We start from the raw sequence: 55571 nt of genomic DNA, 5'->3' as shown, positions 1-55571 counted from the left end.
CGCGACCCGGGGCGATGCCGCCGCCTCGGGCGCGCCACCGGCACCGAAGCGGCCGCGCACATGGAACGTGTTCAGGCTCTCGCAGGCCAGCCGGCCGCCGGCCAGGATGCGCGTGTGCAGGTCGACCTCCAGGCCCTTGCCGAGGATGCGGTGCGCGTGGACGGCGCACTCGAAATCCAGCGCCTCGTCGAGGCCGATGGGGCCGAGCTGCAGGAGCGCATTGCGCACCTGCAGGACCCGCCAGATCGGCACCGGGAACGACGGGTGGGTGAGTACGACCATCTGGAGGCGGAAGGCGATCGCGTGCGGCAGCAGCGCGGGCAGTTGCCGCGCCTCGGACGTTCCGCCACACAGGCGCAGGAAATCGCGCACCTGGCCACCGTCGGCGCGCCACCCGCTCCAGCGCGCCGAAATGCGGGGGAAGGCCCCTGCCGGCACGCCCGGCGAGGGCCTGAGTGCGCCCAGCATGTAGCGCCAGGCCGGCGGGGTGTGCCGGAACTCGAGCCGGACCGCCGTGGGGGTGGGCGCCGAATCTGCCATCGGGTGTCTCCTGTTCAGGGCTTGGTGCGGGAGACTGGAACGGCACGGCCGACCAGCCTTGACGCCGGTCAACCTTCGAACGATCGCGCTATTCCTCGTCGCGGCCGGCCAGGACCCGCCGGATCACTTCGCCGCCAAAGCCGCGGGCGGCCAGGAACCGGGACTGGCGGGCGCGCTCGGCCGCGTCCTGCGGCGGTGCTGCGAAGCGGCGTTGCCAGACCTGGCGGGCGCGATCCAGCTCGGTGGCGCGCAACTGCTGCACGGCCTGCGCAACCAGCTCGTCGGCTATGCCCTTTTGCTGGAGCTCCTGGCGGATGCGACCGGCCCCGAGCTTGCCGGCCCGCCGGTGCAGCACCGACTCGACCACCCGCTGCTCGCTGATGAAGCCCTTGGCCTGCAGTTCGTCCAGCACGCGCTGCAACTGGCCCGGCTCCTGCTCGTGCGGCTCCAGCTTGCGCTCCAGCTCGGCGCGGGAATGCTCCCGGCCGCCGAGTAGTCGCAAGGCCCTTCCCTTGAGTGACAGCTGCGAAACCCGCATGGCGCGCAATCGGCCAGCAGCCGGCCGGGGCGGTGCTTATTCGGCGTCTTCGCCGGCGGCGAGCGCGGGGGGCAGCAGCGCGATGTTCAGCGAGGCGCGGACCTTGTTCTCGATCTCGCGGGCCAGCTCCGGGTTCTCGCGCAGGAACTCGCGCGCGTTGTCGCGGCCCTGGCCGATCTTCTCGCCGTTGTAGGCGTACCAGGCGCCGGATTTCTCCAGCACCCGGGCGGTGACGCCCATGTCGATGATCTCGCCTTCGCGGCTGATGCCTTCGCCGAACAGGATGTCGAACTCGGCCGTCTTGAACGGCGGCGACACCTTGTTCTTGACGACCTTGACCTTGGTCTCGTTGCCGATCGCCTCGTCGCCCTTCTTGATGGTGCCGGTGCGGCGGATGTCCAGGCGCACCGAGGCGTAGAACTTCAGCGCGTTGCCGCCGGTGGTGGTCTCGGGGCTGCCGAACATCACGCCGATCTTCATGCGGATCTGGTTGATGAAGATGACCATGCAGTTGGTCTTCTTGATGGTGGCGGTGAGCTTGCGCAGCGCCTGGCTCATCAGGCGGGCCTGCAGGCCGGGCAGGGAGTCGCCCATCTCGCCTTCGATCTCGGCCTTGGGCACCAGCGCGGCGACCGAATCGACCACGATCAGGTCGACCGCGCCGGAGCGCACCAGGCTGTCGACGATCTCCAGCGCCTGCTCGCCGGTGTCGGGCTGGCTGATCAGCAGGTCGGGCAGGTTGACGCCGAGCTTCTGCGCGTACTGCACGTCCAGCGCATGTTCGGCATCGACGAAGGCGCAGGTGCCGCCCTGGGCCTGCATCTCGGCGATGACCTGCAGCGTCAGCGTGGTCTTGCCCGAGGACTCGGGCCCGTAGATCTCGACCACCCGGCCGCGCGGCAGGCCGCCGACGCCCAGCGCGATGTCCAGGCCGAGCGAGCCGGTGGAGACGACCTGGATGTCCTCGATCTGCTCGCCTTCGCCCAGCCGCATGATCGTGCCCTTGCCGAACTGCTTTTCGATCTGGGCCAGCGCCGCCTGCAGCGCCTTGGCCTTTTCGTTGTCGGCCGCCGCGACCTTCGTGCCCTTGACTTGCGCATCCATGGGAATCTCCTTGTGGATCAATGGTTTGTGGGAGCCGGCATCTCCTGTTGCGATACACAGGCTGGATGCATGGCCAGTACTCTAACGCGGCTTCTTGGTGGAAGTAAACGCCATCTTTGGTCAGTTTGCCTTACCATCTAGCCATGCTCCCCAAGCTGGATGACGCCTGGCGCGAAACCCACCTGGGCCGCCTCCTGGGCCATGCCAGCCGGCGCTTCGACGACCGCGTGCTGCACCTGATCGCGCACAACGTGGACGTGCCGCTGGCCCTGTCCAACCTGGCGGCGCGAGCCCAGGTGGGCGCCGCCCACATCCACATCACGCGCCACCTGGCGCTGGAAGGCTCGCGCCTGACCGAACTGGCCGGACGCGCCGGCATGAGCAAGCAGGCCATGGGCGACCTGGTGAGCCAGTGCGAAGCCTGGGGGCTGGTGGTGCGCGAGCCCGATCCGCTGGACGCCCGCGCCCGGCGCGTTCGCTTCACCGAAGCCGGGCTGGCCTGGCTGGGGGCGTTCCGCCAGGCCGTGCAGCAGGCCGAGCAGGAGTTCCGCGCCGAAGTCGGGCCGGAGGTCGCCACGGTGGTGGCGCTCGGGCTGGAGGCCTATGCCGGCCCCGCGGCGCCCTGAGCGCGGGTCCACCCTGTAGGGCCTGCCGCAGGCCGCAGCCTAGAATTTTCGGCAGCCCAGGAGACACCGCGCCCATGCGCATCCTCATTGCCGAAGACGACCAGGTGCTGGCCGACGGCCTGCTGCGCACCTTGCGCGCCTCCGGCGCCGCCGTCGACCATGTGGGCAACGGCAGCGAGGCCGATGCCGCGCTGCTGACCAACAACGAGTTCGACCTGCTGATCCTCGACCTGGGGCTGCCGCGCCTGCACGGGCTGGAGGTCCTGCGCAGGCTGCGCGCGCGCGGCTCCTCGATGCCGGTGCTGATCCTCACCGCCGCCGACAGCGTGGAGGAGCGCGTGCGCGGGCTGGACCTGGGCGCCGACGACTACATGGCCAAGCCGTTCTCGCTGCAGGAGCTGGAAGCGCGCGTGCGCGCGCTCATCCGCCGCGGCATGGGCGGCACCAGCAGCACCATCCGGCACGGTCCGCTGGTGTACGACCAGACCGGCCGGGTGGCCACCATCGACGGCAAGCTGGTGGAACTGTCGGCGCGCGAGCTGGGCCTGCTGGAGGTCCTGCTGCAGCGCGTCGGCCGGCTGGTCAGCAAGGACCAGCTGGTCGAGCGCCTGTGCGAGTGGGGCGAGGAGGTGAGCAACAACGCCATCGAGGTCTACATCCACCGCCTGCGCAAGAAGATCGAGAAGGGCCCGATCCGCATCGCCACCGTGCGCGGGCTGGGGTACTGCCTGGAGAAGATCAACGGATGAGGACCGACCCGCCGGCGCCAGGGTGTAGTCGAAGCGCAGCGAGGTCGTTCGCCGTCCGTCATCCAACATGAAGCTGTTCCAGCGCGAGCAGCGCTCGCTGTTCGGGGAGATCCTGGACTGGATGCTCACCCCGTTGCTGCTGCTGTGGCCGGTCAGCCTGGCGCTGACCTGGCTGGTGGCCCAGAACATCGCCGGCAGGCCCTTCGACCGCGCGCTCGAATACAACGTGCAGGCGCTGGCGCAACTGATCGCGGTGCAGAACCACAAGACGGTCTTCTACCTGCCGCAGCCCGCGCGCGAGCTGCTGCGCGCCGACGACTCCGACTACGTCTACTACCAGGTCCGCGGGCCGCACGGGGAGTTGCTCAGCGGCGAGCGCGACTTCCCCGAGCCGCCGGACGGCGAGGCGCACGCGCCCGGCGAAGTGCACCTGCGCGATGCCGAGATGCACGGCCAGGACGTCCGGGTCGCCTACACCTGGGTGGCGCTGGACCTGCCGGGTGCGCCGCCGGCGCTGGTGCAGGTGGCCGAGACGCGCGAGAAGCGCTCGGTGCTGGCCACCGAGATCATCAAGGGCGTGATGCTGCCGCAATTCGTGATCCTGCCGCTCGCGGTGCTGCTGGTGTGGCTCGCGCTGGTGCGCGGCATCAAGCCGCTGTCGCAGCTGGAGGAGCGCATCCGCGCCCGCAAGCCGGACGACCTGTCGCCGCTGGACGAGCGGGCCGTGCCGCTGGAGGTGGTGCCGCTGGTGTCCTCGGTCAACGACCTGCTCACCCGGCTGAAGGACTCGATCGAGACCCAGAAGCGCTTCCTGGCGGATGCGGCGCACCAGCTCAAGACGCCGCTGGCGGGGCTGCGCATGCAGGCCGACCTGGCGCAGCGCGAGGGCGCCAACGCCGAGGAGCTGAAGCAGTCGCTCAAGCAGATCGGCCGCTCCAGCATCCGCGCCACCCACACGGTCAACCAGCTGCTGGCGCTGGCCCGCGCGGAGAGCAGTGGCAAGACACTGCCACGCCACACCTGCGACCTGGCCCAGCTGACCCAGGAGGCGGTGCAGGACCTCGTGCCGCGCGCCATGGACAAGCGCATCGACCTGGGCTACGACGGAGCCGAACCCGGCGCGCCCGGCACGCAGGTCACCGGCAACCCGACCCTGCTCAAGGAACTGATCCGCAACCTGCTGGACAACGCGATCAGCTACACGCCGTCCAGCCCTGCGCAGCCCGCCCTCGTCACGGCCCGCGTGCTGGCCGATCCGATCGGCGGCGTGGTGCTGCTGCAGGTGGAGGACAGCGGCCCCGGCATCCCGGCCGGCGAGCGCGAGCTGGTGTTCCAGCCGTTCTACCGATCGCTGGAGACCAATGTCGACGGCTCCGGACTGGGCCTGCCGATCGTGCTGGAGATCGCACGCCAGCACGACGCGCAGGTGCGGCTGGAAGATGCCCACCCGGGCAGCCATCCGCCCGGGGTGCGGGCGGTGGTGCGTTTTGCCAGCGCCGCCGCCGCGATGGGCGCGGCCGCGGCGGCTCAGGCCGCCTTGTAGACGTTCAGCTGCAGCCGTTCGCGCTCCATCGCGCGCGCCACCGGCGCCAGCGCCGCTACCTTCTGCACGTGCGCCCACAGCGCCGGGAAGCCGGCCGGGTCGATGCCGGCAAAGCCACCCCAGCGCAGCAGCGTCAGCGCATAGGCGTCGATCGGACCGAAGCGCTCGCCGCCGAGGAACGCCTGCCCCTGCGCCGCCGCCCGCTGCGCCATGCCTTCGATCTCGGCCAGCATCGGCCGGTACTGCTTCGCGTTGAACGCCTTCAGCTGGGCCTGGGTGTCGGGCTGGTCGCTGAACTTGTGCGGCATGAACACATGGGTGAAGGTCGGGTGCACCGTGTTGTTCATCCAGGCCAGCGTCTCCATCGCCTTGGCGCGGGCCAGCGGCTCCTGGGGCAGGAACTGCTGCTCGGGGAAGCGCGCGTCCAGGTAGCCGACGATGGCCAGGATCTGGGTGATCACCGCATCGCCGTCCACCAGCACCGGCACCTGCCCGTGCGGGTTGAGGGCGCGGTACTCGGGCGAGTCCTGCTCGTTCCTGTGCAGCTTGACCAGCCGGGGCTCGAACGGCGTGCCGGTGGCCTCCAGCAGGGCGTGCGGCACGAAGGAGCAGGCGCCGGGCGCGAAGTAGAGCTTGAGTGTCATCTGGACTTTTCCTTTCCTTCCCGATTGTCAGGGCGATCCTCTCTCCAGCTGAGCGCGCGCAGGGCCCCCAGTGCCACCGCGGAACCGGCTGGGCCGGGCCGCTGGTGGCGCCCCCTCGAGGGGAGGCGCCGAAGGTGCTTCGGGGGTGGGCATTGCCCTTTAGCGGCAGGGCCGCAGGGTCTTGCCATCGAGCAGCGCGCGCAGCGCTTCCAGCCGCGGGCGCAGCGCGTCGTCCAGGGCGGGCAGGATCAGCCGATGGCCGCGGGTCTCCGGCCGCTCCTGCACCACGCGGGCCGTGCGCACGCCGCGCGCCAGCAGCGTGCCGAGCTGCTGATCGGCCGCCTGCTGGCTGGCATGGCCGCCCAGCGACAGGCCCGGCTCCAGGTCGGTGTTGCCCAGCGGCTCGAAGGCGATGCCGATTTGCCGCAGCTCGCTCTTCTTGCGCTCGACCTCCGCGGCCGTCGGGTACTTGCCCATGTAGACGATCCAGCGCGCCGGCTGGTCCAGCGGCTCGAGCGTCCACGCCGCGGGCGGCCACGAGGCCAGCGCCTGCCGTAGCGGCCCGGCGGCGCTGTCGGGCAAGGGGCCGGCCTGCAGGCACTCGGCGCCGCGCGCGGCCGTTGCGGTTGCCTCGGCCGCCCGGCGCGCGTCCTCGGCCGGCAGCACCTTCACCGCATCGGGCCGGATCTGCTGCTGCAGGCGCCAGGGCTCCGAGTCGGGCGCCGGGCCCCAGCCCCAGGGCAGCAGCAAGCCCTCGCCCCAGGCGTAGTACACGCCGTTGGCGAGCAGCAGCAGCAGGACGGCCAGGCGCAGCATGGGACGATCAGGCGGGCCGCACGCTCACCTCGGCGGTGGCGACGGCCTTCATGCCCGCGGCAGTATGCACGAGCAGGGCGCCCTGGGCGTCCACGCCATGGGCGGTGCCGGTGCTGCCGTCGCTGAGCCGCACCGCGCGGCCCGCGAGCGCGTCGCGGGCCTGGAAGCGCGCCTGGAACGGCGCGAAGCCGAATTGCTCGAAGCCCCGCACCGCCTGCAGCACCGGTGGCGCCACCTGCTGCAGCACCGCGCTCGCGCCCGCATGCGGCAGCAGTTCGCGCAGGGCGAACGGCGGCGTGGCGTAGCCGGCGCCTTCGGGCGTGGCCAGGTTCAGGCCGATGCCCACGATGGTGAAGCGGGCCGCCCCGCCTCCCTCCGGCGGGGCGGCCGTCTCGATCAGGATGCCGCCGAGCTTGCGATCCTGCACCCACAGGTCGTTCGGCCACTTCAGGCGCACGGCCGGATGCAAGGCTTCCGCCACCGCCACCCCGACCGCCAGCGACAGCCCCGACCAGTCGGGCGGTGCCAGCAGCAGCCCCAGCGAAAAGGTGAGCGATGCGCCCGGCTCGCCCAGCCACTGCCGGCCCAGCCGGCCGCGCCCGGCCGTCTGCCGCTGCGCCACCAGCAGGACCGGGTCCAGCCGGCCGGCGCGGGCGCGGCGCATCAGCTCGGTGTTGGTGGAGTCGATCTCGGCGAGCGATTCGACGGCGAGGCCGGGCAGCAGCGCCCCGAGAGTCTGGTCGATCCGCCTGCCCATCGCGTCCGCCCCGTCAACGCCGCCGCTTGGGCGCCAGCAGGGTGCCGCGGCAGGTGCGGGCGCCACACCAGCAGGGGTACTCGGCCTTGAGCTTGCGGGTGTACGGCTCGTCGATGATGAGGCCGTAGTCGTAGTTCAGCTCTTCGCCGGCGCGGATGGGGCGCAGCGCCTTGATGAAGACCCGCCCGTCGCGCTCGTCGGCCTCGCAGTTCGGGTCGCACGAGTGGTTGATCCAGCGCGAGGCGTTGCCGCCGTACAGCGCGTCGATCACCCGGTCCTCGTCGATGTGGAAGTAGAAGGTATGGTTCGGGTCCTCGGGATCGTGCGGGTGGCGCCGCTGCGCCTCCTTCCACGTGATGATCTCGCCCACGTACTCGATGATGGTCTCGCCTTCCGCAATGTCCTGCAGGGCGAATACGCCCTTGCCATGGATGCCCGACCGGCGCGCCTGGATGCGCCGGCCTCCCGCTTTTGCTGGCATGGAAAAAACTCTGATAAGTTGGTTGCACACACGCACGCGTGCGCGTATGCGCGCGTGGAAAGAGCCGGGATTGTAGGAACATGGGAAAGACTCTGGTCATTGCCGAGAAGCCTTCGGTGGCGCAGGACATCGTGCGCGCGCTGGCGCCGGTCGCCGGCAGGTTCGACAAGCACGACGAGTACTTCGAGGCCGAGCGCTTCGTCGTCACCAGCGCCGTCGGCCACCTGGTGGAGATCCAGGCCCCCGAGCAGTTCGATGTCAAGCGCGGCAAGTGGAGCTTCACCCACCTGCCGGTGATCCCGCCTTACTTCGACCTCAAGCCGGTCGACAAGACCCGGTCGCGGCTCAACGCGGTGGTGCGACTGGCCAGACGCAAGGACGTCACCGAGCTGGTCAACGCGTGCGACGCCGGGCGCGAGGGCGAGCTGATCTTCCGCCTGATCGAGCAGTACGCCGGTGGCGACAAGCCGCTGGGCAAGCCGGTGCGGCGGCTGTGGCTGCAATCGATGACGCCGCAGGCCATCCGCGACGGCTTCGAGCAGCTGCGCACCGACCGGCAGATGGAAGGCCTGGCTTCGGCGGCGCGTTCGCGATCGGAGGCGGACTGGCTGGTCGGCATCAACGGCACGCGCGCCATGACGGCGTTCAACTCGCGCGACGGCGGCTTCTTCCTCACCACGGTCGGCCGGGTGCAGACGCCCACGCTGGCGGTGGTGGTCGAGCGCGAGGAGCAGATCCGCAAGTTCGTCAGCCGCGACTACTGGGAGATCCACGCCGGCTTCCTGGCCGAGGCCGGCGAGTACCCGGGCAAGTGGTTCGACCCGAAATGGAAGAAGAACCCGGAAGACCCGGAGCAGAAGGCCGACCGGGTCTGGTCGCTGAAGGAGGCGCAGGCCATTGCCGAGGCCGTGCGCGGCAAGGCCGCCACCGTCACCGAGGAGTCGAAGCCGCAGACGCGGGCGGCACCGCCGCTGTTCGACCTGACCTCGCTGCAGCGCGATGCCAACGGCCGATTCGGCTACTCGGCCAAGACCACGCTGGCGCTGGCGCAGTCGCTGTACGAGCGGCACAAGGCGCTGACCTACCCGCGCACCGACTCCAAGCACCTGCCCGAGGACTACCTGCGCACGGTCCAGCAGACCATGGGCATGCTGGCCGACAGCGGCATGGGCCACCTGGCTCCATTCGCCCGCCAGGCGCTGGACAACCAGTACGTCAAGCCGACCAGGCGGGTATTCGACAACAGCAAGGTCAGCGACCACTTTGCGATCATCCCCACCCTGCAGGCGCCGCACGGCCTGTCGGACGCCGAGCAGAAGCTGTACGACCTGGTGGTGCGCCGGTTCCTGTCGGTGTTCTTCCCCAGCGCCGAGTACCTGGTGACGACGCGCATCAGCCAGGTGGTGGGCCACAGCTTCCGCACCGACGGCAAGGTGCTGGTCAAGCCCGGCTGGCTGGCGATCTGGGGCAAGGAAGCCGACTCCGGCGATGCCGCCGACGAAAGCAGCCGCACGCTGGTGCCGGTGCAAACCGGCGAGATGGTGCGCACCGAGTCGGTGGAGGCGCGCGGCCTCAAGACCCGCCCGCCGGCACGCTATTCGGAAGCCACGCTGCTGGGGGCGATGGAGACCGCCGGCAAGAACATCGAGGACGAGGAGCTGCGCGATGCCATGCAGGAGAAGGGCCTGGGCACGCCGGCCACCCGCGCCGCCATCATCGAAGGCTTGATCAACGAGAAATACATGCTGCGCGAGGGCCGCGAGCTGATCCCGACGGCCAAGGCATTCCAGCTGATGACGCTGCTGCGCGGGCTCGGGGTGGAGGAGCTGACCCGGCCCGAGCTGACCGGCGAGTGGGAATACAAGCTGGCCCAGATGGAGCACGGCCGGCTGTCGCGCGAGGCGTTCATGCGCGAGATCGCCGAGATGACCCGGCACATCGTCCGGAAGGCCAAGGAGTACGACCGCGACACCGTGCCCGGCGACTACGCCACGCTGGCCACGCCCTGCCCGAATTGCGGCGGCGTGGTGCGCGAGAACTACCGCCGCTACGCCTGCACCGGCCGCAGCGGCACGGGCGAGGATGCCTGCGGCTTTTCCTTCACCAAGATCCCGGCCGGGCGCGCCTTCGAAGTCCAGGAGGCCGAGCAGTTCCTGCGCGACAAGCGCCTCGGGCCGCTGGAGGGCTTCCGCTCCAAGGCCGGCTGGCCGTTCACCGCCGAGATCGCGCTGAGGTTCGACGAAGAGGAGAAGAACTGGAAGCTGGAGTTCGACTTCGGCGACGAGGCCAACCCGTCCGAGACCGGCGAGCTGGTCGACTTCGGCGGGCAGCAGGCGCTCGGCCGCTGCCCCAAGTGTGGCGGCAACGTGTTCGAGTGGGGTAAGAACTACGTCTGCGAGCACTCGGTGCCCACCGCCACGCAGCCCACCCCCAGCTGCGACTTCAGGAGCGGCCAGGTGATCCTGCAGCAGCCGATCGAGCGCGAGCAGATGGCGAAACTGCTGGCCACCGGCAAGACCGACCTGCTGGACAAGTTCGTGTCCATGCGCACCCGCCGCCCGTTCAAGGCGTTCCTGGCCTGGGACGCCGAGGCCGGCAAGGTCAACTTCGAGTTCGAGCCGCGCGAGGGCAAGTTCCCGCCGCGCCGGGGCGCGGCCGGCAAGGCCGCCCGCGAACCCGCGGCCAAGTACGCGGGCAAGACGGCGGCGAAGAAGGGCGCGGCGAAGGCGCCGGCCGCCGCCGGCAAGCCCGCGGCCAGGAAGGCCGTCGCCAAGACCAAGGCCCCGCGCAAGGCCGGACCCGGCCTGACGCCCAGCCCCGAGCTGGCAGCGGTGATCGGGCCCGAGCCGCTGCCGCGCACCGAGGTGATCCGCAAGCTGTGGGACTACATCAAGGCCCACGGGCTGCAGGATGCGCAGAACAAGCGCGCGATCAACGCCGACGCCCGGCTGCAAGCGGTGTTCGGCAAGCCCCAGGTGACCATGTTCGAGCTGGCCGGCATCGTCGGCAAGCACCTCGCGTAGGCGACCGGGTCAGGCCGCCTCCCGGGCCCAGCGCAGCAGCGCGGCGACTTCCGGCGGCGGCTCCATGGGCCGCAGCGCGCTCACCTGGCGCGGCCGACGTCGCCGGCCGTGTCCATGGCCGGCATTGGAATGCCCCTATGGCAAGGGCGCGGTTGCCTCGAAGGCCGCTGGCGCACGCCCCTTCAGGCGGGCGCCAGGCGCCCGATGACGAAGCGGTCCCTGGGAAGCGCCGGCAGCCGGTCCATCTGCAGGCGCAGGTCCTGGTCCTGCACCTGATAGCGCACCTGCGACACCAGTTGCCGCAGCGCCAGCTTCATCAACGCGAGCGTGAGGCCCTCGCCGGGACAGCGGTGCGGGTCGCCGGGTCGGGTGCCGCCGTGCGGCACGAAGTCGAACAGGCCGGGGATGGCGCCGAAGAAGCGCTCGGGGCGGAACTCGTGCGGGCGCGGCCAGGCACGGGCATCGTGGTTGGTGCCGTACAGGTCGAGGATGACGCGCATGCCGGCCGGGAAATGCCAGCCTTCCCAGACGAACTCGCGGCAGGCCTGTGCCGCTACCGCCGGAAAGAAGGGATAGAAGCGGCGAACCTCCTGCACGAAGGCTTCGAGGTCGCGCTCGCGGCCGGACCTCAGGGCGTCGCGCCAGTCGGCATGCTCATGCAGGGCGTGCGCGGCCAGCACCACGAACACCGACACGGCGACGATCGGCCGCAGCAGCCTCAACAGTTCCGCAGCCGCCACCCGCGGCGGCAGCGGCTGTCCGTGCCCATCCTGCAGGGCCGCCGCCGCGGCAGCCGGGGAGGGACGCGGCAGCGCCGCGGTGCCGCTGCGGTGCGCCTGGACCAGCCCGGCCAGCCAGCTTTGCGCCTCGGCGCGGGCGCGGCCCGCGCGCAGGCGCGCCGCCAGGCCCGAGGCGGCGCCGTCGAAGAGCGCTGCCAGTTGCCGGGTCCGCCGCACCACGTCCTGCTCCGGCAGCGGCACTCCGGCCCAGGCGCAGGCCGACCTGGCCAGCCACTCCTGCGCGGCCTCGTACAGGACCAGCTCGGGCAGCACGCGCCAGCGGGGCATCAGCTGGCCCCATTGGCGACTCGCCTCGGCCAGCAGCGCGGCCGTCGGCAGCGGCCCGCAGGCGGCCTCGAAGAACCGCCTGCGGTGCAGGTGCTCGGCCCCGTCCAGGCCCTGCACCCCGGTCTTGCCGAACAGGCCGGCCCTCACGGCCTCCGGCCCGACGTCGTCACGGCGAATGCGCGAGCCGTCCTGGAACAGTGCGGCCGCATGCGGGCCGGTCAGGCACAAGGCCGGCTGCAGCAGCAGGCGGGCCTGCACCACGTCGCTGCCCAGCCGGCGGCACTCCCGGGCGATGAACCGGTACGGGTCGGCGAGAAACTGGAGCGAGTGCTCCCAGCCCGGCACCGCTGGTATCCGCCGCAGCGACGGCGCCTGGGCGATAGCGGGGAACATGCCCGACGCGGGCAAGCGGCATACCCGGCGCGCCGGCGCGGCACACCCCGCGGCTACGGGGCCGTCAGGCCGCCTCGGCCCAGCCGTCTGCCTGCTCGGCCGCTCGCGCCTGGCCGAGCAGCCAGTAGGTCAGCACGCGCCCGCGGCCCTGCAGTTCCACCAGCCCGCGGGCGGTGAAGGCAAAACCCTCGCCGGCCTGCCGCACCACCGCCTCGCTGACCTGGATGCTGCCGGCGCGGCCAGCCGACTCGAGCCGGCTGGCGACGTTGACGGTATCGCCCCACACGTCGTAGAGGAAACGCTGCGCGCCCAGCACGCCGCCGACGGCCGGGCCGGCGTGGATGCCGATGCGCAGGGCCATCGAAGTGCCGTTCGCGTGGTTGTAGCGCTCCAGCGCCGCGCGCAGGTCCAGCGCCAGGCGGCACAGCGCCGGTACCCCACCCTGCGACACCGCCATGTAGGCGTCGCCCATGGTCTTGATCTTCTCGACGCCGTGCTTCTGCGCCAGCGCATCGAAGGACGAGAAGATCTCGTCCAGCACCAGCACCAGCGCATCGGGCGGCAGCCGGCTGGCGAAGCCGGTGAAGCCGGCGATGTCGGCAAACAGCACGCCGAGGTTGTCGAACTTGCGCGCCCGCACCCGGCCCTGGCGCTTGATCTCCTCGGCCACCGCCTGCGGCAGCACGTTGTACAGCACCGCGTCGGCCCGTGCGCGCTCCGCCTCGGCCCGCTGCGTCTCGGCATACAGCGCGCGATCGCGCGACCAGGTGAACCGGTCCAGCCACAGGCACAGCATCACCACGCAGAACGGGTTGACCAGGCCCGCCGCCACCCGCACGGGGTCGCCGCCTTCGCGCAGCCACACCGGCACCGCGATGGCGAAGAGGCTGGCGGCATACAGCGGCTGCCGGATGCGGCGCGGGGTGGCCGCGACGGCGGCGCCGAAGGTCATGCCGGCGGCATAGATCGAGAAGTCGCCACGCAGGCCGCCGTCGGCCATGCCGATCCAGGTGCACAGGCCGATGAAGAGGGTGCAGAAGGCGTGCAGCGGCGCCTCGCGCGTGCACAGCGCCGGCCACAGCCGGTCGGCGGCGATCAGCCCCAGGCAGATCGCTTCGGCGCTCAGCTGCCAGGCGATCAGCCAGCCGATGCCGTCCAGCCCGCCGGCGCGCAGCAGCGGCACGTCGGTCGCCAGCGCGGCCGGCGGCAGCAGCAGGGCCACCACCTTGCAGTAGCGCACGCTCAGGCTCCAGCTCCTGCGGGTGAGCCACTGGCGGAATGCCGGATCGTCCATGCGCCCCCTGGCCGGCCCGCGCACGGGCGGGCGGTGCGGCACGATAAGACGGGGGGCCAGAAAAAACGCGCCCGGGCGGGCGCGTCCTTCATCCGTTCTGACGAACGATCAACGGGCGGCGACGACCCGCACCATCTCCAGCACCTTGTTGGAGTAGCCCCACTCGTTGTCGTACCAGCTGACCACCTTGATGAAGGTGCCGTCCAGCGCGATGCCGGCGTCGGCGTCGAAGATCGAGGTGCGCGCATCGCCGCGGAAATCGGTGGCCACCACCTTGTCCTCGGTGTAGCCCAGGATGCCCTTGAGCGGGCCCTCGCTCTGCGCCTTCATCTCGGCGCAGATCTCCTTGTAGCTGGCTTGCTTGTCCAGCTCCACGGTCAGGTCGACCACCGAGACGTTGGAGGTCGGCACGCGGAAGGACATGCCGGTCAGCTTCTTGTTCAGCTCCGGGATCACCACGCCCACCGCCTTGGCCGCGCCGGTGGAGGAGGGGATGATGTTCTCCAGGATGCCGCGACCGCCGCGCCAGTCCTTGTTGCTGGGGCCGTCCACGGTCTTCTGGGTGGCGGTGGCAGCGTGCACCGTGGTCATCAGGCCGCGCTTGATGCCCCACTTGTCGTTGAGCACCTTGGCCACCGGCGCCAGGCAGTTGGTGGTGCACGAGGCGTTGGAGATGATCGCCTCGCCCTTGTAGGTCTTGTGGTTGACGCCGAACACGAACATCGGCGTGTCGTCCTTGGACGGCGCCGACATGATCACCTTCTTCGCGCCGGCATTGATGTGCTTCTGCGCGCCTTCCTTGGTCAGGAAGATGCCGGTGGACTCGACCACCAGCTCGGCGCCGATCGCGCCCCAGTTCAGCTCGGCGGGATCCTTCAGGGCCGTGAGGCGGATGCGCTTGCCATTGACCACGAGCGTGCTGCCGTCGACGGACACCTCGCCCTTGAAGCGGCCGTGCACGCTGTCGTACTTCAGCATGTAGGCCAGGTAGTCGGGCTCCAGCAGGTCGTTGATGCCGACCACCTCGATGTCGTTGAAGTTCTGCACCGCCGCGCGGAACACCATGCGCCCGATGCGGCCGAATCCGTTGATTCCGATCTTGATGGTCATCTTGCTTTCCCGATGGTTGGACAAATGCGCTCGGCGGACGCCGTCGCGGCTGCGCCGAAGGATTCGATTTTGCCCACCGGCTGCTTGTCGAGCTGCGGGCAAGGCCTCGTTCGGGCCATGGTTCAACGCGCCAGCGCCGTGCGGACCGTGTCCGCGACGTTCTCGGGCGTGAAGCCGAAGTGCTTGAACAGCACGTTGGCCGGCGCCGATTCGCCGTAGCTGTCGATGCCCACCACGGCGGCGCAGCCGTACTTCCACCAGAAGTCGGTCACCCCGGCCTCCACGGCGATGCGCGGCAGCGCTGCCGGCAGCACTTCCTGCTTGTAGGCACGGCTCTGGCGGTCGAACGTGGTGGTGCTGGGCATGGACACCACGCGCACGCCGATGCCGTCCTGCGCCAGCAGTTCCTGCGCCTTGAGCGCCAGCTGCACCTCCGAGCCGGTGGCGATGATCACGGCCTGCGCGCGCGCCAGCCCCACCTCGGTCGGCTCGGCCAGCACGTAGCCGCCCTTGCTGATGTCTTCCAGGCCGGCCTTGGGGGCGTAGGGCAGGTTCTGCCGCGACAGCAGCAGCGCCGTCGGCCGGTCCATGTTCTGCAGCGCAACGGCCCAGGCCACGGTCGTCTCGGCCGTGTCGCACGGGCGCCAGACGTCCAGGTTGGGGACCAGCCGCAGACTGGCCGCGTGCTCGATCGCCTGGTGCGTCGGGCCGTCCTCGCCCAGGCCGATCGAGTCGTGCGTGAACACGTGCACCACGCGCTGCTTCATCAGCGCCGCCATCCGGATGGCATTGCGGCTGTAGTCGCTGAAGGTCAGGAAGGTGCCGCCATAGGGGATATAGCCGCCGTGCAGCGCAACGCCGTTCAGGATGGCCGCCATGCCGAACTCGCGCACGCCGTAGTTGATGTGGCGGCCGATGCGCCCCTGATCGTCGCGCCGCACGTTGCCGGCGGCGTCGAAGCGCAGCGGCGGGGTGCTCTTCGTGTTGGTGAGGTTGGAGCCGGTCAGGTCGGCACTGCCGCCCAGCAGCTCGGGCAGCGCGGCGGTGAAGGCCTCCAGCGCCAGCTGCGAGGCCTTGCGGGACGCCACGGTCTCGGCCTTGGCGTGCGCGGCCACGGCCGCGTCCACCGCCACCTGCGCGAAGTTGCGCGGCAGCTCGCCCTTCATGCGGCGCTGGAATTCGGCCGCGGCTTCGGGATGGGCGGCCTTGTAGGCGGCGAAGCGCGCTTCCCACTCGGCCTGGGCGGCCCGGCCCCGGGCCCGGGCGTCCCAGGCGTCGTACACCGCTTGCGGCACCACGAACGGATCGTGCGGCCAGCCCAGCGCCTCGCGCGTGAGCTTGACTTCCTCCAGCCCCAGCGCTTCCCCGTGCGCCTTGGCCGTGTTGACGCGATTCGGGCTGCCCTTGCCGATCTGCGTGCGCGCCACCACCAGGGTCGGCCGCTCGGCGCTGCCGCCCATGCCCCGGCGGGCATCGGCGATGGCGCGATCCACGGCGTCGATGTCATGGCCGTCGATCGGCCCGACCACGTTCCAGCCGTAGGCGCGGAAGCGCGCCGGCGTGTCGTCGATGAACCAGGGCGAGACCTGGCCGTCGATGGAGATGCCGTTGTCGTCGTAGACGGCCACCAGCTTGTTCAGCTTCCAGGCGCCGGCCAGGGCGCACGCCTCGTGGCTGATGCCCTCCATCAGGCAGCCGTCGCCCAGGAAGACATGGGTGAAATGGTCGACGACGACGTGGCCGTCGCGGTTGAACTCGGCCGCCAGCAGCTTCTCGGCCAGCGCCATGCCCACCGCATTGGTCAGCCCCTGTCCGAGCGGCCCGGTGGTGGTTTCGATGCCGGGCGTGACGCCCACTTCGGGGTGCCCCGCCGTCCTGCTGTGCAGCTGGCGGAAGCGCTTGAGCTCCTGCAGCGGCAGGTCGTAGCCGGTCAGGTGCAGCAGCGAATAGACCAGCATCGAGCCATGGCCGTTGGACAGCACGAAGCGGTCGCGGTCGAACCAGTGGGGGTCGGCCGGGTTGTGCTTCAGGTGGCGGTGCCACAGGGCCACTGCGATGTCCGCCATGCCCATGGGCGCGCCCGGGTGGCCCGAGTTCGCCTGCTGCACGGCGTCCATGGACAGGACCCGGATCGCGTTGGCCATCTGGACGGCGTCCAGCTTCGCTCCGGCGACAGGTTCGGCCGGGGCGGAAACAGCAGAGTGGAGGGACATGGGCGCGGCTAGGGGGAAACCCGGAATTTTAGCGGTTGAGGTCGGGGCGCTCGCCGGTGCCGGAATGCGGGGCGCCTTCGTCTACAGTCGAACGCATGCGAGGCCTGCACCTCACCGCCGATCTCTACCAGTGCCGCTGCGACGCGCACTGGCTCACCGAGCCGCAGCAGCTCGGACGGTGGTCGCGCCAGGCGGCCGAGGCCATCGGCCTGCCGGTCGAGCGTGAGCTGTCGTGCCCCGGCGCCGAGGGCGGCGCCAGCACCGCGCTGCTGCTGCCCGGCTCGCACGTCCTGCTGCACACCTGGCCGAAGGAGCGCGGCGTGATGGTGGACGTGTGCCTGTCGGACGCGCAGGAAGATCTCCCGGCCAAGGCACGCGGGCTGATGCAGGCGCTGGTGCAACGCTTCCAGCCGCAGTGGACCGAGCAGCGTTCGCTCGACCGCGGGGGCGGCGAGTGACGGCGGCGCAGGCCATGGTGCTCGCCGCCGGACGCGGCGAGCGCATGCGGCCGCTGACCGATGCCTGCCCCAAGCCGCTGCTGGCGGTGCGCGGCAGGCCGCTGATCGGCTGGCACCTGGACGCGCTCGCCCGGGCCGGCTACCGGGGCGCGGTGATCAACACCGCCTGGCTGGGCGAACAGCTGGAGCAGCGCTATGGCGACGGCCACGGCCCGCTGCGGCTGGCCTGGTCTCGTGAAGGGCACGACTTCGGCGGCGCGCTGGAGACCGCCGGCGGCATCGCGAGGGCCCTGCCGCTGCTGGACGAGGTGTTCTGGGTGCTGGCCGGCGACGTTTTCGTGCCGGGCTTCGAATTCGCGCATCAGGCGCTGCGGCGTTTTGCCGAGGGCCCGCGGCTGGCCCACCTGTACCTGGTGCCCAATCCGGGCCACAACCCGGCCGGCGACTTCGCCATCGCGGCCGGCGGGCTGCTGTCGAACGCGCCCGAAGGCCGGCTCACCTATTCGACCATCGGCCTGTATCGCAAGGCCTTCTTCGCCGGCCTGCCGGCGGGCAACCCGGCGGGATCGAAAGTCCCGCTCGCCCCGATGCTGCGGCAGGCGGCCGACAATGGGCAGGTCAGCGCGGAGCTGTACACCGGCGACTGGACCGACGTCGGCACGCCGCAGCGGCTGGCCCAACTCAACGCAGCATGAACAAGACCCTTTATGCCGAGCGCCGCGCGCGCGTCGCCGACGCGATCGGCCCCGGCGGCATCGCGCTGGTGCCGACCGCGCCCGAGCGGCCGCGCAACCGCGACAGCGACTTTCCCTACCGGCACGACAGCTACTTCCACTACCTGACCGGATTCGGCGAGCCGAACGCCTTCCTGGTGATCGGCGGCGACGGCGCCAGCACGCTGTTCTGCGCGCCCAAGGACCTGGAGCGGGAGATCTGGGACGGCTACCGGCTGGGCCCCGCCGCTGCGCCGGAGACCCTGGGCGTGCAGGCCGCGCACTCGATCGAAGAACTCGAGTCGCTGCTGCCGCCGCTGCTGGAAAACCGCGCGGCGGTCTGGTATCCGTTCGCCATCCACCCGGGCCTGGAAGCGCGCGTGGGCGGCTGGCTGAACCGGGTGCGGTCGCGGGTGCGCTACGGCGCCCTGTGCCCCGAGCGGCAGGAGGACCTGTGCGCCGTGCTCGACGAGATGCGGCTGGTCAAGGACGCCCACGAGCAGGACACCATGCGGCGCGCGGCGCAGATCAGCGCGCGTGGCCACGTGCGCGCCATGCAGCTGTCGGCGCGCCGGCTGCGCGAGGGCCGCGACGTGCGCGAGTACCACCTGGACGCCGAGCTGCTGCACGAATTCCGCATGGGCGGCTCGCAATTCCCGGCCTACAGTTCCATCGTTGCGGCCGGCGCCAACGCCTGCGTGCTGCACTACCGCGCCGCCGACACGCCGGTGCGCGCCGGCGAGCTGGTGCTGATCGACGCCGGCTGCGAGCTCGATGGCTACGCCAGCGACATCACCCGCACGTTTCCCGCCGACGGGCGCTTCGGCGGCGCGCAGCGCGCGCTGTACGAGCTGGTGCTGGCCTCGCAGGACGCCGCGGTGGCGGCCACCCGCGCCGGCGCGCGCTTCAACGACCCGCACGAGGCCACCGTCAAGGTGCTCTCCCAGGGCCTGCTGGACCTGGGCCTGCTCGATCGCAACAAGGTCGGCAGCGTCGACGACGTGATCGAGCAGCGCGCCTATTTCGCCTTCTACATGCACCGCACCGGCCACTGGCTGGGCATGGACGTGCACGACTGCGGCAGCTACGTGGAGCCGTCCGAGGTGGGCGAGGTGAGCGAGCGCAAGGACCCGCTGTCCGGCGAGGTGATCAAGAACCGGCCCAGCCGCATCCTGCGACCGGGCATGGTGCTGACCATCGAGCCGGGGCTGTACGTGCGGCCGGCCGACGGCGTGCCGGAGCGCTTCCACAACCTGGGCATCCGCATCGAGGACGACGCCATCGTCACCGAGGGCGGCTGCGAGCTGATCACGCGCGGCGTGCCGGTCCGGCCGGACGAAATCGAGGCGCTGATGCGGGCCTGACCCACGCATACGCAGGAACCCCTACCGGGGTTTCCACGTAGGGCCCGCCTACAATCGCGGCCCCGATGCCCGCGCGGCGGCCCCCGCACAAGAGGAGAACAACGCATGCCCCCGATCGAATCGCAGTACTCGGCCGCCAGCCGCGCCGAGTTGCGCCAGGCCGCCCTCGAATACCACGAGCACCCGACACCCGGGAAGATCGCGCTCCACGCGACCAAGCAGCTGCTGAACCAGCACGATCTGGCGCTGGCGTACTCGCCCGGCGTGGCGGCCCCGTGCGAGGAGATCGTGCGCGACCCGGCCGAGGCGTTCCGCTACACCGCGCGCGGCAACCTGGTGGGCGTGGTGACCAACGGCACCGCGGTGCTGGGGCTGGGCGACATCGGCCCGCTGGCCGCCAAGCCGGTGATGGAAGGCAAGGGCGTGCTGTTCAAGAAGTTCGCCGGCATCGACGTATTCGACATCGAGCTCAACGAGAAGGACCCGGACCGGCTGGTGGAAGTGATCGCCGCGCTGGAGCCCACCTTCGGCGGCATCAACCTGGAGGACATCAAGGCGCCCGACTGCTTCTACGTCGAGCGCAAGCTGCGCGAACGCCTGCGCATCCCGGTGTTCCATGACGACCAGCACGGCACCGCCATCGTGGTCGGCGCGGCCATCCTCAACGGCCTGCGGGTGGTCGGCAAGGAACTGGCGCAGGTCAAGCTGGTGACCTCGGGCGCCGGCGCTGCGGCGCTGGCCTGCCTGAACCTGCTGCTCAAGCTGGGCGTGCCGCGCCGGAACATCTTCGCCACCGACCTCGCCGGCGTGGTCTACCAGGGCCGCACCGAACTGATGGACGAGGACAAGGCGCAGTTCGCGCAGGCGACGCCGGCGCGTACGCTCTCCGAGGTGATCGAAGGGGCCGACGTCTTCCTCGGCCTGTCGGCCGGCAACGTGCTCAAGCCGGAGATGGTGCGCAAGATGGCGCGCGACCCCCTGATCCTGGCGCTGGCCAACCCGAATCCGGAGATCCTGCCCGACGACGCGAAGGCGGCGCGGCCGGATGCGATCCTGGCCACCGGCCGCACCGACTACCCCAACCAGGTCAACAACGTCCTGTGCTTCCCCTACATCTTCCGGGGCGCGCTGGACTGCGGTGCGACGACCATCACCGACGCCATGGAGATCGCCGCAGTGCACGCGATCGCCGATCTGGCGCAGGCCGAGCAGAGCGAGGTGGTGGCGGCCGCCTACGCCGGCCAGAAGCTGGCGTTCGGGCCCGAGTACCTGATTCCCAAGCCGTTCGATCCGCGGCTGATGATGAAGATCGCGCCGGCGGTGGCCCAGGCGGCAGCCGACAGCGGCGTGGCGCTGCGCCCGATCCGCGACATGGACGCCTACCGCGAGAAGCTGCAGAGCTTCGTGTACGCCTCCGGCACCACCATGAAGCCGATCTTCGCGGCGGCCAAGGCGGCCAGCCGCAAGCGGGTGGCGTTCTGCGAAGGCGAGGAAGAGCGGGTGCTGCGGGCGGCGCAGATCGTGGCCGACGAGGGCATCGCCCGGCCCACGCTGATCGGCCGGCCGGCCATCATTGCCCAGCGCATCCGGAAGTTCGGGTTGCGCCTGCAGCAGGGCCAGGACTACGACGTGGTCAACGTCGAACAGGACGAGCGCTACCGCGACTTCTGGCAGACCTACCACCGCATGGCGGACCGCAAGGGGGTGACCCAGCAGATGGCCAAGATCGAGATGCGGCGCCGCCTGACGCTGATCGGTTCGATGCTGCTGCACAAGGACCAGGTGGACGGCATGATCTGCGGCACCTGGGGCACCACCGACATCCACCTGCGCTACATCGACCAGGTGATCGGGCGGCGCGAGGGCGCCGCGACCTACGCGGCCATGAACGGGCTGATGCTGCCCGGCCGGCAGCTGTTCCTGGTCGACACCCACATCAACTACGAGCCCACGGCCGCCCAGCTGGCCGAGATCACGGTCATGGCGGCCGAGGAAATGATGCGCTTCGGCATCAAGCCCAAGGCGGCGCTGCTGTCGCATTCGAACTTCGGCTCCAGCGACCGTCCGAGCGCCGTCAAGATGCGCGAGGCCCTGGAATTGCTGCGCGACCGTGCGCCCTGGCTGGAGGTGGACGGCGAGATGCACGGCGACGTGGCGCTGGACGGTGCCGCGCGCGACCGGCTGATGCCCCACAACACGCTGGCGGGCGACGCCAACCTGCTGGTCTGCCCCGACATCGACTCGGCCAACATCGCCTACAACCTGCTCAAGACGGCGGCCGGCGGCAACATCGCCATCGGCCCCGTGCTGCTGGGCGCGGCCAAGCCCGTCCACATCCTGACAGCCAGCACGACCGTGCGCCGGATCGTCAACATGACGGCCCTGACCGTCGCCGACGCCAACGCAATCCGCTAAAAGCCTACACAGATAGCGGGTACCAACTTAGCCGACCGTCGGGGCGGCCGGAAAAGGCCTTTGTGGCTGCCCAAAAATTGGGCAGCCGCTTGCCTTTTGTGACGGCTTGGTTCACACTAGCCACCTTGATTTTCCGGGTTAACCCCGAGGGCCACAGGGCCCGGAGGCGGATCCCGGATGGCGTCCGAAGGTCACCCAGAAGGTCCGTAGTTGTTCATGGCGCGCGCCGCTGCTTTCAAGTTTGCGCTCACTAGCTACTTGTTGGCCGCCGCGCTCACCGGAACCGCTCCGGCGGCAGCCAGGGGACCGGTGCACGGCCCCGCAGAGGCCACGGTCTCGGTGTCCGAGCTGCCGCGGCAGGGCCGCGAGACGTTCGAACTGATCCGCCAGGGCGGACCGTTCCCTTACCCGAAGGACGGCTCGGTGTTCTTCAACCGCGAGCGCCTGCTGCCGCCCGGCAAGCGCGGCTACTGGCGCGAGTACACCGTGAAGACGCCGGGATCGCGCGACCGGGGTGCCCGGCGCATCGTGTGCGGCGGGCCGCCCCGGCTGCCGGATGCTTGTTACTACACCGCAGACCACTACGCCAGTTTTCGCAAGATCGTGGAGCCCTGAGATGAAGCGGGACCTGTTTTTGACAGCCATGGAAAGAGACGCGGAGATGGATAAACCCCTTCGCACCGACATCAGCGACACGCCCCTGCGGGGCGTGCGCAGCAACATCGTGCAGTCGATCCGCGCGTTCCGCGTGCAGGACCTGCAGGATACGGCGCGCTCGCTCGGCCAGCACTTCCTCTATGCCAACCTGGCCGCAGCGCAGAGCAAGCAGGACGTGCTGGACCTGATCGCCCAGCAGTTCATGCTGCCGGCGCACTTCGGCAAGAACTTCGACGCCCTGTACGACTGCATGACCGACCCCGTGCACAAGTCGGGCCCGCAGCCCGGCTTCGTCGTGGTGCTCGAGCAGATCCCGGCCACCGCGAAGTTCGACAAGGAAGCGCGCGAGCAGCTGCTCGACATCTTCCGCGACACCGCCGACTACTGGAGCGACCGCAAGATCCCGTTCCGGTGCTTCTATTCTTTTCTGTAGCCCGTTCTGCACAAGCTGGCCAGGCAGAACGGGCGAACGAGGCCCAGGGCACCGATGCTGCGGCGCCCACCGTCACCGAGAACGGCGAGAAGATGCCCACCGACAAGCTGGTGGACGTCTCGCCCCTCGCGCTGCGCATGAGCAGCCCGTTCAACGCGGGCTACTGGCTCGCTGCGGCGTAGCGCGCTTCATTCCCGCGAAGGCGGGCAACCCGGACGGCCCCGCCTTGCGGGGCCTTTCTTTTGCACCTCCTGTGCGAGGCGGACGTATTCGCCCACCGCGACTTCCTCGGCACGGCGCTGGACGTCGAACTCGCCGGCGAAACCCTGGCCCGCCAGCCACCTGCCCAGGGTGTGCCGCAGCAACTTGCGGCGCTGGCTGAAGGCCACCTGGACCAGTTCGGACAGCAAGGCCGGATCGACGGCAGCCGGCTCGGACCGCGGCACCATGCGAACCACCGCGCTGTCGACCTTGGGCGGCGGCTCGAAGGCCGACGGCGGCACGAACAGCACGTCCTCCATCTCGTAGCGCCACTGCAGCATCACCGACAGGCGCCCGTAGTCGGCCGTCGACGGCCGCGCCACCATGCGGTCGACCACCTCCTTTTGCAGCATGAAGTGCTGGTCTTCCACCACCCCGACGTACCCCAGCAGGTGAAAGAGGATCGGCGTCGAGATGTTGTAGGGCAGGTTGCCGGCCACCCGCAGCCGCTCGGCGCCCAGCCGCGCGGCCAGCGCGGCGAAATCCACCTGGAGCACGTCGCTTTCGACCACGTCCAGCTGCGGGTGCCGGCGCAGGCGGGCGGCCAGGTCGCGATCGAGCTCGATGACCGCCAGCCGTCCGAGCCGCTCGACCAGGGGTTGCGTCAGCGCGGCCAGGCCGGGCCCGATCTCCACCATGGCCTGCCCCGGTTTCGGCCCGATCGCGCGCACGATGGCGTCGACGACCGACAGGTCGGCCAGGAAATGCTGGCCGAAGCGCTTGCGGGGCCGGTGCGTGCGGTCCAAGGTTCAGGTGGGCGGTTCGCGCAGGTCGACGTAGGCGCGGCCGCGGACCTCCTGGGCCCACTGGGCATAGGCCTCGTCGAGCTTCTTCTCGCGCAGGACGTTGCGCGCCATCTCGCGCTGCTCGCGCTCGCTCAAGCGGGCGGCGCGCCGGTCCATGAGCTGCACCAGGTGCACGCCGAAGCGCGACACCAGCGGGTCGGCGATCTGCCCGGGCGACAGCGCGTCGATGGCCTGTTCGAACTCCGGCACGAACATGCCGGGGTTGGTCCAGCCGAGGTCGCCGCCGCGCTGCGCGCTGGCGTCCTGCGAAAACTCGCGCGCCAGCTGCGCGAAATCGGCCTGGCCCGACTGGATGCGGCGCTTGAAATCGGCCAGCTTCTCGCGCGCCTGGGCCTCGGTGAGTTGCGGCCCCGTCCGCAGCAGGATGTGCCGCGCATGGCTCTGGGTCACGGTGGCGCCGGGCAGGCCGGCCTTGCGCCGCTCCAGCACCTTGAGCACGTGGAAACCGGCGCCCGAGCGCAGCACCCCGCTGACCCCGCCTTGCGGCAGCGACTGCACGGCCTCCACGAACAGCGTCGGGTAGCGCTCGGCGCTGCGCAGCCCCATCTGGCCGCCCTCGGCCGCGCCCGGCGCGTCGGAGAGCTCCCGCGCCAGGCCGGCAAAGTCCTCGCCGGCGCGGGCGCGCTCCTGCGCGCGCCGCGCCTTGGCCTGCGCCTCGCGCAGCTGCTGCTCGCCGGCGTTCTCCGGCACGGCCACCAGGATGTGGCCCAGGTTCAGTTCGACCGGGGCGGCATCGCCGGCCTGCTCGCGCAGGAACTGGTCGACGTCCTGGTCGGTCACCTTGACGCGCTGCTCGACCTCGCGCTCGCGCAGCCGCGACAGCAGCAGCTGGTTGCGCAGGTCCTCGCGGAAGGCGGCGGGATCGACGCCCTCGGCGGCCAGCCGGCGGTGCAACTGCGCGACGCCCATGCCGTTCTGGCGGGCGAAGTTCTCCTCGGCCTGGTCCACCATGGCGTCGCTGACGCGCAGGCCGGTCTCGCGCGCGTGCTGCAGCTGCGCCTTCTCGCTGATCAGGCGTTGCAGGACCAGCCCGGCGAGCTCCTGGCGCGGCGGGATGGCGGCGCCTTCCTGGGCCAGCTGCTGCTCGAAGCGCAGCAGGCGGGTGCGCACTTCGTTGTTGGTGATCGGCTCGGAGTTGACCACGGCGACGATGTAGTCGGCCGGGCGCGGACCGGCCGGTGCGCGCGCCGGCGCTGGGCTGCCGAGCTGGGGCGTCGCGCGCAGCTGCGCGGCGGCGGGCATGGACAGCGCGGCGGCGCCGGCCAGCACGAGGACGAGGGCGCGGAAGGTCATGGCGGCGATGGTCTCACTCGTAACGGGTGAAGCGGCTGGGCGGCACCACGGCATCGCGGTCGCGCAGCAGCTGGTAGCGCGGGATATTCTGGCGCAGCGTGCCCAGGGCGTTCGAACCGAGCCGGCTGAAGCCGACGAATTCGAGCTGGAACATGATGCGCTTGCTGGAGGAGTTGGTGCTGCTCTGCAGCCGCTCCAGCACGACGCGGCCGAGCCAGCAGCAGGCGTCGTACTCCAGGCCGATCACGGTGTCGACCACGCGCCGGTCCTTCAGGCTGAAGTTCAGCCGGCCGACCGAGTACCAGCGGCCGCCGCCCTGCCCGCGGCCCGGTCCCAGGTCCAGCCCGCGGTCGCCCCAGAGGTCGTTCAGCGGCCATTGCCAGCCGACGTCGATCTGCTCGGACTGGCCGCGCTGCAACCGGTAGGCGGCGCTGACGATGCGGTAGTTGCCGGGGTTGTAGCGGCCGCCGAGCGTGACGCGCTCGGAGCGGCGGGTCTTGGGGTTGTACTGGACGGTGGTGTCCAGCATCCAGCGGGGATTCCAGTTCAGGGTGGCCCCGAACAGGATGTCCGACAGCCGCTCGCTGATCGCGGTGCCACCCGGCAGGGTGACCCGCTGGTCCTTGAAGCGCAGGCGCTGGGCGACGCTGAACTTGGCGTTCTCCGCGCCCGTGTCGGGGTCGATCAGGCGCGTGGTCGCACCGACCGTCAGCAGGTTGTTGTCGGCGATCCGGTCGTGGCCGCCGAACGAGTTCTCGGTGTAGACGGTCGCGAAATTGAAGTCGTTGAAGCCCGAGTCGTAGTTCGGCAGCCGGGACTGGTCGCGGAACGGCGTGTAGACGTAGAACGCGCGCGGCTCCAGCGTCTGCAGGAAGCGGCGCCCGAAATAGCGCGCCGGGCGCTCGAACACCAGCCCGCTGTCCAGGCTGAAGATCGGCAGCGTGCGGTCCGCGCTGCGGCTGCCGTCGACCAGGGGCGCATCGAAGCTGTACTGGGTGCTGTGCAGCTGCACGCGCGGGATCACGAACCAGCCCGGTGCCTGCCAGGGCCGCTCCAGCAGCCCGAGCAGGTAGCTGCGCTGCGCGTTCGGCTGCCGGGTCAGGCGCGAGACCGACTGGAAGCGGGTCGTGTTGGTCTCGACCCAACCCTCCAGCCCGAGCGGCAGGTCCTGCCGCGTGTAGCGCGCCAGCAGCTGCGGCACCTGGTCGTAGGGCGGGGTGATCGGCGCGGTGACGTCCTGCAGCGTCTGCCACTTGAGCGCACGCGCCGACAGGTACAGGCGGCCGTCGTCGTTGGTCCACTGCAGCAGGGCGTCGTTGGCCAGCAGCCGCTGCGTCAGCGAGCCGGTGGCGCGCGAGAAGTCGCGCCAGTAGTCGTCGTCGCTGACCCGGTTCAGGCTGAGGTACAGGGCGGTGCTGCCGCCCAGCCCGAGCCCGATCGGCACCGTGCTGTCGTGGCGCAACTTGTAGCCCCAGCGCGCGCGGTCGCGCAGCTGGTCGCTGGGCATCAGGTTGGCCTGCACCTCGCCGCTGTAGCGCGCCTCCAGGTAGCGGAACTCGGCGCCCAGGTCGATGCCGCGCTTGCTCATCAGCGTGGGTTGGAAGGTCGCGTCGCGGTTGGGGGCGATGTTCCAGTAGTAGGGCTGGCGGTACTCGATGCCGTTGATGTTGTCCACGCCGACCAGCGGCGGCAGGAACCCCGATTTGCGCTTGTCCGACAGCGGGAAGCTCAGTTGCGGGATCGGCAGGATCGGCACCTGGTGGAAGGTCAGCAGGGCGTCGGTGGCGTAGCCGACCTCCTCTTCCTGGTCGATGCGGATGTTGCCCGCACGCAGCAGCCAGGCGGGCATCCAGCCGGGGTAGTCCTCGCGCTGGCAGGTGGTGTAGGTCGCGTCGCGGATGACCGAGCGCTGGTCGTCCAGGAAGTCCACCCGCGCCGCCTGCCCGTACGCGTCGTTGCGCAGCAAGCGGTACTCCGGCCGGCTGAAGAATCCCTCGAACGCATCCACCTTCAGCTCGAGGTAGGGTCCCTCGAACACGTTGCCGGCGCGATTGATGCGCACGTTGCCGCGCGCCTTCGCCAGGTCGTCGGGCTGCCAGTACTCCAGCCGGTCGGCCTTGATCACGGTGTCGCCGCGGCGCAGTTCGGCATGGCCCTCGACCGTGGTGTCCAGGTCGGGGCGGCCCTGCACGCGGTCGCCGAACACGAAGGTGGGCAGTTGCCGGCGGACCTGCTCGGGGATGTCCTCGCGCAGCATGGGCGAGGGCTCGAGCGGCAGCGGCGCCGCCGGCTGCGCCCAGGCCGCCGCGCCCTGCAGGAGGCCGGCGGCGGCCAGCGCGAGGGGTGCGAGCCTGAAGGGCGTGCGCGGAATCCGGTGGTTCAAGGCGTGTGCGATCGAGCGAAAACCGCGCAGCAACCGCAGGGCCGGGCGCAGGGGCGTTTGTAGAATGGATTATCCATGAGCGACCCCCTTTCCCCCCCGGCGCCGGGCGCCGGCGCGGCCGCCGCCGTGCACTGGGACGACCCCCATCGCGAGCAGGCCTTCCGGGCGTGGCTGCAGGCGGTCGCCCCGGCGCACGGCCTCGATCCCACGACCCTGCGCCCGGCCTCTGCCGATGCCAGCTTCCGTCGCTACCTGCGCCTGGACGGCCAGCAGGGCAGCCGCATCGTGATGGACGCGCCGCCCGCCAGGGAAGACTGCCGCCCGTTCGTGCAGGTGGCCCGGCTGATGGCCGAAGCCGGCCTGCACGTGCCGCGCGTGCTGGCCTGGGACGAGCGGCAGGGCTTCATGCTGCTGGACGACCTGGGCCGGCACACCCTGATCGAGGCGCTGGACCCGCAGCGGCCCGACGCGGCCCGGCCCTGGTTCCTGCAGGCGATCGAGGCCCTGGTCGCCTGGCAGCGGGCCTCCCGGCCGGGCGTGCTGCCGCCCTATGACGAGGCCCTGCTGGCACGCGAACTGGCGCTGTTTCCCGACTGGTACCTGGCGCGCCACCGCGGCGTCGCGGTGGAAGGCCGGTTGCGCGAGACACTGGACCAGTCCTTCGCACTCATCGTGCGGCAGAACCTGGCCTCGGCCGCGGTCTACGTGCACCGCGACTTCATGCCGCGCAACCTGATGCTGCCGGCCGGGCCGGACGAGCAGCGCCTGGGCGTGCTCGACTTCCAGGACGCGGTGCACGGGCCGGTCACCTACGACATCGCCAGCCTGCTGCGCGATGCGTTCCTCAGCTGGGACGAGGAGTTCGTGCTCGACATCACCGTGCGCTACTGGGAGAAGGCGCTCAAGGCCGGCCTGCCGGTCGACGCCGACTTCGGCGAGTTCTACCGCGCGGTGGAGTGGATGGGCCTGCAGCGCCACCTGAAGGTGGCCGGCATCTTCGCGCGGCTGACGCTGCGCGACGGCAAGCCCAGGTACCTGGCCGATGCGCCGCGCTTCATCGGCTACATCCGCGCCACCGCCGCCCGCTACCGCGAGCTGGCCCCGCTGCTGCGGCTGGTCGACCAGATCGAGGGCACCGAGGCGGCCAGCGGCTACGCCTTCGGCCGGATCTGAGGCCCCGGGCCATGCCGCGCCTGCATTGCCCGGGGCCGCTGCGCGAGGGCGCCTCGCTGGCGCTGCCGCCCGCCGCGGCCCGTCACGTGCAGGTGCTGCGGCTGCAGCCCGGCGATGCGGTCACGCTGTTCGACGGCGAAGGCGGCGAGTGGGAGGCCCGCATCGAACGCATGGGCCGCAGCGACGTCCAGGTGGTCGTCGGCAGCCACCATGCGATCGAGCGCGAGCCCGCTGCCGCCGTGCACCTGGCCGTCGGCGTGCCGGCCAACGAGCGCATGGACTGGCTGGTGGAAAAAGCCGCGGAGCTGGGCGCAGCCAGCCTGCAGCCGCTGGTGACCGAGCGCAGCGTGCTGCGGCTGGCCGGCGAGCGTGCCGGCCGCAAGCAGGCGCACTGGCAGGCGATTGCCGCCGCCGCCTGCGAGCAGTGCGGCGGCAACCGGCTGCCGGCCATCCACCCGCTGGCCGAACTGGCGCTGTGGCAGCCGCCGCCCGGCATGACGCGCCGGGTCCTCTCGCTCGCGCCGGAGGCGCGGCCGCTGGCGCTGCCACCGGCGGGCGCGCCCCTCCTGCTGCTGTCCGGTCCGGAGGGCGGTCTGTCGCCGCGGGAAGAAGCCGCGGCGCTGGCCGCCGGCTTCGAACCGGTGACCCTGGGCGCGCGCGTGCTGCGCGCCGAGACGGCGCCGCTCGCGGCCCTCGCCCTCCTCACCCTGCAGGCGCAGCCTGCGCCGAAAGCCGGCCGATGAACCGTTCGCTGTGGCTGCTGGCTGCCTGCCAGGGCCTGTACCTGACCAACAACGTCACCTTCATCGCCATCAACGGCCTGGTGGGGCTGGCGCTGGCGCCGGTCGGCTGGCTGGCGACCTTGCCGGTGATGGGCTACGTGGTGGGCGGGGCGCTGTCCACCGGGCTGGTCGCCCGCACCCAGCAGAGCTGGGGCCGGCAGGCTTCGTTCCAGGCCGGGCTGGTGGTCGCGATGCTGGCGGCGCTGCTGTGCGCCTACGCCGCGTTCAGCCGCGACTTCTGGCTGCTCTGCACGGCGACCGTGGTGGCCGGCTACTACAACGCCAATGCCGGCCTTTACCGCTTCGCCGCGGCGGAACTGGTGGACGCGCCGGCGCGGGAAAAGGCGGTCTCGCTGGTGATGGCCGGCGGGCTGCTGGGCGCGGTGGTGGGTCCCAACCTGGCGGCGCGCACGCGCGACCTGTTCCCGGTGCCCTTCGCCGGCGCCTACCTGGCGCTGGCCGTGGTGGCGCTGCTGTCCATGGCGCTGATGGCCTTCCTGCGATTCCCGCCGGCGCCCACGCGGGCCAGCGTGTCGGCCGGGCGCCCGCTCGGCGAACTGATGCGCCAGCCGGCCTTCATCGTGGCCGCCGCGGCCGGTGCCCTGAGCTATGGCGTGATGAACCTGCTGATGGCGGCGACGCCGATCGCCATGCAGCAGTGCGGCCTGCCGTTCGGCGATGCCGCGCTGGTGCTGCAGTGGCACGTGATCGGCATGTTCGCGCCCGGCTTCTTCACCGGCAGCCTGATCAAGCGTTTCGGGGCGCTGGCGGTGATGGGCGCCGGCGTGGCGCTGAACGTCGCCTGCATCGCGGTGGCGCTGTCCGGGGTGGACCTGCACCAGTTCCTGGTGGCGCTGTTCCTGCTGGGCGTGGGCTGGAACTTCCTGTTCACCGGCAGCACCACGCTGTCGCTGTCGACCTACCGGCCGGCGGAGCGCGACAAGGCGCAGGGCGCACTCAACTTCTTCGTCATGGCCACGCTGGCGCTGAGCTCGCTGGCGTCGGGCGTGCTGGTCACCACCTCGGGCTGGAGCCTGCTGAACTGGGGATCGCTGCTGCCGGTGGCGGTGACGGCTGCCGCGCTGGCCTGGCTGGCGCTGCGGGAGCGGCGCACGCCGGTGGAAGGCGCCGCCTAGGCTGCCTGCGGAAGGTCCAGCGGCGCGGCCGGCACGCGCGCGCTTAGCCACTGGCGCAGGCAGTCGAACACCGGCCGCGCATCGCGCTCGTTGAAGATCTCGTGGTACAGGTCCTCGAAGCAGCGGCTGCTGACCCATCGGGCGGGAGCCGCTGCCGCAAAGGCCCGGCTGCCGGCCGGGTCCACCAGCCGGTCGCGCCCCGCATAGATCAGCAGCGTCGGCACCTTCCACTGCGCCGCCTGCGCCACCACCTGCGGTCCGCCGCCGATGAGGAGGCCGGCCAGCCGCGCGCTGATGCGGTCGTGCACCAGCGGGTCCTCCAGGTAGGCGCGCTCGACCGCCGGGTCGTGCGACAGCCAGCGCGTCTGCAGCCCGTTGCCCACGCGCAGGTCGGGCGCGATCCGGGTCAGGACGCGCAGCAACAGCCTCTGCAGGCCCGACACGCGGGTGCCCAGCGCAGGCGAGGACAGCACCAGCGCATCGATCGAGCCCGGGTGGGCGGCCGCATACTGCGCCGCCACCAGCCCGCCCATGCTGTGCCCCAGCAGGATCAGCGGGACGCCGTCGGGCGTGCGGGTGCGGGCGCTCTGCACCATCTCGGCCAGGTCGTCGACCAGGCGGCTGGGGCTGGGCAGTCCGCCCCGCGGGCCGCCCGATTCGCCGTGCCCGAACTGGTCGTAGCCGCGCACCGCGAAACCCCAGTCGTTGAGCCGCCGCGCCACGTGCTCGTAGCGCCCCGCGTGCTCGCCCAATCCGTGCACCAGCACCACCACCCCGCGCAGCGGCTGGCCCTCGGACACCGGCCAGTCGTGAATGGCCAGGTTGTCGCCGTCGCTGGCGGTGAAGGTGGACAGGGTGGCGGTCGAGTCCGGCGTCATGGGGGCGCGAATCATGGCTCCGCCGTACGGCGACCGCCATCGGCACTGACCCTGACGCAACCGGCTGGGCTCACGGCATGCAAGCGATCACTTGGGCGACCGCCGCGGTCAGCCGCTTGGCGTAGGGCACGTGCAGGAACTCGTTCGGGCCGTGGGCATTGCTGCGCGGGCCGAGCACGCCGCAGACCATCATCTGGGCAGCCGGGAATCCCTGGCTCAACAAGCTCATCAAGGGGATGGTCCCGCCCTGTCCGATGTAGCCGCAGGGGGCGCCGAAATGCGCCTGCGAGGCCGCGTCGAGGGCGCGCTCGAACCACGGCGCGGTGTCCGGCGCATTCCAGCCGGTGGCGGCCCCGCCCGGCTCGAACGTGACCACCGCCCGGTAGGGCGCGTTGTCCTCCAGCAGGGCCTTGAGTTCCTGGACGGCGGCAGCGGCGTCGACCAGCGGGGGCAGGCGCAACGACAGCTTGAACGCGGTGTAGGGCCGCAGCACGTTGCCGGCGTCCTGCAGCGGCGGCAGGCCCTCGGCGCCGGTGACCGACAGCGTCGGCGTCCAGGTGCGGTTGACGAGCGCCTGCACCGGGTCGGTGGTGGTGGGCAGCGCCGGCTGGCCGGCCCCGCCGCAGTCGGCATGCGCCCAGGGAAAGCGCTTGTAGACCTCGTCGCCCAGGATGGCCGCGGTGGCCCGCGCCTGCTCCAGCCGCACCGCCGGCATCTCGCAATGGAAGCTCGCCGGCAGCAGGCGGCCGGTCTTGCTGTCCTCCAGCCGGTCCAGCACCTGGCGCAGGATGCGGAAGCTCGACGGCACCAGGCCCGAGGCGTCGCCCGAGTGCACGCCTTCGGTCAGCACCTGCACCTTGAGCGTGCCCGAGGCCATGCCGCGCAGCGAGGTGGTCAGCCACAGCTGGTCGTAGTTGCCGGCGCCCGAATCCAGGCAGATCACCAGCCCGACGTCGCCCAGGCGCGGTCGCAGCGCCTGCACGTAGGGCAGCAGGTCGTAGGAGCCGGATTCCTCGCAGGTCTCGACCAGGCCGACGATGCGCGGGTGCGGTACCTGCTGGGCCTTGAGCGCCTGCACCGCCGCGATGCTGGCGTACACCGCATAGCCGTCGTCGGCGCCGCCGCGGCCGTACAGCCGGCCATCCTCGTACTTGGGCGTCCACGGCCCGAGGTCGGCACGCCAGCCGTTGAACTCGGGCTGCTTGTCCAGGTGGCCGTACATCAGTACGGTCTGGCCGGCGCCGGCCCGGGTGCCCCCGACCTCGAAGAACAGCACCGGGGTGCGGCCGGGCAGCCGCACGATCTCCAGTTTCAGGCCGGGCACCTTCTGCGCCTCGACCCAGCCGGCGGCGTTGCGCAGCACCGCTTCGATGTGGCCGTGCCGCTCCCAGTCGGGATCAAAGGCCGGCGACTTGGCCGGGATGGCGATGTAGTCGGTGAGCTGGCGGACGATGTCGCGGTCCCATTGCTCGCTGGCATGCGACAGCGCGCGGGCGGCGTCGAGCGCGGCAGCGGGCATTTCGCGGTGCAGGGGGGCGTTCATTTGTGTTTCCCTCGGAGGTCGGGCGGGCCCGTCAATGTACGACGGCGGATAAAGTGGAGCCAAACGAAAGGAGACCGCCGATGAGCAGCACGGGCCGCATCCATGTCGGGGTCGGCGGCTGGAACTACGAGCCCTGGCGCGGCACCTTCTTCCCGCCCGGCCTGCCGCACAACCAGGAGCTGCAGTGGTCCAGCCGCCGCCTGACGGCGGTCGAGGTCAACGGCACGTTCTACAGCACCTTCAAGCCGGCGACTTTCGCCAGGTGGCGCGAGGAAACCCCCGCCGGCTTCGTGTTCGCGATCAAGGCGCACCGCTCCACCACCAATCGGCGCGAGCTGGGCAGCGCACGCGAGGCGATCGACCGTTTCCTCGGTTCCGGCCTCGACGAGCTCGGCGACAAGCTCGGCCCGATCCTGTGGCAGCTGATGCCGACCAAGGCCTTCGACCCGCACGAGCTCGAGTCCTTCCTGGCGCTGCTGCCGCGCAGCCTGGGCAGCCTGGCGCTGCGCCATGTGCTGGAGGTGCGGCACCCCAGTTTCGAGACACCGGATTACCTGGCGCTGGCACGCCGCTACGGATGCGTCACGGTGCACACCGACTCGCCGAAGTATCCCGGCATTGCCGACGGCGAGGCCCCGTTCGCCTACCTGCGCCTGATGCGCTGCGAGTCGCAGCGCATCACCGGCTACCCGGCCGAGGCGCTGGACCGGTGGGCCGCCGGCGCGCGGGCCTGGAGTGCCGGCCCGCCCGCGCGCGATGCCTTCGTGTTCTTCATCAACGGCGCCAAGGAGCGCGCCCCTGCAGCCGCGCTGGCCCTGCTGCAGCGGCTGGGCCCCGCGGCCCCCGGCTAGCAGAAAAGCGCACGCGCGAGCGGCGCCATCTTGTTTCGTCGCTGCCTCACGCGTGTGGAGCCGTTACGTCTGCACGCCGATGTGGCACGAGCGTAGGAGCCGGATGACATCCGCTTTGGCCTGTCGCGGGCAAGCGCAGCCTTGCCGACACGGCCCAATGGAGCCCGTCAAAGAATCTGGTTCAACGGAGCATCAGGCCATGGCCTTCAATTTCGAAACGGTGCCCGCCAATCGCGGGCTGATCGACATGGACAACCCCCGCGAGGTGAGCTGGTGGACCAAGCGGTTCACCTGCAACGAGACGCAGCTGCGCGAAGCGGTGGAGCAGGTCGGTCCCAATGCCGCCCAGGTCGAGCAGTTGCTCGACGGGCAGGAGTACATCCTGACGATCTGACCGCTTCAGCCCTCGACCCGCCAGCGCAGTCGCCCCTGCCCGGCCTCTTCGAGCCGCGCGCGCAGCGCCTGCGCCACGTCCTGCGGCGCCGAGAATGCCAGCAGCACGTCCGCGGCATGCGCGGCCTGCTGCAGCTCGGCCCCCAGCGCCGTGGCCTCGCGCCGCACCAGGCCCTCGAGCTCGTAAGGCGCCTGCACGGTCAGGCGCACCATCGGGCGCAGCGGCACCTTGTGGGCGTGCAGCAGGGCCTGGGCGACGGCTTCGGTGTAGGCGCGCACCAGCCCGCCGGCGCCGAGCTTGATGCCGCCGAAGTAGCGCACCACGGTCGCCAGCACGCCCTCCAGGTCCTGGCGGCGCAGCACCTCCAGCATCGGCCGCCCGGCCGTGCCGGAGGGCTCGCCGTCGTCGTTGGCGGCCGACTGGCCGCCGGCCAGCAGCGCCCAGCAGACGTGGGTCGCGCCGGGGTGTTCAGCCCGCAGGCCGGCCACCACCGCCTGGGCCTGCGCCCGCCCGGGGACCGGCTGGACGCGTGCGATGAAGCGGCTCTTGCGCACCAGCAGTTCGGCGTCGGCAGGTCCGCTCAGCGTCAGCATGTGCGCAGCATCGTACGCACGGACACGGCTGAGGACGACAGCCCGCCAGACTCGGCCGTGCTCCACTGCCTGCCATGTTCGACATCGGCCTGCCCTGGTGGGAGTTCATGGTCCGCGGCCTGGTCATCTACACGGCCTTGCTGCTGCTGGTGCGGCTGTCGGGCAAGCGCACCGTGGGCCAGTTCACCCCGTTCGACCTCGTGGTGGTGCTGCTGCTGAGCGAAGCCGTGTCGAACGGCCTTTCGGGCGGTGACGAGTCGGTCACGGGCGGCCTGATCGTGGCCGCCACCCTGGTCGGCCTGAATTTCGCGCTGGGCTGGCTGACCTCGCATTACGAGCCGGTGGAAAAGGCGGTCGAGGGGCGGGAAGTCCTGATCGGCCGCAACGGCGAGCTGTACGAGCAGGTGCTGCTGCGCCAGCGCGTCAGCCCCGCGGACGTGCACAAGGTGCTGCGCGAAAACGACTGCCCGCTCGAAGAGATGCGCTGCGCCTTCCTGGAGGCGGACGGCTCGATCAGCATCATCAAGCGCTGAGGCCGCGCCAGCGCCGCAGCCAGCCCAGGCCGGCGGTGGTGCCGCCCGGCACGGCGCCGCGGGCCGGGCGGTATTCGCAGCCGACCCAGCCGTCCCAGCCGCAGGTCGCCGCCACTTCGTCGATCAGGCCGAACAGGTACGGGCCGTCCAGCTCGCCGGTGTCCGGTTCGTGCCGCTGCGGCACGCCGGCGACCTGGAAATGGCCGACCCGGCCGGTCGGCAGGTACTCGCGGATCTTCATGGCCAGGTCGCCTTCCACGATCTGGCAGTGGTACAGGTCCATCTGCACCTTCAAATTGGGCGCACCCACCTCGGCCGCGATCGCGTGCGCGTCGTCCTGGCGCTGCAGCAGGTAGCCGGGCATGTCGCGCGGGTTCAGCGGCTCGATCAGCACGTCGACGCCGATCGCGCGCGCCTGCTGCGCGGCCCAGCGCAGGTTGGCCACGTAGCAGGCCCGCAGGGCGGCCCGGTCGCCGGCGGCCGGCACCACGCCGGCCATCACGTGCAGCCGCGGGCACTGCAGGACCTCGGCGTAGCGCAAGGCCTGCAGGATGCCGGCGCGGAACGGCTCCTCGCGGCCGGGCAGGGCCGCCAGGCCCCGCTCGCCGGCGGCGAAATCGCCCGGCGGCGCATTGAACAGCACCTGCTGCAGCCCATGGTCCTCGAGCCGGCGGCGGATGTCCGCCGGCGCGTGCTCGTAGGGAAACAGGAACTCCACGCCCTCGAATCCGTCGCGCGCAGCGGCTTCGAAGCGATCCAGGAAGGGCAGCTCCGGATACAGCAGCGACAGGTTGGCGGCGAAGCGCGGCATCTCAGTCCCGCAGCGGCAGGCGCACGGCCGGCGCGTTCTCGCGCGCGTAGGCGCGCACCACCTGCTCGAAGCTGTCGTCGGCGGCCAGGCCCAGCGCACGCGCGCGCTCCCATTGCAGCTGCGCCGGCCAGCTTCCCACCAGCCCTTGCACGGCCGCATCCGGCGCCCAGTCCAGCAGCGCGGTGGCGGCGGGCCCGGCCACGCGCTCGAGCGCCGCCGCCATCTCGCCGACCGTGGTGCGCAACGAAGGCAGGTTGATGGCGGTGGGCGGCCCCCATTGCGCATCGGTCGCCTCGGCGGCGCGCAGCAGGCCCTCGACCGCGCGCGCCGGCGAGGACAGCGCCACCGCCGTGTCGGCCGACACCGGCACCCGTGCACGCTGGCCGGCCAGCGGCTCGCGGATCATTCCCGAGAGAAACCCGGAAGCCGCGCCGTTGGGGCGGCCCGGCCGCACGCTGACCGTCATCAGGCGGGCGCTGCGGCCGCGCACGAAGCCCTTGCGCGCGTAGTCGGCCACCAGCTGCTCGCCGATGAACTTCTGGACCCCGTAGCTGCCCTGCGGGGTCGGCAGGGTGTCGTCGGTGATCGGCTCGGGCAGCGCCCGGCCCGGCTGCCGCCCGAACACCGCCACCGAGCTGGCGAACACGAGCAGCGGACGCGAACCGAGCGCGCGGCAGGCCTCCAGCAGTGCGTGGGTGGCGGCGAAGTTGCTGCGCATGCCCAGGTCGAAATCGGCCTCGCATTCGGCGCTGACCGCCGCGGCGAGGTGGAAGACGGCATCGGTGCCCGCGGCGGGCAGGGCGCGCGCCGCGGCCAGCTCCAGCAGATCGCCCGTGACGGCGCGCACGCGCGGGTCGGCCAGCAGGTCGGCCGGCGGCTGGACGCGGTCGGCGAGCGTGAGCGTTTCGATCGGCGCAGCCGGCCCGCCGGCAAGAGACAGTGCGCCGCGGCGGAGCAGCTCGCGCGCCAGGCGGGCGCCCAGGAAGCCGCTGCCGCCGGTGATCAGGATGTGCATGCGGCCAAGGATAGCGCCCGGGCGGCGCCGCTCAGCCGCGCTCGAACTTGAACACCGCCGTGCCGGCCAGCAGGTTCGGCAGGCCGCGCACCTCGCGGCCTTCCTGCAGGCCGAAGGCGTCCAGGATGGCCAGCCGGTTGCGCGTGGCCAGCACCTCGAAGTCCTTGAAGGTGCCCACCCGGATGTTGGGCGTGTCGTACCACTGGTAGGGCAGGCGCTTGGTCACCGGCATGCGGCCGCGCAGGATCGACAGCCGGTTCGGCCAGTGCGCGAAATTGGGGAAGGCGACGATGCCCAGCTTGCCCACGCGCACCGTCTCGCGCAGCATGGTTTCGGCGTTGCGCAGGTGCTGCAGCGTGTCGATCTGCAGCACCACGTCGAAGCTGTCGTCGCCGAACATGGACAGCCCTTCGTCCAGGTTCAGCTGGATCACGTCGACGCCGCGCCGGGTGCAGGCCAGCACGTTGTCGTCGGCGATCTCGATGCCGTAGCCGCTGCAGCCGCGCTCGCGCTGCAGCAGGTCGAGCAGGGCGCCGTCGCCGCAGCCCAGGTCGAGCACGCGCGAGCCTTGCGGCACCAGCCGGGCGATCGTGTGCATGGTGAGGCGGTCGCTCATGACGACAGCTCCGCGGCGATGCGCCCGAACCAGGCGCGCACCACCGCGTGGTAGCGCGCATCGTCCAGCAGGAAGGCGTCGTGCCCGTGCGGCGCGTCGATCTCGGCGTAGGTCACGCTGCGGCGGTTGTCCAGCAGCGCCTTGACGATCTCGCGGCTGCGCTTGGGCGAGAAGCGCCAGTCGGTCGTGAAGCTCACCAGCAGGAAGCGGGCGGTGGCCGCGGCCAGCGCGCGCGACAGGTTGCCGTCGTGGCGGGCGGCCGGGTCGAAGTAGTCCAGCGCGCGGGTGATCAGCAGGTAGGTGTTGGCGTCGAAGTACTCGCTGAACTTGTCGCCCTGGTAGCGCAGGTAGCTCTCGATCTGGAACTCGATGTCCTGCGTGGTGTAGCGCAGGTCGATGCCTTCGCGCAGCTGGCGGCCGAACTTCTCGTTCATCACGTCGTCCGACAGGTACGTGATGTGGCCGATCATGCGGGCGATGCGCAGCCCGCGCCGCGGCAGCACGCCGCGCTCGTAGAAGTGGCCGCCGTGGAATTCGGGGTCGGTGACGATGGCGCGGCGCGCCACCTCGTTGAAGGCGATGTTCTCGGCCGTCAGGTTGGGCGCGCTGGCGATCACCGCCGCGTGGCGCACCCGCTGCGGGTACTGCAGCGTCCACGACAGCGCCTGCATGCCGCCCAGGCTGCCGCCCATCACCGCGCAGAGTTGTTCGATGCCCAGCCGGTCGAGCAGCCGCGCCTGGGCGTCGACCCAGTCCTCCACCGTCATCACCGGGAAATCGGCGCCCCAGGCGCGGCCGGTGGCCGGGTTGACGTGCATCGGGCCGGTCGAGCCGAAGCACGAGCCCGGGTTGTTGACACCGATGACGAAGAAGCGCCCGGTGTCCAGCGGCTTGCCCGGTCCGATCATGCTGTCCCACCAGCCTTCGGAGCGCTCCTTGCCGGCATACGCGCCGGCCACGTGGTGCGAGGCATTGAGCGCGTGGCAGACCAGCACGGCATTGGACCGGTCGGCATTGAGCGTGCCGTAGGTCTCGTAGGCCAGTTCGTAGCCCTGCAAGGACGAGCCGCTGCGCAGCGGCAGCGGCTCGGCAAAGTGCATGGACTGCGGTTGCGCGATCAGCGTCATGGACGGCCCGGAAACGAAAAACCCGGCCCGCTAAGTCGGACCGGGTTGCGTCGGCGTCTTTAGCGGCATTTGTTAAAGCGCCCGCAAGCGGTGGCAAATCGGCGCTGTAGGTCGGCAGTATAGCAAGCGGCGTCAGCCGGCTCCCGGCAGCACCGCCCCCGCACGGCGACCCCTGCCGACCAGACGCCCTGCACCGGCCGGATCGGCGCCCCTTACTCGCCCATTTCGGCGAGGGCGGCGAGGAAGGCTTCCATGCGGGAGGATCGGCCGGGTGCATGCGCCGCGGACGTCCCGGCCGGGGACAAAAGGCAAGCGGCGCGTCGGAACCCCCCGTTTTGAGCTCATCCGGGGCGGGCCGGACGGCTGAGCCGGCCCTGGATCCGGGTCAATCCGGGGTCGGTTTTCCTTGCGTGCCGGCCGCATATCTGCTTCATAATGGATCGACGTGGATAAGCAGTGCCACGCAAGTTTGCGGTGAGCAGGTCGCTTTCGCTTCGCTCTCGGTTGATGCGTTTTCCGGACTCCATCGCTTTGTCAATGTGTTCTTTCCAGGAGTCCCATTAATGGGCAACAAACTGTACGTAGGCAACCTGCCCTACTCCGTGCGCGACAGCGACCTCGAACAGGCCTTCAGCCAGTTCGGCGCCGTCACCAGCGCCAAGGTCATGATGGAGCGCGACACCGGCCGCTCCAAGGGCTTTGGCTTCGTCGAGATGGGCAGCGATGCCGAGGCCCAGGCCGCCATCAGCGGCATGAACGGCCAGCCGCTGGGCGGCCGCAGCGTGGTGGTCAACGAAGCGCGGCCGATGGAGCAGCGCCCCCGCGGGTTTGGCGGCGGCGGTGGCGGCTACGGCGGTGGCGGGGGTGGCTACGGCGGCGGTGGCGGTGGCGGCGGCTATGGTGGTGGTGGCGGCGGCGGTGGACGCGGCTTCGGCGGCGGTGGCGGCCGCAGCGGCGGTGGCGACGGCGGCTTCCGCAGCCCGTACGGCTCCGGCCCGCGCGGCGGCGGCAACCGCGGCGGCGGCAGCAGCTACTGAAGCCGGCCCCCTTCCGAACAAAGGCTCCCGCGGGAGCCTTTTTCGTTGGATCCCGTCTCGGGCGCGTCCCGGCTTCCGGCGGGGCCGCTCTTCACTCCCCCTGCCGGCGCTTGCGCGGGCGGCCGGCCAGCAGCCGGTCGAACAGCGCGTTCGGCAGCCAGCGCAGCACGACGGACACGATCGCCATCGGCCAGGGAATCACGCGCCAGCTGCTGCCGCGCCCGATCGCCCGGAACGCCCGGTCGGCAAACTGCGCCGGCTGCAACAGGAAGGGCATGGCATAGCGGTTCCCGCGGGTCAGCGGCGTGTCGACGTAGCCCGGGCAGATCGTCACCACCTTCACGCCGGCCGGCCGCAGTTCGCCGCGCAGGCTTTCGCAGTAGCTGATCACCGCGGCCTTGCTGGCGCAATAGGCGCCGTGCCCCGGCATGCCACGGATGCCGCCGACGCTGGCGATGCCCACCAGCGTGCCCGATCCGCGCGCGGCCATCGCAGCGATGAAGGGGTGGAAGGTGGCGGCCAGGCCCACGTTGTTGGTGGCGTAGGTGCGGGCGATGACGTCCAGGTCCTCCCGGATCGCGGTGTCCACCCCGATGCTGATGCCGGCGTTGGCGATCACCACCTGGGGCACGCCTTGCTGCGCCAGGCAGCGGCCGCCCGCGGCGACGATGCTGTCGATCTGCGCGACATCGGCGGCGTACACGGCGTAGCGCGCCGGGTCCAGCCGCGCGCCCGCCGCCCAGGCCTGGATCTCGCCGGTCCGCCGCGCGGCCAGCGCCAGGTCCCAGCCCGCCTGGTAGTAACGCTCGGCCAGGGCCTGGCCGATGCCGCTGGAGGCGCCGGTGATGAAGACCAGCGGGCGCTCCATCGCGGCTCAGCGCCGGGGATCGGGCACCAGCGTCCCGCGCACCCGGCCGTGCAGCTCGCCGATGCGGTCGAGGTGGTCGTAGTCCAGTGAATCGGCGGTGAAGCGGTCGTTGCCGCGGACCAGCACCACCGGCTTGTGCGATCGCACCTGCTCGGTGTTGACGAACACGTGCAGGAACTCGCCGCGGATTTCCATGGGCGGCGCCTCGCTGCCCGGCGCCGGCTCGCGCCGGACCACCGCATCTTCGATCAGCTGCACCTCGGACCCGTCGGCATTGCTGATGGCGCGCCGGCCGGTCGCCACCGTCAGCGCCCCGCTCTCGTCGTACGAGCGCATGCGCGGGTTGTCGATCTCCAGCGTGTCGGTGTCCGGGTAGTGCCGCGCCTCGGTGCCGAACACCTCGCTCTTGAGCCGGCCGGCCGGGCCGAAGGACTTCACCGAGAAGCCGCGCATGAAGTAGTCCGGCTCGTGCACCGGCGGGAGCGGTGCGCCCGGCGCGCCCAGCAGCGACGGCGTATTGCTGGCCAGCCAGTAGGTGCCCAGCGCCAGCACCCCCATCAGGATCACCGGCAGGTAGATCGCCAGCCGGTCCCAGGTGCGGCGGGCCCAGCGCCAGGCCTGCACCAGGGGCAGGGCGCCGGCGGCCGTCATCGATACCGCTCCAGCAGCCCGGCGTAGCGACCGCTCGCCACCAGCAGCAGGTCGCAGAACTCGCGCGCCGCGCCGTGTCCGCCGGCCGCGCGGGTGACGTAGGCGGCGGCGGCCTTGACCTCCACGTGCGCATTGGCCGGCGCCGCGGCGAAGGCGCAGCGGCGCAGCACCGGCAGGTCGGGCCAGTCGTCGCCGATGGCGGCGGCCTGCGTCCAGTCCAGCCCCAGTTCGTCCAGCGTGCGCTGCGCCGCCGGCGCCTTGTCCTCGGTGCCGTAGTGCACCTTGGCCACGCCCAGCGCCGCCAGCCGGGCGCGCAGCGCCGGCGAGTCGCGGCCGGTGATCACCACCGGCGTGATGCCGGCCTGCTGCAGCAGCTTGAGCCCGAGCCCGTCGAGGATGTGGAAGCGCTTGAGCATCTCGCCTTCGGCCGACAGGTACAGCCCGCCGTCGGTGAGCACGCCGTCCACGTCGAAGAAGGCCACCCGCACGCCTTGCGCGGCCAGCAGCAGTTCCGGCTCGAATGCGATGGTGGGCGAGGGGCCGGCCCCGCCGCGCACGACGTCCGTCACTAGATCACCTTGGCGCGCATCAGGTCGTTGCTGTTGACCGCGCCGCACAGCCGGCCCTGCGAGTCGACCACCAGCACGCTGGTGATGCGGTGCCGCTCCATCAGCTCGGCCGCCTCGGCGGCCAGCGCGTCGTCGCGGATGGTGCGCGGATCGGGATGCATGACCTCGCGCGCGCGCACCCGGCGCAGGTCCACGCCCTTCTCGATCAGGCGGCGCAGGTCGCCGTCGGTGAAGACGCCCAGCAGGCGCCCCTGGTCATCGACGATGGACGACGCGCCCAGCCCCTTGGCGCTCATCTCGCGCATCAGTTCCGGGAACGGCGTGTCCGGGCCGACGCGCGGCACGGCGTCGCCGGTGCGCATGACGTCGCTCAGGTGGGTCAGCAGCTTGCGCCCGAGCGCGCCGCCCGGATGCGAGCGGGCGAAGTCCTCGACGCGGAAGCCGCGCGCATCCAGCAGGGCCACCGCCAGCGCGTCGCCCAGCGCCAGCTGGGTGGTGGTGCTGGCCGTGGGGGCCAGGTTGAGCGGACAGGCCTCCTTCTCCACCCCGCTGTCCAGCGCGATGTCGGCGTGGCGCGCCAGCGTGGACTGCAGGTTGCCGGTGATCGCCACCAGCGGCACGCCGAGCCGCTTGAGCACCGGCAGGATGGCGGTGATCTCGTCGCTTTCGCCGCCATTGGAGATGGCCAGCACCAGGTCGACCGCCTTGATCATGCCGAGGTCGCCGTGGCTGGCCTCCGCCGGGTGCACGAACAGGGCCGCGGTGCCGGTGGACGCCAGGGTGGCGGCCACCTTGCGGCCGATGTGCCCGCTCTTGCCCATGCCCATCACGACCACCCGGCCGCGCACCGCCAGCATGGCCTGCACCGCGCGGCCGAACGACTCGCCGGTGCGGGCCTTCAGGCCCTGCACGGCGGCGGCCTCGATGTCGAAGGTCTCCAGGGCCAGGCGCAGCGCGCGGGCGGGGTCGAAACCCGGGTCGGGGCTGCCCGGCGCCGGCGCTGCGGCCGGCGCGGCGGCGGCCGGCGCCGGGGGGAGGGTAGCGGGCATGGCGGGGATTCTAGGGTGCCCGTTAGCATCGGGCATGTCCACGCTGGAACTGATGCTGGTGTACCTGCTGGCCGCGGTGCTCGGCGTGGTGGCCTGCCGCTCGCTGAAGCTGCCGCCGATGCTGGGCTACCTGGTGGCCGGCGTGCTGATCGGCCCGCACGCGTTGTCGCTGGCGCAGGAGTCCGGAACCGTGCATTACGTCGGCGAGTTCGGCGTGGTGTTCCTGATGTTCGTGATCGGGCTGGAGTTCAGCCTGTCCAAGCTGCGCGCCATGCGCGGCCACGTGTTCGGGCTGGGCCTGCTGCAGGTGGCGGCCACGCTGCTGGCGGGCACGCTCGGCAGCCTGGCACTGGGGGCCGTGGCACCGGGCCTGTGGCGCATGAGCTGGCAGACCGCGCTGGTGCTGTCCGGCGCGCTGGCCATGAGCAGCACGGCGATCGTGGTCAAGCTGGTGGCCGAGCGGCTGGAGCTGGACTCCGAGCACGGCAAGCGGGTGGTCGGCGTGCTGCTGTTCCAGGACCTGGCGGTGGTGCCGCTGCTGGTGCTGGTGCCCGCGCTGGGCAGCGAGCCGGAGCGGATGCTGTCGGCGCTGTCGCTGGCCCTGCTCAAGGCCGCGGCACTGGTCACCCTGCTGCTGGTGGGCGGCCAGAAGCTGATGCGCTGGTGGCTGACGCTGGTGGCGCGCCGCAAGAGCGAGGAGCTGTTCGTCCTGAACCTGCTGCTGGTCACCCTGGGGCTGGCCTGGCTGACGGAGCTGGCCGGGCTGTCGCTGGCGCTGGGCGCCTTCATCGCCGGCGTGCTGATCGCCGAGACGGAATACAAGCACCAGGTGGAAACCGACATCCGGCCGTTCCACGACGTGCTGCTGGGCCTGTTCTTCATCGGCGTCGGCATGCTGCTGGACTGGCGGGTGGTGGCCGGCCACTGGCCGCTGGTGCTGCTGCTGGTCGTGCTGCCGGTGCTGTTCAAGGTGGCGCTGGTCGCGCTGCTGGCGCGCGTGCTGGGTGCCAGTGCCGGCGTCTCGCTGCGCACCGGGCTGTACCTGGCCCAGGCCGGCGAGTTCGGCTTCGTGCTGCTGACGCTGGCGCAGCGCCACTCGCTGGTGCCGGACGGACTGCGCAGCCCGATCCTGGCCAGCATGGTGCTGTCCATGCTGGCCACGCCCTTCATCATCCTGTACAGCAACAGGCTGGTGATGAAGCTGGTGGCCAGCGAGTGGCTGCAGCAGTCGCTGCAGATGACCACCATCGCGCGGCGCTCCATCAACGTGAACCAGCACGTGATCATCTGCGGCTACGGCCGCAGCGGCCAGAACCTGGCGCGGATGCTGGAGCGCGAGCACATCCCCTACATGGCGATGGACCTCGACCCCGACCGGGTGCGGCAGGCGGCCGCCGCCGGCGACTCGGTGGTGTTCGGCGATGCCGCCCGGCTGCAGTCGCTGATGGCCGCCGGCCTGGCGCGGGCCAGCGCACTGGTGGTGACCTACCTGGACGTGCCGGCGGCGCTCAAGGTGCTGGCCCATGCGCGCGCCCACGCGCCGCAGGTGCCGGTGATCGTGCGCACCCAGGACGACCGCGACATCGACAAGCTGCAGGCCGCCGGCGCCACCGAGGTGGTGCCCGAGGCGCTGGAAGGCTCGCTGATGCTGGCCAGCCATGCGCTGGCGCTGGTGGGCGTGCCGATGCGGCGCGTGATCCGGCTGGTGCGCGACCAGCGCGACGAGCGCTACAGCCTGCTGCGCGGCTACTTCCACGGCGCCGACGACGACACGGCCGACGAGCGCCAGCAGGACCGCCTGGCCACCGTGACGCTGCCGCCGGGCGGCCGCTCGGCCGGGCGGCGGCTCGGCCATTTCGCCTTCCACGCGATGGGCGTGCGGGTGGTCAGCGTGCGGCGCGCCAACGGCAGGTCGGCGCCGCTGGACGGCGACCCGTCGCTGGAGGGCGGCGACACGGTGGTGCTGTCGGGAAAGCCGGAGGCGCTGGCGGTGGCGGAGGAGAAGCTGCTGGCGGGGTAGGCGCCAGCCTCGAGGGAAGCCGGAGAAGTCGTCATGCCGGTCCCGACCCGGCATCCACGAAGGCGCACGCGCGTCGTTCGTGGGTTTCCGCTTGCGCTGCGCGGTTGCCGCACTGGATCCCCCGCTTGCGCTGCGCTCGCGGGGATGACCGGCGTGGCCCGCGCAGCGGGCGCGCCGGTCACTTCCCGATGCAGAACTTCGAGAAGATCACGCCCAGCAGGTCATCGGCCGAGAACTCGCCGGTGATCTCGTTCAGCGCGTTCTGCGCCAGCCGCAACTCCTCGGCCAGCAGGTCCAGCGCCGGCACTTCGCCGTCCAGCAGGGCGGCTGCTTCCAGCAGGTGCGTGTCGACCCGGCGCAGCGCCTGCAGGTGGCGCTCGCGGGCGATGTAGACGCCTTCCGGCGCGGCCTGCCAGCCGGCGATCGCGAGCAGGCGGCTGCGCAGTACCTGCAGTCCGTCGCCGGTGCGCGCCGACAGGCGGATGGCGCCGTCCGGCACGACGGCCTCCGGGACCGCATCGGCCTTGTTCCACAGCTGCAGCACCGGCACCGCCCCGGGCACGTGCGCGCGCAGCCGCTGCAGCAGGGCCTCGTCGGCGTTGCGGTAGCCGCGCTCCTGCCCGCGCGTGAGGTCGTGCAGGAACAGCACCGCATCGGCGCCGGCGATCTGCGACCAGGCGCGCTCGATGCCGATGCGCTCGACCTCGTCCTGGCTCTCGCGCAGGCCGGCCGTGTCGACCACGTGCACCGGCACGCCCTCGACCTGGATGGTCTGGCTCACCACGTCGCGCGTGGTGCCGGGAATCGGCGTGACGATGGCCAGCTCGGCGCCGGCCAGCGCGTTCAGCAGCGAGCTCTTGCCGGCATTGGGCTGGCCGGCGATCACCACCTTGATGCCCTCGCGCAGCAGCGCGCCCTGCCGGGCCCGCTGCAGCACCGCCGCCAGCCGCTGCCGCAGCCGGTCGAGCTGGCCCTGCGCATCGGCCTGGCGCAGGAAATCGATCTCCTCCTCCGGGAAGTCGAGCGTGGCTTCGACCAGCATGCGCAGGTGCACCAGCGCGTCGCGCAGGCCCTGGATCTCGCGCGAGAACTCGCCCGCCAGCGACCGGCTGGCGCTGCGCGCGGCGGCCTCGGTGCTGGCATCGATCAGGTCGGCGATCGCCTCGGCCTGGGCCAGGTCGATCTTGTCGTTGAGGAAGGCGCGCTCGGTGAACTCGCCGGGCTGCGCCAGGCGCAGGCCGATGCCGGCACCCGCTTCCAGGCAGCGCGCCAGCAGCAACTGCAGCACCACCGGGCCGCCGTGCGCCTGCAGCTCCAGCACGTCCTCGCCGGTGTAGGAGTGCGGGGCGGGGAAATGGATGGCCAGGCCCTGGTCGACCGGCGAGCCGTCGGCGGCACGGAAGGGCAGGTAGGTGGCTTCGCGCGGCTTCAGGGCGCGGCCGCAGACGGCGTCGATGACCGGCTGCACCGTGCGGCCGGACACCCGCACGATGCCCACCGCACCGCGGCCGGGGGCGGTGGCGATGGCGGCGATCGGCTGGTCGTGGCGGGGGAGCACGAGGGGATTGTCCCCTCCCCCGTCGGGGAAGGGCGGGGTGGGGGCGCGGGCGGCAAGGGGACGTCGTACTTGTTGGGGCGATGGTGTGCCCCCACCCCAGCCCTCCCCCAAAGGGGAGGGAGAAAGAAAAAGGGCCGCTTGCGCGGCCCCGTCCGGATCCCCGCCTTCGCAGGGATGCAGGCAGTCAGCTCTTGAACCTGGGCAGGTTGAACTGCGGTGGCACGCCCATGCGGGTGTTGATCAGCCACTGCTGGGCGATCGACAGCACGTTGTTGGTGATCCAGTACAGCACCAGGCCGGCGGGGAAGAAGAAGAACATCACCGAGAACGCCAGCGGCATGAACCACATCAGCTTGGCCTGCATGGGATCGGGCGGCACCGGGTTGAGCGCCGTCTGCAGCAGGGTGGTGAGCGTCATCACCAGCGGCAGGATGTAGTACGGGTCGGGCGAGGCCAGGTCGTGGATCCAGCCGATCCAGGGCGCGTTGCGCATCTCCACGCTGGTCAGCAGCACCCAGTACAGGGCGATGAAGACCGGGATCTGGATCATGATCGGGAAGCAGCCCCCGAGCGGGTTGACCTTCTCCTCGCGGTAGATGCGCATCATCTCCTGCTGCATCTGCTGCGGGTTGTCCTTGTAGCGCTCGCGCAGCTGCATCACGCGCGGGTTGATGGCCTTCATCCGGGCCATGCTCTCGTAGCCCTTGGCCTGCAGCCAATAGAAGGCGATCTTGATCACCAGCACCAGCGCCATGATCGACCAGCCCCAGTTGCCCAGCACCGAGTGGATCTGGTCCATCAGCCAGTACAGCGGCTTGGCCAGGATGGTGAACATCCCGTAGTCCTTGACCAGGTCCAGGCCCGGGTAGATGCCCTCCAGCATCTTCTCAATCTGCGGGCCGGCGAACAGGCGCGCGTCCTGGGCCGCGGCGGCGCCGGGCGCCACCGGCGCCAGCGGCGTGATCATGCCGACCGAGTAGCGGTTGTTGTCGACCTTGCGCACGAAGTTCTCGCGCCGGGTGCCGTCCGGCAGGATCCAGGCGCTGGCGAAGTAGTGCTGCACCATGGCCACGTAGCCGGCGGTGGCCTCCTTCTGGAAGTCGGCCTTGTTCTTGTCGATGTCCGACAGCTCGACCTTCTGGAACTTCTGGTCGGCGGTGAACACCGCCGGCCCGGTGAAGGTGGAGGTCGGGTTCATGATCGAGGAGCCGGCATCGCTGAAGCCGCCGCGCACCAGTTGCACGTACAGCTGCGGCGCCACCGGCTGCCCGCCGTTGTTGATCACCTCGTGCGTCACGCCCACCTCGTAGTGGCCGCGCTTGAGCGTGTAGGTCTTGACCAGCTTGACGCCGCCGACCACCGGGGACTCGAACCGCACCTTCAGCTCGTCGCTGCCCGGCTTGAGCTCGCGATCGCCGCTGACCGCCATCGGCGTGGTGTGGTTGGGGAAGTCGCCGCCGATCAGGCCGCTCTGGGCGACATAGGTCTTGCCGGTCGGGCCGGGCTGGTCCTGCAGCAGCACGAAGGTGCTGGTGCCGCCCTTGCCCTCGCTGGACTCGGCGCTGACCTGGAGGAATTCGGTGCGCACCAGCGAGCCGCCATCGGTGTCGAAGGTCAGCCGCAGCAGGTCGGTGGTGACCGTGAAGCGCTCGCGCGGCGCCTGGGCCGCCGTGGTGGTCGGCGGCGCGGCGGTGCCGGGCGCCGACGGCACGGCCTGGCCCTGGACCGGCGCCGAAGCGGCCGGCAGCGCGCCGGCGGCGCTGGCCGCGTCCCCGGGCGCCGAGGCGGTGGCCGCCGGCTTGGGCTGCGGGAAGAAGGTGGCCTGGCGTCCGTTGTGGACCTGCCACTGGTCCCACAGCAGCACCAGCGAGAAACCGAAGACCACCCACAGGATGGTGCGGCGAATATCGTTCATGAAGTCTTTTTCTGCGAGGAAGGCGTCAGCAGGCGGGTGAACGGCCGGGGCGGGTGCTCCGGCACTTCGTCCACGCCGCCGGCGCACCAGGGGTGGCAGCGAACCAGCCGCGCCAGCGTCAGGTAGCTGCCGGCGGCGGCGCCGTGGCGCTCCAGCGCCTGCAGCGAATAGGCCGAGCAGCTGGGCGTGAAGCGGCAGGCCGACCCCAGCCAGGGCGACAGCAGCAGGCGGTAGCCCTTGACCAGGCCGACCAGGAGCGCGCGGATCACCGGGACGCCTCCGAGAACAAGCGCTGCAGCTCGGCCCGCACCGCCCGCTTCAGCCCTTCGGAGCTGGCGCTGCGGAACTGCGCGCGGTCGAAGGCGGCGCGCAGCCGCACCACGTGGGCGGCGGCGGGGAGGTCGGCTTCGAAGTGCAGGCTCACGGTGTGGATCTGGCGCTTGATGGCGTTGCGGGTGACGGCGCGGCGGGCCCACCGCTTGGGAACGATGGCACCCAGCCAGGGTTCCTGCCGGACAACAAACAGGGCCGGGGACCCTGGGGGTTCCGGCCCTGTGGGACCTGGGGCCGCGGCCGGCCGGGCGTCGGGCGCCAGCGGGGCTCGATGCAGCGCGAAGTGTTCGGTGCGGGCGACGATGCGCCCGCCGGCCATGACGGCCTCGAACTGCGCCCGGGTCTTGAGCCGCTGCACGGGGGAGCAACGGGGGTTCGGGCTCAGCCCCGCCGGCCGAGCGTGCAACCGACAGCCGCGGCGGGGCCCAGGCGCAGCCCCGGCCTCAGGCGGCCAGGCGCTTGCGGCCCTTGGCGCGGCGGGCGTTGATCACGGCACGGCCGCCGCGGGTCTTCATGCGGACCAGGAAGCCGTGGGTGCGGGCGCGGCGCACTTTGGAGGGTTGGTAGCTGCGTTTCATGGTGTTCGTGCGTTCCGTGAAGGAAACCCATGATTATCGGTCAAGTCGGGCCCGCGGACAAGGAAAGGGCTGCCCGCCAGGCCGGGAGGCGGCCTCGCGCAATAGCGGAAACCCGATGTGGATAAGGTCTTCATAAATTACAATTGACGGGTTCCGGCAATGACAACTATCCACAGAGGGCGGCAAAGCGGATGAGCGAGGGGTACGGCAACAGCATGCCGGCAACGACACCGATCGGCGGGGCAGGCGGCCTGTGGCAGGCCTGCGTGGACCAGCTGGCCCAGGACCTGCCCGAGCAGCAGTTCAACACCTGGATCAAGCCGCTGGCCGCCCGCGTCAGCGACGATTTCTCCAAGGTCACGCTGTACGTGGCCAACCGCTTCAAGCTCGACTGGGTGCGGGCCCAGTACGCCGGCCGCATCGCGGCCACGCTGGAAAAGCTCTATGGCCAGCCGGTGCAGCTTGAGTTAGCGCTCGCTCAGCGAGAAAGCCCTACCAAGACTTTCGTCGCGCCCACGACGCCGGAGATCCCGCCGGTGCAGGAGCCGGTGGAACTGGCCGACGACAATCCGCCGGGCGCGTTCAAGAACCGGCTCAACACGGCGCTCACCTTCGACACCCTGGTGGAGGGCACCGCCAACCGCATGGCACGCGCCGCCGCCATGCACGTGGCCGGCATGCCGGGCCAGCTGTACAACCCGCTGTTCATCTACGGGGGGGTGGGTTTGGGCAAGACCCACCTGGTCCACGCCGTGGGCAACAAGCTGCTGGCCGAGCGCCCCGGCTCGAAAGTTCTCTACATCCATGCCGAGCAGTTCGTCTCCGATGTGGTTAAGGCCTACCAGCGCAAGACCTTCGACGAGTTCAAGGGCAAGTACCACTCGCTGGACCTGCTGCTGATCGACGACGTGCAGTTCTTCGCCAACAAGGACCGCACCCAGGAAGAGTTCTTCAACGCCTTCGAGGCCCTGCTGGCCAAGAAGAGCCACATCGTGATGACCTCGGACACCTACCCGAAGGGGCTGGCCGACATCCACGAGCGGCTGATCTCGCGCTTCGACTCGGGCCTGACGGTGGCCATCGAGCCGCCCGAGCTGGAGATGCGGGTGGCCATCCTGATCAACAAGTCGGGCGCCGAGGGCGCCGAGATGCCCGAGGAAGTGGCGTTCTTCGTGGCCAAGAACGTGCGCTCCAACGTGCGCGAGCTGGAAGGCGCGCTGCGCAAGATCCTGGCCTACAGCCGCTTCAACCAGAAGGAGATCTCCATCCAGCTGGCGCGCGAGGCGCTGCGCGACCTGCTGTCGATCCAGAACCGGCAGATCAGCGTGGAGAACATCCAGAAGACGGTGGCCGACTACTACAAGATCAAGGTCGCCGACATGTACAGCAAGAAGCGCCCGGCCTCGATCGCCCGGCCGCGCCAGATCGCCATGTACCTGGCCAAGGAGCTGACCCAGAAGAGCCTGCCGGAGATCGGCGAGCTGTTCGGTGGCCGCGACCACACCACCGTGCTGCACGCGGTGCGCAAGATCGCGCAGGAACGGCAGAACGTCACCGAGTTGAACCAGCAGCTGCACGTGCTCGAGCAGACGCTGAAGGGGTGAACTTGGCGCGGCGTCCCCACCTCGTCACGCCCGGCTTCCGCGGTCGCCCGGCGCGTCGCCGTCCGGCCGGACAACCCTGTGGAGCGTTCCGGCACAACTGCCCGCTTATCCACAGCGGCGGCGCCGCCAGCCCGGTTGTCCCGATTCCCGGAACATCCCGGGAGCACGCCCGCCCACACCCTTCCAGCAGCCGCAAGTACCTGATGAAAAAGGGGAAAATGCGCCTTGTCCACACGGGACGCCGCCCCTTACCTAGCTACTACTACCTTCAAACAAAGAAATGAAAGAGGAGAGGCTCACATGATCGTCCTGAAGGCCACACAGGAAAAGGTGCTCGCCGTGCTGCAGTCGGTGGCCGGCATCGTCGAGCGCCGGCACACGCTGCCGATCCTGGCCAACGTGTTGATCCGCAAGACCGGCGGTCAGCTGCAGCTGACGACCAGCGACCTCGAGATCCAGATCCGCACCACCGCCGACCTGGACGGCGACGGCGGCAGCTTCACCACCACGGTGGGCGCGCGCAAGCTGATCGACATCCTGCGCACCATGCCGGCCGACCAGACCGTCAGCCTGGAGTCCAGCCAGAGCAAGCTGGTGCTCAAGGGCGGCAAGAGCCGCTTCACGCTGCAGACGCTGCCGGCCGAGGACTTCCCGCTGGTGCAGGAGTCGGCCACCTTCGGGCCGGTCTTCAGCGTGCCGCAGAAGACGCTCAAGGCGCTGCTGGCGCAGGTGTCGTTCGCGATGGCCGTGCACGACATCCGCTACTACCTCAACGGCATCCTGTTCGTGGCCGAGGGCAAGCAGCTGTCGCTGGTGGCCACCGACGGCCACCGCCTCGCCTTCGCCAGCGCCACGCTGGAAGTGGACGTGCCGCGCCAGGAGGTGATCCTGCCGCGCAAGACGGTGCTGGAGATGCAGCGCCTGCTGTCCGACGCCGAAGGTGGCATCGAGATGCAGTTCGCGCCCAACCAGGCCAGGTTCTCCTTCGGCGGCATGGAGTTCGTCACCAAGCTGGTCGAGGGCAAGTTCCCCGACTACAACCGCGTGATCCCCCGCAACCACAAGAACCAGGTCACGCTGGGCCGCGACCCGCTGCTCAAGTGCCTGCAGCGCACCGCCATCCTGACCAGCGAGAAGTTCAAGGGCGTGCGCCTGACGCTGGAGCCGGGCACCCTGCGCGTGGCCAGCAACAACGCCGAGCAGGAAGAGGCGGTGGACGAACTCGACATCGACTACGGCGGCGACACCATCGAGATCGGCTTCAACGTGACCTACCTGATCGACGCACTGGCCAACATGAGCCAGGAAATGATCCGCATCGAGATGGCCGACGCCAACAGCTCGGCGCTGGTCACCAACCCGGACGACGCCAACTTCAAGTACGTCGTCATGCCGATGAGGATTTGACCGGCAGCATCTGCTGCCGATGGCTCCAAGGTGTGTCATTGCGGGCTTGACCCGCAATCCATCTCCCGCCCGCGGGGCCTCGCCAGACCATGCTGCGGGTGATGGATGCCGGGTCGAGCCCGGCATGACAACTGCACGGTGACCCGCCTACCCGGCGGGTTGCGTGTTTCGAGCGACAGAGAAAAAGACGTGTATGCCTGAGCAAAACGACCCGAACACCGGCGCCCAGCCGGCCGACCCGCGCCCGCAGAACCTCCCCGCCGCTGGCGACTACGGCGCCAGCGCCATCCAGATCCTGGAAGGCCTGGAAGCGGTGCGCAAGCGCCCGGGCATGTACATCGGCGACACGTCCGACGGCACCGGACTGCACCACCTGGTGTTCGAGGTGGTGGACAACTCCATCGACGAAGCCCTGGCCGGCCACTGCGACGACATCATGGTGACCATCCACACCGACAACTCGATCAGCGTGGTGGACAACGGCCGCGGCATCCCCGTTGCCATCAAGTGGGACGACAAGCACGAGCCCAAGCGCAGCGCGTCGGAGATCGCGCTGACCGAGCTGCATGCCGGCGGCAAGTTCAACCAGAACAGCTACAAGGTCTCGGGCGGGCTGCACGGTGTGGGCGTCAGCTGCGTCAACGCCCTGTCCAAGTCGATGCGCCTGACCGTGCGGCGGCACGGCAAGGTGCACGTGCTGGAGTTCAGCAAGGGCTTCGTGGTCAAGAGCGGCGAGGTCGGCGAGCAGGTCGGCCCCGATGGCGAGAAGGCCCTGGTGCGGCCGATGCTGGTGCTGGGCGACACCGACAAGCGCGGCACCGAGGTGCACTTCCTGCCCGACGACGAGATCTTCCGCGAAAACGCGGATTTCCACTACGAGATCCTGTCCAAGCGGCTGCGCGAACTCTCGTTCCTGAACAACGGGGTGAACATCAAGCTGGTCGACGAGCGTACCGGCAAGAGCGACGACTTCTCCGGCGCCGGCGGCGTCAAGGGCTTCGTCGACTTCATCAACAAGGGCAAGACCGTGCTGCACCCCAACGCCTTCCACTCGGTGGGCGAGAAGGCCAGCGACCAGGGCACCATGGTGGGCGTGGAAGTCGCGATGCAGTGGAACAGCGGCTACAACGAGCAGGTGCTCTGCTTCACCAACAACATCCCGCAGCGCGACGGCGGCACCCACCTCACGGGCCTGCGCGCGGCGATGACGCGGGTGATCAACAAGTACATCGACGAGAACGAACTGGCCAAGAAGGCCAAGGTCGAGATCACCGGCGACGACATGCGCGAGGGCCTGACCTGCGTGCTGAGCGTCAAGGTGCCCGAGCCCAAGTTCTCCAGCCAGACCAAGGACAAGCTGGTCTCCAGCGAGGTGCGCGGCCCGGTGGAAGACGTGGTGGCCAGCAAGCTGACCGACTACCTGCTGGAGCGCCCGAACGACGCCAGGACCATCGTCGGCAAGATCATCGAGGCGGCGCGCGCGCGCGAGGCCGCGCGCAAGGCGCGCGAGATGACGCGCCGCAAGGGCGTGCTGGACGGCATGGGCCTGCCCGGCAAGTTGGCCGACTGCCAGGAGAAGGACCCGGCGCTGTGCGAGATCTACATCGTCGAGGGCGACTCGGCCGGCGGCAGCGCCAAGCAGGGGCGTGACCGCAAGTTCCAGGCGATCCTGCCGCTGCGCGGCAAGATCCTGAACGTGGAGAAGGCGCGCTACGAGAAGCTGCTGACCAGCAACGAGATCCTGACGCTGATCACCGCGCTGGGCACCGGCATCGGCAAGGCCGGCGGCAGCGCCCATGGCAACGGCAACGGGAATGGCAACGGGAACGGCAACGGCCACAACAAGTCCGATGCCGACGACTTCAACGTCGACAAGCTGCGCTACCACCGCATCATCATCATGACCGACGCCGACGTGGACGGCGCCCACATCCGCACGCTGCTGCTGACCTTCTTCTACCGGCAGATGCCCGAGCTCGTCGAGCGCGGCCACATCTACATTGCGCAGCCGCCGCTGTACAAGGTCAAGGCCGGCAAGGAGGAGCTGTACCTGAAGGATGCCACCGAGCTCGACGCCTTCCTGCTGCGCGTGGCCCTGAACGGCGCCAGCATCTCCACCGGCGGCGACAACCCGACCACGATCAGCGGCGAGACGCTGGCCGAACTGGCGCGCAAGCACCAGGTGGCCGAGCGCGTGATCGACCGGCTGTCCGGCTTCATGGACGCCGAGGCCCTGCGCGCCATCGCCGACGGCGTGCGCCTGAACCTGGACACGGTGGCCGAAGCCGAGGCGTCGGCGGTGGCGCTGCAGGCCAAGCTGCAGGAGATCGACCACGCCAGCAACTCGACGCCGGCCGAAGTGGCGGGCGAATTCGACGCCCGCACCGACAAGCCCATCCTGCGCATCAGCCGCCGTCACCACGGCAACGTCAAGAGCAGCGTGATCACGCAGGAATTCGTCGGCGGCGCCGACTACAAGGCGCTGGCCGAAGCCGCCGACACCTTCCGCGGCCTGCTGCACGACGGCGCCCGCGTGACGCGCGGCGAGGGCGAGCGCGCGAAGGAGGAAAAGGTGGGCGACTTCCGCCAGGCCATGCAATGGCTGATCGCGGAAGCCGAGCGCACCACCTCGCGCCAGCGCTACAAGGGCCTGGGCGAGATGAACCCCGAGCAGCTCTGGGAAACCACCATGGACCCCAGCGTCCGCCGCCTGCTGCGCGTGCAGATCGAGGACGCGATCGAGGCGGACAAGGTGTTCACCATGCTGATGGGGGACGACGTGGAGCCGCGCAGGGACTTCATCGAGACGAATGCGTTGAGGGCGGCGAATATCGACGTGTGATGTCATC

50 protein-coding genes and 1 pseudogene (1 of these 51 running past the window's edge) are annotated in these 55571 nt (G+C 70.6%); 21 read left to right on the top strand and 30 right to left on the bottom strand.

What is annotated here, in order from left to right:
* The 3 genes from V6M57_RS10025 to recA form a co-directional block, all read right to left on the bottom strand.
* On the bottom strand, positions 1-540 hold the 5' portion of the coding sequence (locus tag V6M57_RS10025; protein WP_332814840.1) for a hypothetical protein. It extends 468 nt beyond the left edge of the window; the window shows 540 of its 1008 coding nt (coding positions 1-540); its start codon is at positions 538-540; the stop codon falls past the left edge of the window.
* A gap of 88 nt (positions 541-628) precedes the next feature.
* On the bottom strand, positions 629-1078 hold the full coding sequence (gene recX / locus V6M57_RS10020) for a recombination regulator RecX (RefSeq protein WP_332814839.1): 450 nt from the start codon (positions 1076-1078) through the stop codon (positions 629-631).
* A gap of 36 nt (positions 1079-1114) precedes the next feature.
* Positions 1115-2182, bottom strand: a complete 1068-nt coding sequence (gene recA, locus V6M57_RS10015) for a recombinase RecA (RefSeq protein WP_332814838.1) — start codon at positions 2180-2182, stop codon at positions 1115-1117.
* A 143-nt stretch (positions 2183-2325) separates the two neighbouring features.
* On the opposite strand from recA, the gene V6M57_RS10010 reads away from it, so the two are divergent.
* The 3 genes from V6M57_RS10010 to V6M57_RS10000 all read left to right on the top strand — a co-directional run bounded on the left by V6M57_RS10010 (position 2326) and on the right by V6M57_RS10000 (position 5100).
* Positions 2326-2808, top strand: coding sequence for a MarR family winged helix-turn-helix transcriptional regulator (locus tag V6M57_RS10010; protein ID WP_332814837.1), 483 nt, complete (start codon positions 2326-2328; stop codon positions 2806-2808).
* Positions 2809-2882: 74 nt separating this feature from the next.
* Complete coding sequence (locus V6M57_RS10005; RefSeq protein ID WP_332814836.1) at positions 2883-3557, top strand: response regulator transcription factor; 675 nt, start codon at positions 2883-2885, stop codon at positions 3555-3557.
* Positions 3558-3624: 67 nt separating this feature from the next.
* The gene (locus V6M57_RS10000) at positions 3625-5100 is read left to right on the top strand and encodes a sensor histidine kinase (protein WP_332814835.1); all 1476 of its coding nucleotides are present in this window, start codon (positions 3625-3627) and stop codon (positions 5098-5100) included.
* Here V6M57_RS10000 and V6M57_RS09995 read toward each other — a convergent pair.
* The 4 genes and pseudogenes from V6M57_RS09995 to V6M57_RS09980 all read right to left on the bottom strand — a co-directional run.
* Positions 5085-5744: a glutathione S-transferase family protein gene (locus V6M57_RS09995; protein WP_332814834.1), complete on the bottom strand. Its 660-nt coding sequence runs from the start codon at positions 5742-5744 to the stop codon at positions 5085-5087. The two genes, V6M57_RS10000 and V6M57_RS09995, sit on opposite strands and share 16 nt — an antisense overlap.
* A gap of 159 nt (positions 5745-5903) precedes the next feature.
* Positions 5904-6560 carry an SPOR domain-containing protein gene (locus V6M57_RS09990; RefSeq protein ID WP_332814833.1) on the bottom strand — a complete coding sequence of 219 codons (657 nt, stop codon included), beginning with the start codon at positions 6558-6560 and terminating at the stop codon, positions 5904-5906.
* A 7-nt stretch (positions 6561-6567) separates the two neighbouring features.
* Complete coding sequence (locus tag V6M57_RS09985) at positions 6568-7317, bottom strand: biotin--[acetyl-CoA-carboxylase] ligase (protein ID WP_332814832.1); 750 nt, start codon at positions 7315-7317, stop codon at positions 6568-6570.
* Positions 7318-7339: 22 nt separating this feature from the next.
* Positions 7340-7798 (bottom strand): annotated as a pseudogene (locus V6M57_RS09980) (SET domain-containing protein); the annotation flags it as partial.
* An 80-nt stretch (positions 7799-7878) separates the two neighbouring features.
* Here V6M57_RS09980 and V6M57_RS09975 point away from each other — a divergent pair.
* Positions 7879-10821, top strand: coding sequence for a DNA topoisomerase III (locus V6M57_RS09975; protein ID WP_332814831.1), 2943 nt, complete (start codon positions 7879-7881; stop codon positions 10819-10821).
* Positions 10822-11003: 182 nt separating this feature from the next.
* Here V6M57_RS09975 and V6M57_RS09970 read toward each other — a convergent pair whose 3' ends face one another.
* From V6M57_RS09970 to tkt, 4 genes are all read right to left on the bottom strand, one after another.
* The gene (locus tag V6M57_RS09970; protein ID WP_332814830.1) at positions 11004-12281 is read right to left on the bottom strand and encodes a cytochrome P450; all 1278 of its coding nucleotides are present in this window, start codon (positions 12279-12281) and stop codon (positions 11004-11006) included.
* A gap of 64 nt (positions 12282-12345) precedes the next feature.
* Positions 12346-13575 carry an adenylate/guanylate cyclase domain-containing protein gene (locus V6M57_RS09965; RefSeq protein ID WP_332814829.1) on the bottom strand — a complete coding sequence of 410 codons (1230 nt, stop codon included), beginning with the start codon at positions 13573-13575 and terminating at the stop codon, positions 12346-12348.
* Between the two features lie 108 nt (positions 13576-13683).
* Positions 13684-14685: a type I glyceraldehyde-3-phosphate dehydrogenase gene (gene gap, locus V6M57_RS09960; protein WP_332814828.1), complete on the bottom strand. Its 1002-nt coding sequence runs from the start codon at positions 14683-14685 to the stop codon at positions 13684-13686.
* A 122-nt stretch (positions 14686-14807) separates the two neighbouring features.
* Positions 14808-16898 carry a transketolase gene (gene tkt, locus V6M57_RS09955; RefSeq protein ID WP_442968806.1) on the bottom strand — a complete coding sequence of 697 codons (2091 nt, stop codon included), beginning with the start codon at positions 16896-16898 and terminating at the stop codon, positions 14808-14810.
* Positions 16899-16993: 95 nt separating this feature from the next.
* On the opposite strand from tkt, the gene speD reads away from it, so the two are divergent.
* From speD to V6M57_RS09925, 6 genes are all read left to right on the top strand, one after another.
* Positions 16994-17356: an S-adenosylmethionine decarboxylase gene (gene speD / locus V6M57_RS09950; protein ID WP_332814827.1), complete on the top strand. Its 363-nt coding sequence runs from the start codon at positions 16994-16996 to the stop codon at positions 17354-17356.
* Between the two features lie 14 nt (positions 17357-17370).
* Positions 17371-18051 carry an N-acetylmuramate alpha-1-phosphate uridylyltransferase MurU gene (murU, locus tag V6M57_RS09945; RefSeq protein WP_332814852.1) on the top strand — a complete coding sequence of 227 codons (681 nt, stop codon included), beginning with the start codon at positions 17371-17373 and terminating at the stop codon, positions 18049-18051.
* The gene (locus V6M57_RS09940; protein WP_332814826.1) at positions 18048-19433 is read left to right on the top strand and encodes an aminopeptidase P N-terminal domain-containing protein; all 1386 of its coding nucleotides are present in this window, start codon (positions 18048-18050) and stop codon (positions 19431-19433) included. The genes murU and V6M57_RS09940 overlap by 4 nt, the downstream gene beginning before the upstream one ends.
* Positions 19434-19538: 105 nt before the next feature.
* Positions 19539-21848 carry an NADP-dependent malic enzyme gene (locus V6M57_RS09935; RefSeq protein ID WP_332814825.1) on the top strand — a complete coding sequence of 770 codons (2310 nt, stop codon included), beginning with the start codon at positions 19539-19541 and terminating at the stop codon, positions 21846-21848.
* 216 nt (positions 21849-22064) lie between these two features.
* The gene (locus V6M57_RS09930; protein WP_332814851.1) at positions 22065-22463 is read left to right on the top strand and encodes a ribonuclease; all 399 of its coding nucleotides are present in this window, start codon (positions 22065-22067) and stop codon (positions 22461-22463) included.
* 46 nt (positions 22464-22509) lie between these two features.
* Positions 22510-22938, top strand: coding sequence for a barstar family protein (locus V6M57_RS09925; RefSeq protein WP_332814824.1), 429 nt, complete (start codon positions 22510-22512; stop codon positions 22936-22938).
* A gap of 188 nt (positions 22939-23126) precedes the next feature.
* Here the strand turns inward: V6M57_RS09925 and rsmA are convergent, their stop codons facing one another.
* Genes rsmA through V6M57_RS09910 form a run of 3 tightly spaced genes read right to left on the bottom strand, consistent with a single transcriptional unit; the run spans position 23127 to position 27693 of the window.
* Complete coding sequence (gene rsmA / locus V6M57_RS09920; RefSeq protein WP_332814823.1) at positions 23127-23945, bottom strand: 16S rRNA (adenine(1518)-N(6)/adenine(1519)-N(6))-dimethyltransferase RsmA; 819 nt, start codon at positions 23943-23945, stop codon at positions 23127-23129.
* Between the two features lie 3 nt (positions 23946-23948).
* The gene (locus V6M57_RS09915) at positions 23949-25298 is read right to left on the bottom strand and encodes a peptidylprolyl isomerase (protein WP_332814822.1); all 1350 of its coding nucleotides are present in this window, start codon (positions 25296-25298) and stop codon (positions 23949-23951) included.
* A gap of 13 nt (positions 25299-25311) precedes the next feature.
* Positions 25312-27693 carry an LPS-assembly protein LptD gene (locus V6M57_RS09910; protein ID WP_442968807.1) on the bottom strand — a complete coding sequence of 794 codons (2382 nt, stop codon included), beginning with the start codon at positions 27691-27693 and terminating at the stop codon, positions 25312-25314.
* 63 nt (positions 27694-27756) lie between these two features.
* On the opposite strand from V6M57_RS09910, the gene V6M57_RS09905 reads away from it, so the two are divergent.
* Genes V6M57_RS09905 through V6M57_RS09895 form a run of 3 tightly spaced genes read left to right on the top strand, consistent with a single transcriptional unit; the run spans position 27757 to position 30772 of the window.
* A complete protein-coding gene (locus V6M57_RS09905; protein ID WP_332814821.1) occupies positions 27757-28854 on the top strand; it encodes an aminoglycoside phosphotransferase family protein in 1098 nt (365 codons plus the stop codon).
* A gap of 11 nt (positions 28855-28865) precedes the next feature.
* Positions 28866-29597 carry a 16S rRNA (uracil(1498)-N(3))-methyltransferase gene (locus V6M57_RS09900; protein ID WP_332814820.1) on the top strand — a complete coding sequence of 244 codons (732 nt, stop codon included), beginning with the start codon at positions 28866-28868 and terminating at the stop codon, positions 29595-29597.
* Positions 29594-30772: an MFS transporter gene (locus tag V6M57_RS09895; protein WP_332814819.1), complete on the top strand. Its 1179-nt coding sequence runs from the start codon at positions 29594-29596 to the stop codon at positions 30770-30772. The genes V6M57_RS09900 and V6M57_RS09895 overlap by 4 nt, the downstream gene beginning before the upstream one ends.
* Here V6M57_RS09895 and V6M57_RS09890 read toward each other — a convergent pair.
* Both V6M57_RS09890 and V6M57_RS09885 read right to left on the bottom strand, forming a co-directional pair.
* On the bottom strand, positions 30769-31650 hold the full coding sequence (locus V6M57_RS09890) for an alpha/beta hydrolase (protein ID WP_332814818.1): 882 nt from the start codon (positions 31648-31650) through the stop codon (positions 30769-30771). The two genes, V6M57_RS09895 and V6M57_RS09890, sit on opposite strands and share 4 nt — an antisense overlap.
* Positions 31651-31720: 70 nt before the next feature.
* Positions 31721-33193 carry a M20 family metallopeptidase gene (locus V6M57_RS09885; RefSeq protein WP_332814817.1) on the bottom strand — a complete coding sequence of 491 codons (1473 nt, stop codon included), beginning with the start codon at positions 33191-33193 and terminating at the stop codon, positions 31721-31723.
* A gap of 80 nt (positions 33194-33273) precedes the next feature.
* Between V6M57_RS09885 and V6M57_RS09880 the strand changes: the two genes are divergently transcribed.
* Entirely contained in the window at positions 33274-34044 is a 771-nt protein-coding gene (locus V6M57_RS09880) for a DUF72 domain-containing protein (protein ID WP_332814816.1), read from the top strand.
* A gap of 199 nt (positions 34045-34243) precedes the next feature.
* Positions 34244-34438 (top strand): DUF3606 domain-containing protein, encoded by a 195-nt coding sequence (locus tag V6M57_RS09875; protein WP_332814815.1) that lies wholly within the window; start codon positions 34244-34246, stop codon positions 34436-34438.
* Positions 34439-34443: 5 nt separating this feature from the next.
* Here the strand turns inward: V6M57_RS09875 and V6M57_RS09870 are convergent, their stop codons facing one another.
* Entirely contained in the window at positions 34444-35031 is a 588-nt protein-coding gene (locus V6M57_RS09870; RefSeq protein ID WP_332814814.1) for an IMPACT family protein, read from the bottom strand.
* Positions 35032-35105: 74 nt separating this feature from the next.
* Between V6M57_RS09870 and V6M57_RS09865 the strand changes: the two genes are divergently transcribed.
* The gene (locus V6M57_RS09865; RefSeq protein ID WP_332814813.1) at positions 35106-35564 is read left to right on the top strand and encodes a DUF421 domain-containing protein; all 459 of its coding nucleotides are present in this window, start codon (positions 35106-35108) and stop codon (positions 35562-35564) included.
* On the opposite strand, the gene otnI is transcribed toward V6M57_RS09865, so the two are convergent.
* From otnI to metX, 4 genes are read right to left on the bottom strand one after another with little or no spacing between them, the layout of a single operon-like run.
* On the bottom strand, positions 35554-36375 hold the full coding sequence (otnI, locus tag V6M57_RS09860; RefSeq protein WP_332814812.1) for a 2-oxo-tetronate isomerase: 822 nt from the start codon (positions 36373-36375) through the stop codon (positions 35554-35556). The genes V6M57_RS09865 and otnI overlap by 11 nt on opposite strands.
* A gap of 1 nt (position 36376) precedes the next feature.
* Positions 36377-37390 (bottom strand): D-erythronate dehydrogenase, encoded by a 1014-nt coding sequence (gene denD, locus V6M57_RS09855; RefSeq protein ID WP_332814811.1) that lies wholly within the window; start codon positions 37388-37390, stop codon positions 36377-36379.
* A 31-nt stretch (positions 37391-37421) separates the two neighbouring features.
* Positions 37422-38006 carry a methionine biosynthesis protein MetW gene (metW, locus tag V6M57_RS09850; RefSeq protein ID WP_324912307.1) on the bottom strand — a complete coding sequence of 195 codons (585 nt, stop codon included), beginning with the start codon at positions 38004-38006 and terminating at the stop codon, positions 37422-37424.
* The gene (gene metX, locus V6M57_RS09845) at positions 38003-39133 is read right to left on the bottom strand and encodes a homoserine O-succinyltransferase MetX (RefSeq protein WP_332814810.1); all 1131 of its coding nucleotides are present in this window, start codon (positions 39131-39133) and stop codon (positions 38003-38005) included. Before metX ends, metW begins: the two co-directional genes overlap by 4 nt.
* Positions 39134-39696: 563 nt before the next feature.
* Between metX and V6M57_RS09840 the strand changes: the two genes are divergently transcribed.
* Complete coding sequence (locus V6M57_RS09840; RefSeq protein WP_332814809.1) at positions 39697-40170, top strand: RNA recognition motif domain-containing protein; 474 nt, start codon at positions 39697-39699, stop codon at positions 40168-40170.
* Positions 40171-40261: 91 nt separating this feature from the next.
* Here the strand turns inward: V6M57_RS09840 and V6M57_RS09835 are convergent, their stop codons facing one another.
* The 4 genes from V6M57_RS09835 to V6M57_RS09820 are packed head-to-tail and all read right to left on the bottom strand — an operon-like array spanning position 40262 to position 43307.
* A complete protein-coding gene (locus tag V6M57_RS09835; RefSeq protein ID WP_332814808.1) occupies positions 40262-41038 on the bottom strand; it encodes an SDR family oxidoreductase in 777 nt (258 codons plus the stop codon).
* A 6-nt stretch (positions 41039-41044) separates the two neighbouring features.
* A complete protein-coding gene (gene lptC, locus V6M57_RS09830; RefSeq protein ID WP_332814807.1) occupies positions 41045-41689 on the bottom strand; it encodes an LPS export ABC transporter periplasmic protein LptC in 645 nt (214 codons plus the stop codon).
* Positions 41686-42258, bottom strand: coding sequence for a KdsC family phosphatase (locus V6M57_RS09825; RefSeq protein WP_332814806.1), 573 nt, complete (start codon positions 42256-42258; stop codon positions 41686-41688). The genes lptC and V6M57_RS09825 overlap by 4 nt, the downstream gene beginning before the upstream one ends.
* Complete coding sequence (locus V6M57_RS09820; RefSeq protein ID WP_332814805.1) at positions 42258-43307, bottom strand: KpsF/GutQ family sugar-phosphate isomerase; 1050 nt, start codon at positions 43305-43307, stop codon at positions 42258-42260. The genes V6M57_RS09825 and V6M57_RS09820 overlap by 1 nt, the downstream gene beginning before the upstream one ends.
* A gap of 34 nt (positions 43308-43341) precedes the next feature.
* Between V6M57_RS09820 and V6M57_RS09815 the strand changes: the two genes are divergently transcribed.
* A complete protein-coding gene (locus V6M57_RS09815; RefSeq protein ID WP_332814804.1) occupies positions 43342-45327 on the top strand; it encodes a cation:proton antiporter domain-containing protein in 1986 nt (661 codons plus the stop codon).
* A gap of 178 nt (positions 45328-45505) precedes the next feature.
* Here the strand turns inward: V6M57_RS09815 and mnmE are convergent, their stop codons facing one another.
* The 5 genes from mnmE to rpmH all read right to left on the bottom strand — a co-directional run bounded on the left by mnmE (position 45506) and on the right by rpmH (position 49711).
* Positions 45506-46885 carry a tRNA uridine-5-carboxymethylaminomethyl(34) synthesis GTPase MnmE gene (gene mnmE, locus V6M57_RS09810; protein ID WP_332814803.1) on the bottom strand — a complete coding sequence of 460 codons (1380 nt, stop codon included), beginning with the start codon at positions 46883-46885 and terminating at the stop codon, positions 45506-45508.
* Positions 46886-47069: 184 nt separating this feature from the next.
* Entirely contained in the window at positions 47070-48800 is a 1731-nt protein-coding gene (gene yidC, locus V6M57_RS09805; RefSeq protein WP_332814802.1) for a membrane protein insertase YidC, read from the bottom strand.
* Positions 48797-49069 carry a membrane protein insertion efficiency factor YidD gene (gene yidD / locus V6M57_RS09800; protein WP_332814801.1) on the bottom strand — a complete coding sequence of 91 codons (273 nt, stop codon included), beginning with the start codon at positions 49067-49069 and terminating at the stop codon, positions 48797-48799. Before yidD ends, yidC begins: the two co-directional genes overlap by 4 nt.
* A complete protein-coding gene (locus tag V6M57_RS09795) occupies positions 49066-49491 on the bottom strand; it encodes a ribonuclease P protein component (RefSeq protein ID WP_332814800.1) in 426 nt (141 codons plus the stop codon). Before V6M57_RS09795 ends, yidD begins: the two co-directional genes overlap by 4 nt.
* Before the next feature lie 85 nt (positions 49492-49576).
* Complete coding sequence (rpmH, locus tag V6M57_RS09790; protein ID WP_332814799.1) at positions 49577-49711, bottom strand: 50S ribosomal protein L34; 135 nt, start codon at positions 49709-49711, stop codon at positions 49577-49579.
* A 191-nt stretch (positions 49712-49902) separates the two neighbouring features.
* On the opposite strand from rpmH, the gene dnaA reads away from it, so the two are divergent.
* The 3 genes from dnaA (at position 49903) to V6M57_RS09775 (ending at position 55564) form a co-directional block, all read left to right on the top strand.
* Entirely contained in the window at positions 49903-51315 is a 1413-nt protein-coding gene (dnaA, locus tag V6M57_RS09785) for a chromosomal replication initiator protein DnaA (RefSeq protein ID WP_332814798.1), read from the top strand.
* A gap of 300 nt (positions 51316-51615) precedes the next feature.
* A complete protein-coding gene (dnaN, locus tag V6M57_RS09780; RefSeq protein WP_332814797.1) occupies positions 51616-52722 on the top strand; it encodes a DNA polymerase III subunit beta in 1107 nt (368 codons plus the stop codon).
* Positions 52723-52915: 193 nt separating this feature from the next.
* Positions 52916-55564, top strand: coding sequence for a DNA gyrase subunit B (locus V6M57_RS09775; RefSeq protein ID WP_332814796.1), 2649 nt, complete (start codon positions 52916-52918; stop codon positions 55562-55564).
* The last annotated feature ends 7 nt before the right edge of the window (positions 55565-55571 follow it).

It is taken from the genome of Ramlibacter sp. (assembly GCF_036676645.1).
GTDB lineage: Bacteria > Pseudomonadota > Gammaproteobacteria > Burkholderiales > Burkholderiaceae_C > Ramlibacter.
This window is presented reverse-complemented; position numbering and strand designations above follow the sequence as displayed.

Coding starts and splice junctions, on each gene's coding strand:
- recX (WP_332814839.1), bottom strand. CDS start 1,078: ATGCGGGTTTCGCAGCTGTCACTCAAGGGAAGGGCCTTGCGACTACTC.
- recA (WP_332814838.1), bottom strand. CDS start 2,182: ATGGATGCGCAAGTCAAGGGCACGAAGGTCGCGGCGGCCGACAACGAA.
- V6M57_RS10010 (WP_332814837.1), top strand. CDS start 2,326: ATGCTCCCCAAGCTGGATGACGCCTGGCGCGAAACCCACCTGGGCCGC.
- V6M57_RS10005 (WP_332814836.1), top strand. CDS start 2,883: ATGCGCATCCTCATTGCCGAAGACGACCAGGTGCTGGCCGACGGCCTG.
- V6M57_RS10000 (WP_332814835.1), top strand. CDS start 3,625: ATGAAGCTGTTCCAGCGCGAGCAGCGCTCGCTGTTCGGGGAGATCCTG.
- V6M57_RS09995 (WP_332814834.1), bottom strand. CDS start 5,744: ATGACACTCAAGCTCTACTTCGCGCCCGGCGCCTGCTCCTTCGTGCCG.
- V6M57_RS09990 (WP_332814833.1), bottom strand. CDS start 6,560: ATGCTGCGCCTGGCCGTCCTGCTGCTGCTGCTCGCCAACGGCGTGTAC.
- V6M57_RS09985 (WP_332814832.1), bottom strand. CDS start 7,317: ATGGGCAGGCGGATCGACCAGACTCTCGGGGCGCTGCTGCCCGGCCTC.
- V6M57_RS09975 (WP_332814831.1), top strand. CDS start 7,879: ATGGGAAAGACTCTGGTCATTGCCGAGAAGCCTTCGGTGGCGCAGGAC.
- V6M57_RS09970 (WP_332814830.1), bottom strand. CDS start 12,281: ATGTTCCCCGCTATCGCCCAGGCGCCGTCGCTGCGGCGGATACCAGCG.
- V6M57_RS09965 (WP_332814829.1), bottom strand. CDS start 13,575: ATGGACGATCCGGCATTCCGCCAGTGGCTCACCCGCAGGAGCTGGAGC.
- gap (WP_332814828.1), bottom strand. CDS start 14,685: ATGACCATCAAGATCGGAATCAACGGATTCGGCCGCATCGGGCGCATG.
- tkt (WP_442968806.1), bottom strand. CDS start 16,898: ATGTCCCTCCACTCTGCTGTTTCCGCCCCGGCCGAACCTGTCGCCGGA.
- speD (WP_332814827.1), top strand. CDS start 16,994: ATGCGAGGCCTGCACCTCACCGCCGATCTCTACCAGTGCCGCTGCGAC.
- murU (WP_332814852.1), top strand. CDS start 17,371: ATGGTGCTCGCCGCCGGACGCGGCGAGCGCATGCGGCCGCTGACCGAT.
- V6M57_RS09940 (WP_332814826.1), top strand. CDS start 18,048: ATGAACAAGACCCTTTATGCCGAGCGCCGCGCGCGCGTCGCCGACGCG.
- V6M57_RS09935 (WP_332814825.1), top strand. CDS start 19,539: ATGCCCCCGATCGAATCGCAGTACTCGGCCGCCAGCCGCGCCGAGTTG.
- V6M57_RS09930 (WP_332814851.1), top strand. CDS start 22,065: ATGGCGCGCGCCGCTGCTTTCAAGTTTGCGCTCACTAGCTACTTGTTG.
- V6M57_RS09925 (WP_332814824.1), top strand. CDS start 22,510: ATGGATAAACCCCTTCGCACCGACATCAGCGACACGCCCCTGCGGGGC.
- V6M57_RS09915 (WP_332814822.1), bottom strand. CDS start 25,298: ATGACCTTCCGCGCCCTCGTCCTCGTGCTGGCCGGCGCCGCCGCGCTG.
- V6M57_RS09905 (WP_332814821.1), top strand. CDS start 27,757: ATGAGCGACCCCCTTTCCCCCCCGGCGCCGGGCGCCGGCGCGGCCGCC.
- V6M57_RS09900 (WP_332814820.1), top strand. CDS start 28,866: ATGCCGCGCCTGCATTGCCCGGGGCCGCTGCGCGAGGGCGCCTCGCTG.
- V6M57_RS09895 (WP_332814819.1), top strand. CDS start 29,594: ATGAACCGTTCGCTGTGGCTGCTGGCTGCCTGCCAGGGCCTGTACCTG.
- V6M57_RS09890 (WP_332814818.1), bottom strand. CDS start 31,650: ATGACGCCGGACTCGACCGCCACCCTGTCCACCTTCACCGCCAGCGAC.
- V6M57_RS09885 (WP_332814817.1), bottom strand. CDS start 33,193: ATGAACGCCCCCCTGCACCGCGAAATGCCCGCTGCCGCGCTCGACGCC.
- V6M57_RS09880 (WP_332814816.1), top strand. CDS start 33,274: ATGAGCAGCACGGGCCGCATCCATGTCGGGGTCGGCGGCTGGAACTAC.
- V6M57_RS09875 (WP_332814815.1), top strand. CDS start 34,244: ATGGCCTTCAATTTCGAAACGGTGCCCGCCAATCGCGGGCTGATCGAC.
- V6M57_RS09870 (WP_332814814.1), bottom strand. CDS start 35,031: ATGCTGACGCTGAGCGGACCTGCCGACGCCGAACTGCTGGTGCGCAAG.
- V6M57_RS09865 (WP_332814813.1), top strand. CDS start 35,106: ATGTTCGACATCGGCCTGCCCTGGTGGGAGTTCATGGTCCGCGGCCTG.
- otnI (WP_332814812.1), bottom strand. CDS start 36,375: ATGCCGCGCTTCGCCGCCAACCTGTCGCTGCTGTATCCGGAGCTGCCC.
- denD (WP_332814811.1), bottom strand. CDS start 37,390: ATGCACATCCTGATCACCGGCGGCAGCGGCTTCCTGGGCGCCCGCCTG.
- metW (WP_324912307.1), bottom strand. CDS start 38,006: ATGAGCGACCGCCTCACCATGCACACGATCGCCCGGCTGGTGCCGCAA.
- metX (WP_332814810.1), bottom strand. CDS start 39,133: ATGACGCTGATCGCGCAACCGCAGTCCATGCACTTTGCCGAGCCGCTG.
- V6M57_RS09840 (WP_332814809.1), top strand. CDS start 39,697: ATGGGCAACAAACTGTACGTAGGCAACCTGCCCTACTCCGTGCGCGAC.
- V6M57_RS09835 (WP_332814808.1), bottom strand. CDS start 41,038: ATGGAGCGCCCGCTGGTCTTCATCACCGGCGCCTCCAGCGGCATCGGC.
- lptC (WP_332814807.1), bottom strand. CDS start 41,689: ATGACGGCCGCCGGCGCCCTGCCCCTGGTGCAGGCCTGGCGCTGGGCC.
- V6M57_RS09820 (WP_332814805.1), bottom strand. CDS start 43,307: ATGCCCGCTACCCTCCCCCCGGCGCCGGCCGCCGCCGCGCCGGCCGCA.
- V6M57_RS09815 (WP_332814804.1), top strand. CDS start 43,342: ATGTCCACGCTGGAACTGATGCTGGTGTACCTGCTGGCCGCGGTGCTC.
- yidC (WP_332814802.1), bottom strand. CDS start 48,800: ATGAACGATATTCGCCGCACCATCCTGTGGGTGGTCTTCGGTTTCTCG.
- rpmH (WP_332814799.1), bottom strand. CDS start 49,711: ATGAAACGCAGCTACCAACCCTCCAAAGTGCGCCGCGCCCGCACCCAC.
- dnaA (WP_332814798.1), top strand. CDS start 49,903: ATGAGCGAGGGGTACGGCAACAGCATGCCGGCAACGACACCGATCGGC.
- dnaN (WP_332814797.1), top strand. CDS start 51,616: ATGATCGTCCTGAAGGCCACACAGGAAAAGGTGCTCGCCGTGCTGCAG.
- V6M57_RS09775 (WP_332814796.1), top strand. CDS start 52,916: ATGCCTGAGCAAAACGACCCGAACACCGGCGCCCAGCCGGCCGACCCG.